At 66.5% G+C, this 55936-nt stretch carries 52 protein-coding genes and 2 pseudogenes (1 of these 54 cut by a window edge); 30 read left to right on the forward strand and 24 right to left on the reverse strand.

Annotation, left to right across the window (positions count from 1 at the left end; translation table 11 throughout):
• Positions 1-841, forward strand: an 841-nt coding sequence (locus FG94_RS26395; RefSeq protein ID WP_152570826.1) for an HNH endonuclease, incomplete at its 5' end; no start/stop codon positions are given.
• Here FG94_RS26395 and FG94_RS03390 read toward each other — a convergent pair.
• The gene (locus FG94_RS03390; RefSeq protein WP_036207116.1) at positions 798-1364 is read right to left on the reverse strand and encodes a flavin reductase family protein; all 567 of its coding nucleotides are present in this window, start codon (positions 1362-1364) and stop codon (positions 798-800) included. The genes FG94_RS26395 and FG94_RS03390 overlap by 44 nt on opposite strands.
• Before the next feature lie 97 nt (positions 1365-1461).
• Between FG94_RS03390 and FG94_RS25770 the strand changes: the two genes are divergently transcribed.
• Positions 1462-2004 carry a hypothetical protein gene (locus tag FG94_RS25770; protein ID WP_152570827.1) on the forward strand — a complete coding sequence of 181 codons (543 nt, stop codon included), beginning with the start codon at positions 1462-1464 and terminating at the stop codon, positions 2002-2004.
• Between the two features lie 25 nt (positions 2005-2029).
• Here the strand turns inward: FG94_RS25770 and FG94_RS03400 are convergent, their stop codons facing one another.
• From FG94_RS03400 to infA, 4 genes are all read right to left on the reverse strand, one after another.
• Positions 2030-3124: a DUF839 domain-containing protein gene (locus FG94_RS03400; protein WP_036207120.1), complete on the reverse strand. Its 1095-nt coding sequence runs from the start codon at positions 3122-3124 to the stop codon at positions 2030-2032.
• Positions 3125-3207: 83 nt separating this feature from the next.
• The gene (locus tag FG94_RS03405) at positions 3208-4857 is read right to left on the reverse strand and encodes an ATP-binding domain-containing protein (RefSeq protein WP_036207123.1); all 1650 of its coding nucleotides are present in this window, start codon (positions 4855-4857) and stop codon (positions 3208-3210) included.
• A gap of 74 nt (positions 4858-4931) precedes the next feature.
• Entirely contained in the window at positions 4932-6113 is a 1182-nt protein-coding gene (locus tag FG94_RS03410) for a fatty acid desaturase (RefSeq protein WP_036207126.1), read from the reverse strand.
• 91 nt (positions 6114-6204) lie between these two features.
• On the reverse strand, positions 6205-6468 hold the full coding sequence (gene infA / locus FG94_RS03415) for a translation initiation factor IF-1 (protein ID WP_027867080.1): 264 nt from the start codon (positions 6466-6468) through the stop codon (positions 6205-6207).
• Positions 6469-6807: 339 nt separating this feature from the next.
• On the opposite strand from infA, the gene blaOXA reads away from it, so the two are divergent.
• The 9 genes from blaOXA (at position 6808) to FG94_RS03460 (ending at position 16526) form a co-directional block, all read left to right on the forward strand.
• Positions 6808-7590: a class D beta-lactamase gene (gene blaOXA / locus FG94_RS03420; RefSeq protein ID WP_036207129.1), complete on the forward strand. Its 783-nt coding sequence runs from the start codon at positions 6808-6810 to the stop codon at positions 7588-7590.
• Between the two features lie 403 nt (positions 7591-7993).
• Positions 7994-9673, forward strand: a complete 1680-nt coding sequence (gene leuA, locus FG94_RS03425; protein ID WP_036207132.1) for a 2-isopropylmalate synthase — start codon at positions 7994-7996, stop codon at positions 9671-9673.
• Positions 9674-9810: 137 nt separating this feature from the next.
• Complete coding sequence (locus FG94_RS27075; RefSeq protein WP_152570828.1) at positions 9811-12834, forward strand: polymer-forming cytoskeletal protein; 3024 nt, start codon at positions 9811-9813, stop codon at positions 12832-12834.
• The gene (locus tag FG94_RS27595; RefSeq protein WP_161783933.1) at positions 12831-13298 is read left to right on the forward strand and encodes a Tfp pilus assembly protein FimT/FimU; all 468 of its coding nucleotides are present in this window, start codon (positions 12831-12833) and stop codon (positions 13296-13298) included. The genes FG94_RS27075 and FG94_RS27595 overlap by 4 nt, the downstream gene beginning before the upstream one ends.
• Positions 13299-13302: 4 nt before the next feature.
• Entirely contained in the window at positions 13303-13776 is a 474-nt protein-coding gene (locus FG94_RS03440) for a hypothetical protein (RefSeq protein ID WP_051996107.1), read from the forward strand.
• On the forward strand, positions 13773-14630 hold the full coding sequence (locus tag FG94_RS03445) for a type II secretion system protein (protein WP_229445842.1): 858 nt from the start codon (positions 13773-13775) through the stop codon (positions 14628-14630). The genes FG94_RS03440 and FG94_RS03445 overlap by 4 nt, the downstream gene beginning before the upstream one ends.
• On the forward strand, positions 14627-15088 hold the full coding sequence (locus FG94_RS03450; protein WP_051996110.1) for a hypothetical protein: 462 nt from the start codon (positions 14627-14629) through the stop codon (positions 15086-15088). The genes FG94_RS03445 and FG94_RS03450 overlap by 4 nt, the downstream gene beginning before the upstream one ends.
• Before the next feature lie 46 nt (positions 15089-15134).
• Positions 15135-15875 carry an SDR family oxidoreductase gene (locus FG94_RS03455; protein ID WP_036207146.1) on the forward strand — a complete coding sequence of 247 codons (741 nt, stop codon included), beginning with the start codon at positions 15135-15137 and terminating at the stop codon, positions 15873-15875.
• Between the two features lie 12 nt (positions 15876-15887).
• Entirely contained in the window at positions 15888-16526 is a 639-nt protein-coding gene (locus FG94_RS03460; protein WP_036207148.1) for an HAD hydrolase-like protein, read from the forward strand.
• Here the strand turns inward: FG94_RS03460 and FG94_RS03465 are convergent.
• A complete protein-coding gene (locus tag FG94_RS03465; RefSeq protein ID WP_051996112.1) occupies positions 16516-17799 on the reverse strand; it encodes an RtcB family protein in 1284 nt (427 codons plus the stop codon). The two genes, FG94_RS03460 and FG94_RS03465, sit on opposite strands and share 11 nt — an antisense overlap.
• 131 nt (positions 17800-17930) lie before the next feature.
• On the opposite strand from FG94_RS03465, the gene FG94_RS03470 reads away from it, so the two are divergent.
• A complete protein-coding gene (locus FG94_RS03470; protein ID WP_036207150.1) occupies positions 17931-18968 on the forward strand; it encodes a lipid A deacylase LpxR family protein in 1038 nt (345 codons plus the stop codon).
• Positions 18969-19063: 95 nt separating this feature from the next.
• On the forward strand, positions 19064-19501 hold the full coding sequence (locus tag FG94_RS03475; RefSeq protein WP_036207153.1) for a hypothetical protein: 438 nt from the start codon (positions 19064-19066) through the stop codon (positions 19499-19501).
• A gap of 128 nt (positions 19502-19629) precedes the next feature.
• Here the strand turns inward: FG94_RS03475 and FG94_RS03480 are convergent, their stop codons facing one another.
• From FG94_RS03480 to folE, 3 genes and pseudogenes are all read right to left on the reverse strand, one after another.
• Positions 19630-20235: a phosphatase PAP2 family protein gene (locus tag FG94_RS03480; protein WP_036207156.1), complete on the reverse strand. Its 606-nt coding sequence runs from the start codon at positions 20233-20235 to the stop codon at positions 19630-19632.
• Between the two features lie 176 nt (positions 20236-20411).
• Positions 20412-20687: pseudogene (locus tag FG94_RS03485) on the reverse strand (transposase); the annotation flags it as partial.
• An 86-nt stretch (positions 20688-20773) separates the two neighbouring features.
• Positions 20774-21340 (reverse strand): GTP cyclohydrolase I FolE, encoded by a 567-nt coding sequence (gene folE, locus FG94_RS03490; RefSeq protein WP_027867092.1) that lies wholly within the window; start codon positions 21338-21340, stop codon positions 20774-20776.
• Between the two features lie 143 nt (positions 21341-21483).
• Here folE and FG94_RS03495 point away from each other — a divergent pair, with 143 nt between their 5' ends.
• Positions 21484-22335 (forward strand): hypothetical protein, encoded by an 852-nt coding sequence (locus tag FG94_RS03495; RefSeq protein ID WP_051996114.1) that lies wholly within the window; start codon positions 21484-21486, stop codon positions 22333-22335.
• A 3-nt stretch (positions 22336-22338) separates the two neighbouring features.
• Here FG94_RS03495 and nudC read toward each other — a convergent pair whose 3' ends face one another.
• Positions 22339-23160 carry an NAD(+) diphosphatase gene (nudC, locus tag FG94_RS03500; RefSeq protein ID WP_081925766.1) on the reverse strand — a complete coding sequence of 274 codons (822 nt, stop codon included), beginning with the start codon at positions 23158-23160 and terminating at the stop codon, positions 22339-22341.
• 174 nt (positions 23161-23334) lie between these two features.
• Here nudC and FG94_RS03505 point away from each other — a divergent pair, with 174 nt between their 5' ends.
• From FG94_RS03505 to FG94_RS03515, 4 genes and pseudogenes are all read left to right on the forward strand, one after another.
• Positions 23335-25029, forward strand: coding sequence for a carbamoyltransferase C-terminal domain-containing protein (locus FG94_RS03505; protein WP_036207162.1), 1695 nt, complete (start codon positions 23335-23337; stop codon positions 25027-25029).
• A pseudogene (locus FG94_RS28535) lies at positions 25026-25488 on the forward strand (N,N-dimethylformamidase beta subunit family domain-containing protein); the annotation flags it as partial. The gene FG94_RS03505 and the pseudogene FG94_RS28535, both read left to right, overlap by 4 nt.
• A 114-nt stretch (positions 25489-25602) precedes the next feature.
• Complete coding sequence (locus tag FG94_RS28540; protein WP_036207165.1) at positions 25603-25851, forward strand: N,N-dimethylformamidase beta subunit family domain-containing protein; 249 nt, start codon at positions 25603-25605, stop codon at positions 25849-25851.
• A gap of 275 nt (positions 25852-26126) precedes the next feature.
• A complete protein-coding gene (locus FG94_RS03515) occupies positions 26127-27179 on the forward strand; it encodes a glycosyltransferase family 9 protein (RefSeq protein ID WP_036207169.1) in 1053 nt (350 codons plus the stop codon).
• A 41-nt stretch (positions 27180-27220) separates the two neighbouring features.
• On the opposite strand, the gene FG94_RS03520 is transcribed toward FG94_RS03515, so the two are convergent.
• The 5 genes from FG94_RS03520 to FG94_RS03540 all read right to left on the reverse strand — a co-directional run bounded on the left by FG94_RS03520 (position 27221) and on the right by FG94_RS03540 (position 32213).
• The gene (locus FG94_RS03520; protein ID WP_036207172.1) at positions 27221-28375 is read right to left on the reverse strand and encodes a glycosyltransferase family 9 protein; all 1155 of its coding nucleotides are present in this window, start codon (positions 28373-28375) and stop codon (positions 27221-27223) included.
• Positions 28372-29235: a glycosyltransferase family A protein gene (locus tag FG94_RS28050; RefSeq protein ID WP_051996116.1), complete on the reverse strand. Its 864-nt coding sequence runs from the start codon at positions 29233-29235 to the stop codon at positions 28372-28374. Before FG94_RS28050 ends, FG94_RS03520 begins: the two co-directional genes overlap by 4 nt.
• Complete coding sequence (locus FG94_RS28055) at positions 29236-29871, reverse strand: DUF4254 domain-containing protein (protein WP_036207175.1); 636 nt, start codon at positions 29869-29871, stop codon at positions 29236-29238.
• 182 nt (positions 29872-30053) lie between these two features.
• On the reverse strand, positions 30054-31211 hold the full coding sequence (locus tag FG94_RS03535) for an MFS transporter (protein WP_036207178.1): 1158 nt from the start codon (positions 31209-31211) through the stop codon (positions 30054-30056).
• A 576-nt stretch (positions 31212-31787) separates the two neighbouring features.
• Entirely contained in the window at positions 31788-32213 is a 426-nt protein-coding gene (locus FG94_RS03540) for an organic hydroperoxide resistance protein (RefSeq protein WP_036207181.1), read from the reverse strand.
• A gap of 231 nt (positions 32214-32444) precedes the next feature.
• Here FG94_RS03540 and FG94_RS03545 point away from each other — a divergent pair, with 231 nt between their 5' ends.
• Positions 32445-33431, forward strand: a complete 987-nt coding sequence (locus tag FG94_RS03545; protein ID WP_036207184.1) for a Gfo/Idh/MocA family protein — start codon at positions 32445-32447, stop codon at positions 33429-33431.
• On the opposite strand, the gene FG94_RS03550 is transcribed toward FG94_RS03545, so the two are convergent.
• Entirely contained in the window at positions 33413-35188 is a 1776-nt protein-coding gene (locus tag FG94_RS03550) for an ABC transporter ATP-binding protein (protein ID WP_036207187.1), read from the reverse strand. The two genes, FG94_RS03545 and FG94_RS03550, sit on opposite strands and share 19 nt — an antisense overlap.
• Positions 35189-35344: 156 nt before the next feature.
• Between FG94_RS03550 and FG94_RS03555 the strand changes: the two genes are divergently transcribed.
• Genes FG94_RS03555 through mnhG form a run of 7 tightly spaced genes read left to right on the forward strand, consistent with a single transcriptional unit; the run spans position 35345 to position 42327 of the window.
• A complete protein-coding gene (locus FG94_RS03555) occupies positions 35345-36211 on the forward strand; it encodes a universal stress protein (RefSeq protein WP_036207237.1) in 867 nt (288 codons plus the stop codon).
• 41 nt (positions 36212-36252) lie between these two features.
• Complete coding sequence (locus tag FG94_RS03560) at positions 36253-39159, forward strand: monovalent cation/H+ antiporter subunit A (protein ID WP_036207191.1); 2907 nt, start codon at positions 36253-36255, stop codon at positions 39157-39159.
• Positions 39159-39503: a Na+/H+ antiporter subunit C gene (locus FG94_RS03565; RefSeq protein WP_027867104.1), complete on the forward strand. Its 345-nt coding sequence runs from the start codon at positions 39159-39161 to the stop codon at positions 39501-39503. Before FG94_RS03560 ends, FG94_RS03565 begins: the two co-directional genes overlap by 1 nt.
• Complete coding sequence (locus FG94_RS03570) at positions 39500-41137, forward strand: monovalent cation/H+ antiporter subunit D (RefSeq protein WP_229445844.1); 1638 nt, start codon at positions 39500-39502, stop codon at positions 41135-41137. Before FG94_RS03565 ends, FG94_RS03570 begins: the two co-directional genes overlap by 4 nt.
• A complete protein-coding gene (locus FG94_RS03575; RefSeq protein WP_027867106.1) occupies positions 41134-41667 on the forward strand; it encodes a Na+/H+ antiporter subunit E in 534 nt (177 codons plus the stop codon). Before FG94_RS03570 ends, FG94_RS03575 begins: the two co-directional genes overlap by 4 nt.
• A complete protein-coding gene (locus tag FG94_RS03580) occupies positions 41651-41929 on the forward strand; it encodes a K+/H+ antiporter subunit F (RefSeq protein WP_027867107.1) in 279 nt (92 codons plus the stop codon). Before FG94_RS03575 ends, FG94_RS03580 begins: the two co-directional genes overlap by 17 nt.
• The gene (gene mnhG, locus FG94_RS03585) at positions 41926-42327 is read left to right on the forward strand and encodes a monovalent cation/H(+) antiporter subunit G (protein WP_036207194.1); all 402 of its coding nucleotides are present in this window, start codon (positions 41926-41928) and stop codon (positions 42325-42327) included. Before FG94_RS03580 ends, mnhG begins: the two co-directional genes overlap by 4 nt.
• 1 nt (position 42328) lies before the next feature.
• On the opposite strand, the gene FG94_RS03590 is transcribed toward mnhG, so the two are convergent.
• Both FG94_RS03590 and ssb read right to left on the reverse strand, forming a co-directional pair.
• Positions 42329-43153, reverse strand: coding sequence for an alpha/beta fold hydrolase (locus FG94_RS03590; protein WP_036207197.1), 825 nt, complete (start codon positions 43151-43153; stop codon positions 42329-42331).
• Positions 43154-43324: 171 nt separating this feature from the next.
• Positions 43325-43828 (reverse strand): single-stranded DNA-binding protein, encoded by a 504-nt coding sequence (gene ssb, locus FG94_RS03595; protein ID WP_027867110.1) that lies wholly within the window; start codon positions 43826-43828, stop codon positions 43325-43327.
• A 450-nt stretch (positions 43829-44278) separates the two neighbouring features.
• Between ssb and uvrA the strand changes: the two genes are divergently transcribed.
• On the forward strand, positions 44279-47128 hold the full coding sequence (uvrA, locus tag FG94_RS03600; protein WP_036207200.1) for an excinuclease ABC subunit UvrA: 2850 nt from the start codon (positions 44279-44281) through the stop codon (positions 47126-47128).
• 219 nt (positions 47129-47347) lie between these two features.
• On the opposite strand, the gene FG94_RS03605 is transcribed toward uvrA, so the two are convergent.
• The 5 genes from FG94_RS03605 to FG94_RS03625 form a co-directional block, all read right to left on the reverse strand.
• Complete coding sequence (locus tag FG94_RS03605) at positions 47348-48169, reverse strand: lipid-binding SYLF domain-containing protein (protein WP_036207204.1); 822 nt, start codon at positions 48167-48169, stop codon at positions 47348-47350.
• 42 nt (positions 48170-48211) lie between these two features.
• Complete coding sequence (locus FG94_RS03610; protein WP_036207207.1) at positions 48212-48706, reverse strand: hypothetical protein; 495 nt, start codon at positions 48704-48706, stop codon at positions 48212-48214.
• A 15-nt stretch (positions 48707-48721) separates the two neighbouring features.
• Positions 48722-50629 carry a CHAT domain-containing protein gene (locus tag FG94_RS25775; protein ID WP_152570830.1) on the reverse strand — a complete coding sequence of 636 codons (1908 nt, stop codon included), beginning with the start codon at positions 50627-50629 and terminating at the stop codon, positions 48722-48724.
• A gap of 110 nt (positions 50630-50739) precedes the next feature.
• Positions 50740-51057 (reverse strand): CU044_2847 family protein, encoded by a 318-nt coding sequence (locus tag FG94_RS03620; RefSeq protein ID WP_036207209.1) that lies wholly within the window; start codon positions 51055-51057, stop codon positions 50740-50742.
• Between the two features lie 75 nt (positions 51058-51132).
• Entirely contained in the window at positions 51133-52995 is a 1863-nt protein-coding gene (locus FG94_RS03625) for a phosphoenolpyruvate carboxykinase (GTP) (RefSeq protein WP_036207213.1), read from the reverse strand.
• Positions 52996-53326: 331 nt separating this feature from the next.
• On the opposite strand from FG94_RS03625, the gene FG94_RS03630 reads away from it, so the two are divergent.
• Positions 53327-54319, forward strand: coding sequence for a D-2-hydroxyacid dehydrogenase family protein (locus FG94_RS03630; RefSeq protein ID WP_036207215.1), 993 nt, complete (start codon positions 53327-53329; stop codon positions 54317-54319).
• Positions 54320-54417: 98 nt separating this feature from the next.
• Here the strand turns inward: FG94_RS03630 and FG94_RS03635 are convergent, their stop codons facing one another.
• Positions 54418-55176 carry a hypothetical protein gene (locus FG94_RS03635; RefSeq protein WP_036207217.1) on the reverse strand — a complete coding sequence of 253 codons (759 nt, stop codon included), beginning with the start codon at positions 55174-55176 and terminating at the stop codon, positions 54418-54420.
• Between the two features lie 141 nt (positions 55177-55317).
• Here FG94_RS03635 and FG94_RS03640 point away from each other — a divergent pair, with 141 nt between their 5' ends.
• The gene (locus tag FG94_RS03640; protein ID WP_036207219.1) at positions 55318-55803 is read left to right on the forward strand and encodes an asparaginase domain-containing protein; all 486 of its coding nucleotides are present in this window, start codon (positions 55318-55320) and stop codon (positions 55801-55803) included.
• Positions 55804-55885: 82 nt separating this feature from the next.
• On the forward strand, positions 55886-55936 hold the 5' end (the start) of the coding sequence (locus FG94_RS03645) for a catalase (protein WP_036207222.1). 1563 nt of this gene lie beyond the right edge of the window; 51 of the gene's 1614 nt are visible here — the first part of the coding sequence; it begins with the start codon at positions 55886-55888; its stop codon lies off the right edge, out of view.

Raw genomic sequence — 55936 nt, forward strand, 5'->3', positions numbered from 1 at the left:
CCGGCGTCGCTCTTCGGACACCGTCACGACTTCGATGGTTTGGTTGTTTCTAGTCATACTCACAGTCTTATTCCTATCCGTAAGGATACAGCATCGACTGTGTCTGGTACTTCAAGGGGCTATCTCAGGGATTGCCTACAACAAGGCTGCGGTGAATCGTGATCTCCGTGCCGGTGCATTGGCTGCCCGCACTGAAGGCTCCGTCGAGTTCCGAATGCAGAACATCTCTGCCGCGTTGTACGAGCTGAAAATGCCCTATATCGCCGGCTATAAGCCAGCTCGTAATATCGGCTCGGATGTCAAAGAAAAGATGAGCGCCTTGCTGAGTGCCTACGGCGTCGAATCGCTGGAGCCATACGTGCCGACGGCCGATGGCAACTCGCTTGAGGCGCGTGTTTCCGAATTACGACAGCGACACTTGGGTGCCATTCCACGTGGATCGATAGCTCCTGGCGTGAGTACATCGACCGTCACGACATTCGTGCGCGATCCCGCAGTCAAGGCATGGGTCCTACAAGCCGCTAACGGCAGCTGCGAAGCTTGCGGCAGTCCAGCTCCGTTTATCGGAACCGATGGCTTGCCCTATCTCGAAGTCCATCACGTCATGCCATTGTCAAGTCACGGTTCCGATAGGACGACAAACGCTGCTGCCCTTTGTCCAAACTGCCACCGCCGCTGTCATCATTCGAAAGACCGGGACGAATTCAAGATCATGCTATACGAGCGAATTCCACGCTTGATTCTCGAGGTCCCAGAGCCTCATGGCCATGCCGCTGCAGAGCCAATGAATTCGGAAGTCAATTCGGCTCCATTGCTAGCAGAGCCCTGGATCTCCGGCTGACCACCTTCCCCGCCACCATGAATACACCCTCGCCGGTGTAATGCACGGTCTCCGGATGCTTCGGCATCCTCGCCGCCCGCGCCGCGACCACTTCCCAGATGAAGAAGTTGTACTTGTCCACCAGGCTGTCGTCATGCAGCCGGCAGGCAAAGTGGGCGTGGCATTCGCGGATGGCGGGCGCCGCGACACCCTCCACCGTTTCCGGACTCAAGCCGAAACGCTCGAACTTGTCCACTTCACTGCCGGACGTGGTGCCAATCCCCACCACCGCATCCAGCAGCGCCATGGTCGGCAGGTTGATCACGCATTCGCGGCTTTGCCGCACCATATCGAAACTGTGGTTGCTCGATGCGATCACACAGCCCACCAGCGAGGGCGAGAACTCCATCACCGTGTGCCACCCCATGGTCATGATGTTGCGCCGGCCTTCCCAGCTCGAGCTGACGAGCACGATCGGCCCCGGTTCCAGGTAGCGGCGGATCTTTTCGAGCGGGACATCCTGCTTCGTATAAGCGCGTGCCATGCCTTCCCTCCCTCGCGTACGTTTGCCTGAGGCAACCCGGCATTTCAGGGCTGAGTTGCTATAGTAAGACGTATAGCAATCAGCCGGAGTACGACCCATGCGACTTCTTCGCCAAGCCGCCATCATCCTCGGAGGTACCTTGCTTTCTTCAATCGCCATCGCCGCGCCTGAACAGCAGGCCGCGGCCTTCATGAATATCTATTCGACGCACTGCCTGAAGTACCTGCACGACTTCGACGGCCTGCGCAAGCAGCTCTCCAGCTTCCCCCAGCTGCCTGCCGAGGCCGCGGCCGTGTTCCTGCAGGGCGCCAAGGGCAATGCCTGGTCGGTGCCGAGCCAGCACGGCCAGTTCATCATGGTCGTCCATTCGGACAAGAACCTGTGCGCGCTGTACGCCAAGACGGTGCCGGCCGCGACGGTCCAGGCGATGTTCGAAAAGACGGTGGGCAAGGCGCCCGAGCCTTTCCGCAGCGAGCGCAAGCGCAATACCTCGGAAAAGGGGCCGGACGGCGTCAAGAGCACCGTCGCCTATGAATGGAGCACCGACAAGTCGCCGCGCAAGCCGCTGTTCGCGCTCACCACCACCACCAGCAAGAACAGCGTGGCGCAGGGCGTCGCCACCGCGGCGATCGGCCACTAAAAGCCACCGCCGCGGCCTTACCCGCTTACGGCAGCCTGATCTTGATGACGGCGTTGCCCGAGGTGAGGTAGAGGTTGCCCTTGCCGTCGTTGGTGATGCCCCGGATGGGCGCCAGGCTGCCCGGCAGGTTCCCCGGCTGCAGCGTGTCCTTGCGTGTGGTGCCGGCAAGCGTCGTCACCACGCCCTCTGGCGTGATCTTGCGCACGAGGTTGTTGACCGCGTCGGCCGCGTAGACGTTGCCCTGCGGGTCGACCGTCAGCGCCACCACCTGTTCGAAAGTCGCCGCAGCGCCGGTGCCGTTGGCCGCGCCGCGCCCGTTCGGCGCGCCTGCCAGCGGCGTCAACACGTTGGCGTTGACGGTCAATGGATTGAAGGTACGACTGATCCGTCGCTGCAGGTCGAACACGTAGACGTTGTTGTTGCTGTCGGTCGCCACGCCGCGCGCTTCGGCCACCTGGGTGCCGAACAGGTCCTGGGCCACCTCGACTCCCTCCAGCATGCCCGTCGCCCCGGCCACGATGCGCCGCGTGCTCAGGCCGTTCGTCACCAGCACGTGGCCGCGGCCGTCCGCTGCGATCCCTCTCGGAATGATCATTCCCATGCTGCGGCCGTCGACGTTGCCGCCGACCGGGATGGTCGTGACGGTGCTCACCTGGCCGGCGCTGCTCACGCCGCGGATGCGCATATGATCGGTGAGGTACAGGGTACCGCTGCTGTCGATCGCCAGCGCAAGGGGCTGGACGAATCGCGCACGGTCGCCGAGGCCGTCGATGAACTCGTTCGACCCTTTGGCGCCGGCCAGGGTGGTAACGGCGCCGGCCGGCGTGATCTTGCGGATCATCGTGTTCCCGGTGTCCGCCACGTACAGGTTGCCGGCGGCGTCGATGGCGATGCCGGTGGGGCCATTGAAGCGCGCGGCCTCACCGGTGGCGTTGGTGCTGCCGGATTCCGTGGCGCTGCCGGCGACGATGCTGATGGCGGCCTGCGCGGGCGGCTGCTCGTCGTCATCGTCGTCCTTGGGCGGATGGTCGCCGCAGGCGGCCAGCAGGAGCATCAGTGCCGATGCTCCGAGTACCTTCACGCGCATGCGCGCAGTCTTTGCCACCGCCGGTCGCTTCATCGTCTTCTCCAGGATTCGATGAGCAAAATGCTAGCACGGGACGTGCGCGGGGACGGGATGGATTTCCATGCCGTCGGCATGAATCAAGCGTCGGGCAGGCCCCCGCTCATGCGATCAAGGAACTGCACCGACGCACGCTCGCTCATCACCAGCACCAGCTTCAGGCGCGCCCGTGTCATGCCGACGAACAGTTTTCTCAGCGTGAGTTCGTCCATCTCCTCGAAGTCGATCTCGGTGAAGATCAGCGCCGGCGCCGACTGGCCCTTGAAGCGGTACACCGACTCCGCCAGCAGCCCGCCCTCGCGGAACACCGGGTTGCCGAACAGGTCGTAGGCGCCGGTGAAGGAGCGCAGCGTGTGCGCGTCGCTCAGCTTATCCAGCTTGAGGATGGCCGACTTCTCCCGCCCGCGGAAGGAGCAGATCGCAATGTCCTGGCGCCCGAAGCCCGCGGCCAGGCACAGGGTCACGGCGCGCCGGGTCTGCGACAGCATCGCCTCGACGTCGCCTTCCGGGTAGGTGAGCTCCTCGATGTCGGCGCCCTTGAACGGGCTGCCCGCCTCCACCGGCTGGCTGACGGCGCCGATCGAACCGAGCATCTGCACCACTTCGCGCGGGCTGCGGTAGTTGGTGTTCGAGTGAAGCACCACCCAGCCGGGCAGCGGCACCATCTCCTTGCCGTACAGGTTCTGGTCCGGGTCTTCCAGCCAGATGGCGCGGCCGCCCTCCTTCAGCATGCGCAGCACAATGTCGCGCCAGGTACTGGAAAAATCCTGGCCCTCGTCGACGATGACGACGTCGTACTGCCAGGTCTCGGGCAGGTCCGCTTCCACCAGCGCGCCCTCGATCTCGGCCCAGACGGTGGGCGCGCCGTAGTCCGGCGTCTTGCCCTGGGCGCGCAGCCAGGCGTCGCACAGCTCGTGGAAGTTGGCGACCCGTCCGCCCGCGGGCACCAGGCGCTCGATGTGGTCGGCCAGCGGGCGGTTGAAGCAGACGTAGAGCGGGCGCAGGCCGGCATCGATCGCGGCGGTGTATTCGGCCAGCGCCAGCTGGGTCTTGCCGCTGCCGGCGGTGCCCACCACGCGCAGGCGGAAGGGCGAGAATTCGAGCCGGCGCGCCCAGGTGGCCAGGCCGCCCGACAGGCGCGTGACCATGCTGGTGGCGCAGCCGATCATCGAGCTCGGGTCCGGGCGCAGGCTCAGGGTGTCGCCCAGGTAGCGGGTGACCCGGTCGAAGTCCTCGGTGCGGGCGGTAATCGGCAGGATTTCGCGGATCTTCGCGCCCAGGCGGCCCTTGGTGGTGGCGTCGATGATGTGGCTGGGGTCGATGCCGGCCTGCTGCGGGTCCTTCACGATGTAGTCGGGGCAGTACAGCAGGTAGTCGATCGACAGCTCGCCCTGGTAGCGCTTGGCGAAGCCTTCGATGGTGTGCAGGATCTGGTGGCGGATCTTGCGCGGCTTGCCCTGGTAGTTCTTGACCAGGCCATCCTTGCTCTCGTTCAGGAAACCGGCGATCTGCTCGATCAGCAGCAGCCTGCCGTTCGGCGCGACGATGATGAAGTCGATGTCGCCGTAGGCCGAGAAGCCGTGCTCGACGTTGGTCCAGTGGACGCCATGGTAGATCTCGTAAGGCGTATCCGAGAGGCGCTTTTCGAGGAGCGTCAGGGTTTCGATTTCACGCGCGGCGGAACCGGTGACGGACATCTCGCGCCAGCCGGCAGGATGGATATGGGCCATGGGTCGTCGGGTGCCTGTTTTTTAGATAGAAACATTGTAAGGCCGATCATGTTTGTTGCCAGCACCGTTGAAACCTAGGCATACCCGCGCAGCTCGGCCGCAAACGAGCGCACCTGCGCGCAGCTGTCCGCCGCCGCCTTCGCGCACCAGTTGCTGAGCGCTTCCATCAGCTGCTCCTCGCTCGCCAGCGAGCGCTGCCACAGCTGCGCCAGCTGCTCGCGCAGCGCCTGCACCCGGCGCAGGTAATCGCTGGCCGCCAGCAGCCCGCCCAGCCTGCCCTGCTCGTCGCCATTCAGGTAACCGGGGTCGCGGCTCAGCAGACGCAACGCCGCCTTCCGGTCCAGCCCGGCGCCCAGCGCGATGCCGCGCAACTCGCGCCGCCACACCAGCCTGAGCCGTGCATTCAGCGCCGCCATCACCCGCGCGCGGTTGGCCAGCACGGCGCGCACGGTCGCCGCATCGATCTTCGCATGGCGGTAGCGGATGCCGGGCGGCGCCGGCAGCGGCCGCGCCTTCGCCAGCCGCAGCCACTCCAGCAGCCGGATGTACATCCAGCCGATGTCGAATTCGTACCACTTCACCGACAGCTTGGCCGAGGTGGCGAAGGTGTGGTGGTTGTTGTGCAGCTCTTCACCGCCGATCAGCACGCCAAACGGGACGATGTTGGTCGCCGCTTCCTGGCAGTCGAAATTGCGGTAGCCGACGGCGTGGCCGGCGCCGTTGATCACGCCCGCCGCCAGCACCGGAATCCACAGCATCTGGATGCCCCACACCGACAGGCCGATCACGCCGAACAGCAGCACGTCGATCACCAGGAGCAGGCCCACGCCCTGCCAGGTGAAGCGGCTGTACAGGCGGCGTTCGATGGCGTCGTCCGGGCAGCCGGCCGCGTAGCGTGCGATGGCTTCCCGGTCATGGCTGGCGGTGCGGTAGAGTTCGGCGCCGCGCAGCAGCACCGTGCGCAGGCCTGCCTGGCGCGGGCTGTGCGGGTCGCCCTCGCGTTCGCAGTGCGCATGGTGGCGGCGATGGATGGCCACCCATTCGCGCGTGACCATGCCGGTGGTCAGCCACAGCCAGAAGCGGAAGCAATGGGCAAGCAGGGGATGCAGGGACAGGGCGCGGTGCGCCTGGTGGCGGTGCAGGTTGACGGTGACGGCCACGATGGTGACGTGCGTGGCCAGCAGGGTATAGGCGACGATGGCAAGAGGCGATGCTCTTGTGAACCCATCGGCCAGGAAAAGCAGGAATGCTTCCATTGCGTGCTCCCGTGGTCAGCTACGGAAGCGAAGTATGCGCGCTTCCCGTCCCCGGGAAGCGCACGCCTGCCTTGCACAGGCTTGAGCAGGATCAGCGGCGGCGCGGCGCCGGACGCGGACCCGAAGGACCGCGGTTTTCGATGTGGCGGAAAGTGATCCGTGCCTTGTTCAGATCGTACGGCGACATTTCCAGTGTGACACGGTCGCCCGCCAGGATGCGGATGTGGTTCTTCTTCATGCGGCCCGAGGTGTAGGCGATCAGCTTGTGGCCGTTGTCGAGCTCAACGCGGAAACGCATCTCAGGCAGGATTTCGGACACCAGTCCATTCATTTCGATCAGTTCTTCTTTTGCCATGCTAGCTCCTTATGCTGTTGACGGCCCGCGCGGCGCACGGGTCGATGAAACGTCGGTCGCGCCGACCAGCGAAGTGCGGCGGCGTTGGTGCTGATGCTGGCCAGACCGGGGGCCAGGGTGGAGAGAGGGAAGCGCGCAGCCTGCAAATGGAAACGCAGGAGCGGAGGCTTGGGCGGCGGCGTAGCGCGATGTTGCAGATACGGAGCCGGGGGAAGTCGGAAGCGCTGCTTCGACGACAGACGGCCAGTATACCAGCGATGGCGCTACGCTGCAGAAAAGTGCCCTGTTCAAATATTGCCCGGTTGCTATACTGCCCACTTTGATGGAGGCGCAACAAACATGAAATACCTGATGGCGCTGGCCCTGCTGGCCGGTGTGGCGCTGCCGGGCGCAGGCCAGGCGGCAATCAGCTGCACGCTTCTGGTCGATGCCGAGACCGGCAAGGCCCTGGTGCGCGAAGGCCAGTGCGAGCAGCGCGTGACGCCCGCCTCGACCTTCAAGGTGGCGATCAGCCTGATGGGCTACGACAGCGGCATCCTGGTCGATACGGCCACGCCGCAGCTGCCCTTCCGCGAAGGCTACGTCGACTGGCTGCCGGAATGGCGCACCACGACAAGCCCGGACGCGTGGATGAAGCATTCGGTGGTCTGGTATTCGCAGCAGGTCACGACCCGGCTCGGCGCGGAGCGCTTCCAGTCCTATATCGACCGCTTCGACTACGGCAACCGCGACGCCTCCGGCAACCCGGGCAAGAACGACGGGCTGACCCAGGCCTGGCTGGGCAGCTCGCTGAAGATCTCGGCCGACGAGCAGGCGGTGTTCCTGCGCAAGCTGGTCAACCGCACGCTGCCGGTGTCCGCCCGGGCCTTCGACATGACGGCGGCCCTCATGCGCCATGCGCGGCTGCGCAACGGCTGGGAAGTGTATGCGAAGACCGGCACCGGGTCGGAACCGGGCTCGCCGCCGCATGGCTGGCTGGTGGGCTGGGCCGTCGACGGCGGACGCACGGTCGTGTTCGCGCGCCTGGTGCAGGATGCGCAGGGCGAGAGCGGCCCCCGTGCCGGCCTGCGCGTGCGCGACGCCTTCATGAAGGAACTGCCGGCGCTGCTCGAGAAACTGTAAACGCTTCCGCAACGCAGCATTTTTTGCTTGACATGCGATCCATTCCTCTCGTAGAGTGGATCGCATGTCCTTCCACCTGCATCTGTCGACTTCCCTACCTGCCGCCGGCGCGCTATCGCTGGCAGCCCTGCTACTACGCGCGTAATCCACGCCGTACGTCCCGGCGCCTCCGCCGGCCTGCAAGCAGTCAAGGAAAGTTGTACCGATGTCCAAGATTCCGTTCCACACCCCGTCGTTCTCCGCCACCAGCATCACGCTGGCAGTCGGCTCGCGCGCACAGTTTCGTCTCCTGCTAAAGCTACTGACCGGTTGCCGGGCCTAGCGTTCGTGGCCCGTCCGGCAGCCTGCCGCCACACCACCGCCCCCACGGGCTCGTCGTGTCACCGCATCAGGAGCAAACGAAATGCTGAAGAACCCCGCCGCCAAATACCGTCCTTTCCCCGCCGTCCAGCTGGCCGACCGCCAGTGGCCCAGCCGCTCCATCACCCGCCCGCCGGTCTGGATGAGCACCGACCTGCGCGACGGTAACCAGGCCCTGATCGAGCCGATGAGCCCGGAGAAAAAGCTGCGCTTCTTCGAGATGCTCGTCAAAATCGGCATCAAGGAGATCGAGGTCGGCTTCCCGTCCGCATCGCAGACCGACTTCGACTTCGTGCGCATGCTGGTCGAGGAAAAGCGCATCCCGGACGACGTCACCATCATCGTGCTGACCCAGGCGCGCGAGGAGCTGATCCGCCGCACGGTGGAATCCGCCGCCGGCGCCAAGCGCGCCATCGTCCACGTCTACAACTCGGTGGCGCCGGTGTTCCGCCGCGTGGTGTTCGGCATGGAACGCGAGGAGATCGTGCAGATCGCGGTCAAGGGCACGCAGCTGATCAAGGAACTGGTGGCCGCGCATCCGCAGACCCAGTGGGGCCTCGAGTATTCGCCGGAATCCTTCTCCACCACCGAGCTGGACTTCTCCAAGCAGATCGTGGATGCCGTCAGCAATGTATGGCAGCCGACGATCGAGAACAGGATGATCGTCAACCTGCCCTCCACCGTGGAAGCGAGCACGCCCAACGTCTACGCCGACCAGATCGAGTGGATGTGCCGCCACCTGGAGCGCCGCGAAGCCCTGGTCATCAGCGTGCACCCGCATAACGACCGCGGCACCGCCGTGGCGGCGGCCGAGCTGGCCGTGATGGCCGGCGCCGACCGCGTCGAGGGCTGCCTGTTCGGCAACGGCGAGCGCACCGGCAACGTCGACCTGGTGACGCTGGCGATGAACCTCTACACCCAGGGCATCGACCCGGGCCTGGATTTCTCCGACATCGACGCGGTGCGCCAGCTGGTGGAGGAATGCAACCAGCTGCCGGTGCACCCGCGCCATCCGTATGCGGGCGACCTGGTCTTCACCGCCTTCTCCGGCTCGCACCAGGACGCCATCAAGAAGGGCTTCGCCGTGCAGAAGGCCGATGCGATCTGGGAAGTGCCCTACCTGCCGATCGACCCGGCCGACCTGGGACGCAGCTACGACGCCGTCATCCGCGTCAACAGCCAGTCCGGCAAGGGCGGCATGGCCTACCTGCTGCAGCAGGAATACGGCCTGGAGCTGCCGCGCCGCCTGCAGATCGAGTTCTCGCGCGCCGTGCAGCGCATGGCCGATGCGACCGGCCGCGAAGTCGCCGCCGCCGACATCCACGCACTGTTCGCGCGCGAATACCTGGAGCAGGAGACGCCTTATGCCTACGCCGCCCACCGCATGACGGAAGACAGCGCGCATGGTGTGGAAATCGCGCTGGACCTGACGCGCCACCATGCGCCGCAGGCCATGCAGGGCAAGGGCAACGGCCCGATCGACGCCTTCGTGAATGCGCTGGGCCTGGACATCCGCGTGATGGACTACCACGAGCATGCGATCGGCCACGGCGCCGATGCGCGCGCCGCCTGCTACGTCGAACTGCGCGTGGGCAGCGGCCAGACCCTGTTCGGCGTGGGCATCGACAGCAATATCGTGACGGCCTCGTTCCGCGCGGTGCTGTCGGCGGTGAACCGCCACCTGGCGATCGCGGGCACGGACGAGACGGCGATCGCCGCCTGACGGCCTGCCGCGGAAGGCGGCTGCGTCCGCTGTTGCGTCCATGCATACACGAATGTTTCCTTAAGGGAAAAATACGTTGTTGCAAGCAGCCATTCTGGTGCACACTTGGGATTCCATGCTTCAGTGCAGGTCCAACCGTGTACATCCCATCCCTTTTCGCCATGCTGTTCCCCAGCCAAGCGCCGCAGGCCTGCCATGCCTTGCGACGCTGGCTGCCGGCGCTCGCGCTCGCGCTGGCGGGGCTGCTCGGCAGCGGCGCCACCCAGGCCGCCGTCTTCAACTTCGACGGCAATCCCGCCGGCGACTGCACCCTGACCGACAAGGAATACAACTGTCCCGCGAGTTTCGCCATCAAAGGCAATGACGAAATCAACATCGCCAGTGGCTATACGCTCAAGCTCAACAACAGTTTCACCTTCGGCTGGAACCAGCGCCTGGTCATGCGCGCCGGTTCGCGGCTGGTCTGCACCGGCAGTTTCAGCCTTGCGGACCTGAATCCCGCCAGGCTCGATGTGTCCGGCGGCAGCTTCGTCGTCGGCGGCACCTTCTACATGGGCAGCTCGGCGCAGTCGATGACGGCCGATGTCAGCGCCAACGCCATCCAGCTCGGCGGCGCGCAGGTGACGATCAAGGGCAAGCTGGCGGCGCAAGGGACGATCTCCATCAGTTCCGGATCGAAAATCACGGGCAACGTCAGCGGCGCATCGATTACCACCTCGTCGTCGACGACCATTACCGGCGATGTGAGCGCCGGCAGCAGGTTCACGCTCGCGTCGGGCAGTACGGTTTCCGGCAGCGTGACGGCTCCGGTATTCGACATGCTCTCAACAAACAGTACCGTGAACGGCAACATCACCGCCACCACCTCGTTCACGATGGGCTCCGGGAATACCGTGACCGGCAACGTCGCGACCGGCGTCTTCGACATGCAAGCCTCGGGCAGCAGGATCGAGGGGAACGTCGACGCCACCACCAGCATCAGCATGGGGTCCGGGAACACCGTCCAGGGCAGCGTCGATACCGGCAACCTGTTGCTGCAATCCTCGAATGCCCTCATCACAGGCAACGCCAGCGTCAACTGGGCCACGCTGGAGTGGGCCGGACGGGTCGCCGGCACCATCTTCTGCAAGAAGGGAACCGCCACCGGCAAGTGCGACTGCGTGACCAACAACAGCGGCTTCCCCGTCAATAGCGCCAATGGCCCGCGTTGCGAAGGTCCTGCGGCGTCCAAAGGCCCGCAGCGCTTCCTGATCACCCACGACGGCGAAGGCGACACCTGCCTGCCCGAGAAAATCACCGTCACCGCCTGCGCCAACGCCACCTGTACCGCGCCGCACTTCGCCGGTACGGTCTCGGGCAGGCTGCTGGGAAAGGACTTCACGATCGTCGAGAACGCCGGCTCGGCCGTGGTCGAGCTCACCCGCATCGCCGCCGGCAGCGTCGAGCTGGCCGTGACCGGCGCGACGGGCACCCCCGAGAGCCAATGCTACCGCACCAGCGACAACACCGGTAGCTGCTTCATGCGCTTCACCGGCGGGACCAAGCTCAAGCTGAGCGTTCCTCCCCACGCGGCCGGCACGGGCGGCATCCTGGCCACGCTGCAGGCGGTCAGGGCGAACGACGAGAACAGCGCATGCATCGCGGCGTTCAAGAACGAGCCGCACAAGGTGACCTTGTCCTGCAGCTACGCAAAGCCGAAGACCGGCACGCTGGCGCCCGTGCTGGACGGCAGCCCGCTGGCCTGCACTCCGGGGACGAAGAGCACGCTCGACACCACCTTCAAGGACGATGGCAGCGCGCAGTTCTCGTACAGCTATGCCGACGCCGGCGAAATCAGGCTGAACGCCGTCGTCGACGGTGCGAAAGGCAAGGCCAGCGGCGAAGGCAGCGCCGTCACGGCGCCGGCGTCGTTCCTGATCCAGCCTGCCGCCGGGCCGATCCGGGCCGGGGCCGAGTTCGCGCTCACGCTCACCGCGCGCAACGTCGCCGGCGCGGCCACGCCGAACTTCGACACCCAGGCCCTGAACGACGCGCTGGCAACCAGCCATGCCGTCACCCTGGAGGTGGCGTGCCACGCGCAGGGCGGCAACAAGCGCAGCATCGCGGCGGCCGCGCCGATGTTCCGCGCGGGGGTCGCCAAGGTAGCCGCCAGCTGGCCCGACGTCGGCAACATCGACCTGCAGGCGCGCCTGTCCGACTTCCTCGGCACGGGCCTGGGCGCCTCGGGCAACACCAACACCGCCGGCGCCGGCGGCTGCAGCGGCACGGCCGGCCCCTTCATCCCGGCCTATTTCGAGGTGGCCCTGGCGACGCCGCGCTCCATCTATTACGCGGGCGAGCCCTTCCCGCTTCGGGTCAGCGCCATGAACAAGGCGGGGGCGGTCACGCTCAACTACAGCGCGCTTCGCAAGCTGAGCGAACCCGTGACGCTGGCAGCGAACGACAAGAACGGCGCCGCCTTCGCTTCGCCTCCCGGCGCCTTGTCCGCCGCGACGATCGGCGACGCCATGTTCGTCGACGGCGTTGCCCTGGTCGAGACGAGCTACGTGTTCAGCCAGTCTCCGCGCGCGCCCGCGCAGATCCGCCTACGCGCCCGCAACGGCAATGCCTCGCCGGGCGACGTCTCCTCGGCCGCGCCGGCCACGGCCGAGGACGCCGCAATGCCCATCATCCGCAGCGGCCGACTACGGATCGGCAACCGCTTCGGCAGTCACAAGGCGACGCTGTCGGTGCCGGTCACGGCCGAATACTGGACCGGCAAGAGCTGGCTGCTGCACAGCGACGACAGCGCCACCGTCATCCCGGCAGACGCGTTCGCCTTCAGGCCGGCCAGCGCCGGCGTCAGCCTGGAAAAAACGATCCCGTCCGATGGGCTGAAGCTGGTCAAGGGCGCCGCCGCCTTCAACCTGCGCGTCAGTGCCGGCGGGCCGGGCCCGGTCGACATCGCCGCCAATCTGGGCAGCGACAAGCGCGACAATGCCTGCATCGGCAAGCTTGCCGGGACCCAGGTCGACTCGGCCGGCGCCAGGATGCCCTGGTTGCGCCCGGTCGTGAACGGCTGCGGCACAACCGAGACCAGGGATCCTTCCGGGCGCGCCACCTTCGGCGTGTACACGCCGGAAAACCGCCGCATCATCCACGTGCGCGAGGTGTTCAATTGACTCGATTACGTGCCGAACGGGGTTTCACGATGGTCGAGCTGATCATGGTGATGGTGCTGATCGGCGTGCTGGCCGCGATCGGGGTGCCCAGGCTCGTGGGCGACAACAGCTTCGCCGCCGCCACCTTCGGCGACGAGGTCGCGAGCAGCCTGCGCAGCGCCCAGAAGACGGCGGTGGCGCGGCGTCGCCTGGTCTGCGTGAACGTGGGGGGCAGTGCGGTCATCCTGCAGATGGCGGAGAAACCCGGCGCGGCCGGCTGCGGCATCGCGCTCGACGCGATCGGAGCGGCCACGACGGCCAGCGGGGTGACGGCGACGAGCCACACCCTGTACTTCCAGCCGAACGGGCTGATCACGTCCAGCGCGGCCGGCCACGACACCGTGCGCGGCGCCGTCCTCATCCACCTCGACGGCAAGGAGCGCCGCCGCATCGTGTTCGAAGGGAGCACCGGCTATGTTCAATAGGCGCATGGCAGGGGTCACCCTGGTGGAACTGATCATCGCCATCGTCATCATCGGCGCCGCGCTGGCCGGCCTGGTGGCGGCTTTTACGCGCGCCAACCTGGCCAGCGCCGATCCGGTGATCACCCAGCAGATGCTGGCCATCGGTGAAAGCATGATGGAAGAGGTGCTGCTCAAGCCCTTCGACGTCACCGCTGACGAGGTCGCGGAGCCGGCCCGCGCCCAGTTCAACGACGTGCGCGACTACGATCGCCTGGACGACGCCAACCCCGGCTATGCGAGCAGCGGCATCCGCGACATCGACGGCGAGCCGATCGACGGACTGGATGCCTATGGCGTCAGCGTGCGGGTCGAATCGAATGGCGTGGCCCTGGAGGGCATTCCGGCCGGGGACGCACTGCGTGTCACGGTCACCGTCACCCATGGCGACCGGCAGCTGTCGCTGACCGGCTGGCGCACCCGCCCATGGGAGACGTCATGAAACGCCAGCATGGCTTTACCCTGGTCGAGCTGGTCATCGTGATGGTGCTGGTCGGCGTGCTGGGCGGCATCCTGGCGCTGCAGATCGCTCCCACCATGCAGGCTTATCTCGCGGTGGGCCAGCGCGCCGCGCTGACCGACCAGGCCGATACCGCCCTGCGCCGCATCGTGCAGGAAGTGCGGTCGGCGGTGCCGAATTCGCTCAGGCTGGGCGATGCGCAATGCCTCGAGCTGGTCCCGACCATCGACGGCGGGCGCTTTCGCGCCGGGCCCGACGTCGCACCGGGGCGCAGCGGCGACGCCTACCTGGACCACGACGCCGCCGCCACGCAGTTCGACGTGATGACGCCCTTCACCGCGCGCCCGGCCGTGGGCGACCTGGTCGTGATCGGCAACCAGAACCCGGGGGACGTCTACGGCGGTAGTAACGTCTCGTCCATCACCTCGGTTACCACCCATGACGATCAGGGACCGGACGCCTGGAAGGGCAGGCACCGCCTCGGCGTGACGCCGACCCGCATCCCCTTCGGCTACGAGGATGGGCGTTTCGTCGTGGTGCCGGGCGGCGAGCAGGTCGTCAGCTACGTCTGCGAGAACGACGGCCTGAAGGACGGGCGCGGCCAGGGCGTGCTGTATCGCGTCGTCCGCACCCTTGCGCAAGCGCAAACGGAGAGCTGCATGGTGCCGGTGGGCGCGCCGGTGCTGGCCTCGAAGGTCGCCCGCTGCGCCTTCGTCTACTCGCCCAACCAGGGCGCGACCCAGCAGAGCGGCTTCGTCCAGCTGCAGCTGAGCCTGGCGGACGGCGGCGAATCGGTGGCGCTGACCCTGGGCGCCCACGTGAGCAACGTGCCATGAAGGCGGCGCGCCAGTCCGGCTTCGCCTATATCGCGGCGGTGGTGCTGCTGGTGGTCGTGGCCGGCGTATGCGTGGCCTTGCTGCGGATGACCGGCACCCAGCAGGCCACCGTCAACGGCGCCCTGCTCGGCGCGCGCGCCAGCCTGGCCGCGCGCGGCGGCATCGAGTGGGGCTTCTACCAGCTGAGCAAGGGAAATTGCGCAACAACGACACTAGCCGACTTCGCAGCCGACAGCGGCTTTCGGGTGACGGTACGCTGCACGAAACACAGCTTCAACGAGGGCGAGGACGGCGCCGGCGCCGCGATCGCCAAGGAGGTGGTGCAGCTCGAGGCTATCTCCTGCAATAGCGGCGGCGACTGTCCCAGCGAGGATCCGGCCATCCTGACCCAGCCTGACTACGTCGAGCGCCGCCGCGTGGCTACAACCTGCATCATGGACAAGTCCGGGCTCTGCTGATCGATCTGGTGCATCATGCAGGTATCCACTTACCACAGGAGACAGCATGGACACGGATGCTCAACAAGTCGCGATCGTCACCGGCGCCTCGCGCGGCATCGGCGCCGCCCTGGCCCAGCGGCTGGCCGAGGACGGCTACCAGGTGGTCGTCAACTACGCCAGCAACGAGACCGAGGCCAAGCGCGTGGTTGCCACCCTGCATGCCTGCGGCCACAAGGCGATTGCGGTGAAGGCCGACGTGGCGAACCCGGAGGAAGTGCGTGCGCTGTTCGACGCCGCCGAACGCGAACTGGGCAAGGTGGACGTGCTGGTCAACAATGCCGGCGTGCTCAAGACCATGCCGCTGGCCGACACCTCCGACGAGCTGTTCGCCCAGACCTTCGGCGTCAACGTGCAGGGCACCTTCAACACCCTGCGCGAAGCGGCGCGGCGCCTGAACGACGGCGGGCGCATCGTGAATTTCTCCACCACGGTGCTGGCGATGAAGCTGCCCGGCTACGCCATCTACAGCGCCAGCAAGGCCGCGGTGGAAGCGATGGGCGCGGTGTTCGCCAAGGAGCTGCGCGGACGCCGCATTCGCGTCAACACCGTGGCGCCGGGGCCGGTTGCCACCGAGCTGTTCTTCTCGGGGAAGACCCAGGAGCAGATCGACCACTTTGCAAAGCTGCCGCCGCTCGAGCGGCTGGGCGAGCCGGGCGATATCGCGCGCATCGTGTCCTTCCTGGTGAGCGAGGAATCGGGCTGGGTCAACGGCCAGGTGCTGCGCGCCAACGGCGGCACCGCCTGAAGGTTGTCCCCCATGTCTTACCGTCTCGCCATCTTCGACTTCGACGGCACGCTGGCCGATTCCTTCCCCTTCTTCATCAGCGTGTTCAACCAGATCGCCGACGAGCTCGGCTTTCGCCGCATCGCCGCGGAGGAAGCCCAGCAGCTGCGCCACCACGATACCCGCACGATCATGCGCCACGTCGGCATGCCGGCGTGGAAGCTGCCGCTGGCCTCGCGCAGCTTCATCGGGCTGATGCGCGAGAACGCGGCGCGCATCCCGCTGTTCGACGGCATCGGCGAAGTGCTGCACACGCTGGACCGCGAAGGCGTGCGGCTGGCGATCGTGTCCTCGAACTCGGAGCAGAACGTGCGCCTGGTGCTGGGCCCGCGCCTGAGCGCCTTGTTCGGCCACTACGAATGCGGGATGTCGATGTTCGGCAAGGCCGGGCGCATCCGCAAGGTGGTGAAGCGCGCGGCGGTGCCGGCGGCGCATGCGCTCTATGTGGGCGACCAGGCCCTGGACGCCGACGCCGCGCGCCGGGCCGGGGTGGCCTTCGGCGCGGTGAGCTGGGGCTATGCGCCGATCGAGGCGCTGCGGCGGGTGGCGCCGGAGCGTGAGTTCGGTACGCCGGCCGAGCTGCTGCACATCGCCAGAAGCGTCATCCCTTGACGCACACCACTTGCTTGAGGGTGTGCACCACCTCGACCAGGTCGCGCTGCGCATGCATGACGGCGTCGATGTCCTTGTAGGCCATCGGGATCTCGTCGATCACGCCTTCGTCCTTGCGCGATTCCACCCCTTGCGTGGCGCGCTCCATGTCGGCCCGGGTGAAGCGGCGCTTGGCCTCGGTGCGGCTCATGACACGCCCGGCGCCGTGGCTACAGCTGTTGAAACTTTCCGGGTTGCCCTTGCCGCGCACAATGAAACTCTTGGCGCCCATCGAACCGGGAATGATGCCGAGCTCGCCTTCGCGCGCCGACACGGCACCCTTGCGGGTGACGAACACGTCCTTGCCGAAGTGCTTCTCCTTCTGCACATAATTGTGGTGACAATTGACTGCCTCCACGTGCGTCTCGAAGGGTTTCGGGATCACCTCGCGCATCGCGCGGATCACGTTGTGCATCATCACTTCGCGGTTGATGCGCGCGAACTTCTGGGCCCAGCCGACCGCCTCTACGTAGTCGTCGTAGTGCTGGGTACCTTCCTTGAGGTAGGCCAGGTCCTGGTCGGGCAGGTTGACCATGTGGCGCCGCATGTCCTGGCGCGCCAGCTCGATGAAGTGGGTGCCGATCGCATTGCCGACCCCGCGCGAGCCGGAGTGCAGCATCACCCACACCGAGCCTTCCTCGTCCAGACAGACCTCGACGAAGTGGTTGCCGCTGCCCAGCGTGCCCAAATGCTTATGGTTGTTGGTGCCGCGCAGCTTCGGGTACTTGCGGCAGATGGCGTCGAACTCGTCCTTGAGCTTGGCCCAGCCGGCATCGACCGGCGGCGGCGGGGTGTTCCAGGAACCGACGTCGCGGCTGCCCTTGTTGTTGCGGACCTTGGGCGACATGCCATTCGTGGCCCGGCCGTGCGGCACCGCCTGCTCGATGGCGCTGCGCAGGCCGGCCAGGTTGTCGGGCAGGTCATTCGCACGCAAGGTGGTCTTGGCCGCCATCATGCCGCAGCCGATGTCCACGCCGACCGCGGCGGGAATCACCGCGCCCAGGGTCGGGATCACGCTGCCGATGGTCGAGCCCTTGCCAACATGGACGTCCGGCATCACGGCGACGTGATGGAAGACGAAAGGCAGTTGCGCTAGCTTTTCCAGCTGCTCCTTGGCTTCACGCTCGACGGGCACGCCCTCCGTCCACATCTTGACCGGCTTGCCGCCTTCGGGCGAGAGCAGCTCGATGCCGGACGGCGTCCTGGTCTCTTGCTTGGTGTCGTGCTGTTTCATGCGCCCTATCTTCGCGCAAATCCGAAAACGGCGTTGCGCGCCTCGGATCCGCAGGCTTCCTGCCGTGGATCAAGAAGCGCTTTAACGCAAGCACAAGACTGGAGGATGTTTCGAATAAGAAAGGACGACCCATGCGCGTCATCGGCAGCCTTCTCGCACTTTCCGCCTTCCTTGTCATGCTTCCCTGCAGCGGCCAGGAAACGCCGGCCACGGCAGGCTTTCTGGTCTGGGAAAACGACAGCCGCTTCAATACCGACCGCTACTACACCAACGGCATCCAGTTCGTCTCGCGCAGTACGGAAGACGACCGCAGTGCGCTTACCCGGCGCTGGCTTGGCACCGCCTGCCGCCTGTTCGGCTGCGGCGACGCGCGCTTCCTGTTTTCCCAGCACAGCCTCGGTCAGTTGATGTACACGCCGGGCGACATCACCGTGGCCGCGCCCCAGCCCCTCGACCGTCCCTGGGCCGGCCTGCTCTACGTGGAGCGCCAGTGGCTGCTCCTGGCGCCGGATGGCGCATCGATCACGACCTTGACGGCCCAGGCCGGTGTGACCGGCAGGCTGTCGCTGGCAGAACCGGCGCAGAAACTGTTCCACCGCATCCTCGACCGTCCGCGGCCGCAGGGTTGGGACCACCAGGTCGGCAACACCCTGGCCGTGCTGGTCTCGGTGGAGCGGCGCTCGGCCTGGCCAGGTTTGTCGGGCGACCTGGTGGGCGACGTGCAGCTGCGCACGGCCGGCCACTGGCGGCTCGCGCTCGGCAGAATCATGAGCTATGCGGCCGGCGGCGTGAGCGTCACGATCGGCAAGAACCTGCCGCCTGTCGCACCGGCGCCGCCGGGCATCGTCAACCGGCTCGGGCCCCTGGACACGATCTGCCTGCGGCGCTGGGTCCAGTGCACGCTGGTGCTGGGCGCGGAGGCGCGCGGCGTTGCCTACAACCTGTTTCTCGAAGGCCGGCCGTGGAAGGACGACCCCGGCGTGAAGCCGCGGCGCTGGGTCGGCGAGCTGAGCGCCGGGCTGCGGCTGGATTTTCCCGGCACCCGCGGCCGCGAACACGGCCCCTGGTTCGCGCAACTGCGGGCCATCCGCCGCAGCGCCGAGTTCCGCGCGCCGCTGCCAGTGCCGCGCCATACCGTCGCGTCGCTCACCCTGGGTACCGATTTCTGAACGGGCGGGAGGGCGCGCGCGGTTGCGCCCGCCCCATGCCGCTTCTATACTCCGTCAGGCAATGCCTTCACGCATCATCTGACAACGGAACCGCCATGCGCAAGCCCTTCTACCTGCTCCCCGCACTTCTTGCACCGCTGCTGCTGGCCGGCTGCGTCAACGATTCGGCCAGCTACCCGATCGAAGGCAAGGAACATGCGCTCAGCGTGCGTGTGCTGCAGGACTATTTCTGGAGCAAGGAGGCGACGCTGCGCCTCATCGTCGCCCGCATGCCGGACTGCCAGCGCCAGATGGAGCTGGGCACGGTGTCATTGTCGGGGCTGGAGATCGAGCTGTTCGCGAGCGGGCCGGACGTGTACACGCTGCGCTCGGGCGAGGATGTCTGGCAGGTGGAAACCCAGGGCTGTACCGAACTGGAAGCGCCGGAAGCGAATGCGGTTACCGGCCAGGCGCTGGGCAGCTTCCACATCGACGAGCACGACAAGCTGGTCTTCGAGGCCGCCACCGCTGCCGGTACTCCTGCGGAACAATAAGCGTAGGAAAGCGCGGCCGGCGCAGGAAACCGTCCACGCGTCCTGCGTGCGTTGGATCCCTCGCCCGACGCAGGTGGCGACCAGGTCGTTGCCGGCCGCGCCGCCCTACCCGGTCATCATCGACATCATCAAGGACGCAGCCAGCCGCGCCCGATCGGTACCGCCAGCACGCGGCGGTACAGGTTTTCCACCAGCGGCAGCAAGTGAGCGCATGCCGCGCGCACGGCCGCCGTCTGCACCAGCAAGGCCATCGACGCCGACATCAGGAGCGCTCCCGCCATGTCCTTCGGCCAGTGCACGCCCAGGTAGACGCGCGACCAGGCCACTACCAGCGCCAGCGGCAGCAGCATCCATCCGACGCGGCGCGCTTCCTGCACCCGGCTGAACGCCAGCACCAGGGCTACCGAGAAGATGCTGGTGGCATGGTCGCTCGGGAACGAGCTGTCCGGCGCGTGCAGCAGGAAGGTCTGGCCGACTTCGGCGACGAAGGGCCGCGGGCTGTACCAGAAATGGCCGATCAGCGCGTTCAGCGTGAGCGCACAGGCGGCCGCGATGAAGGCGCGCAGCGCGACCTCGCGCCCCGGCCCGCCGCCGAGCCACAGCATGACGAGCGACAGCGGCATTACGAAGATCAGCCACTGCGCGGCGAAGATGGCAGCCATCAACTGCCAGCCGGTCAGGCCGGCCTGGGCGTTGAGGGTGGAGAACAGGATCAGGTTGAGGTGCTCGAACATGGCGCCGGCTCGAAGATAAAATATTGATAAGCTTTCCTGTAGCTTAGCCGAGCCCGGCTGACGCACTTTTCAAGAAGTGCAACAGATTGTGACAATTCCCCGACAATGTCGCGTGCGACTGCTTCAGCTCAATGGCGGTGGAGCAGGCGCCTCAGCTGTGCCAGTTCCATCTCGCGCCCTGATTTCTCGAGCACGCTTTCGAGCAGGGTGCGGTCGCCATCGCGCAGCATGGTCCACTGCGTGAAGTATTCATGCACGGTACGCCAGGGCGGAAAGCCCGCCGGCATGCTGCGCCAGGTGGCGCCGGTGTGGAGGAAATAGAGGACGGCACAGAACACGTCGTACAGGTCGTGCTTGCGCGGGCGGGTCTTGCGGCGCGCCGCTTCCAGCATGCCGCGCACGGGCTCGAACTGTTCGCGAGAAATATCGCTGGGAAATGCCGGACGATCCATGGCGCGTCCTCCGAAAATCACTTGGAGGCCGGCGATCCGGAACAGGTTCCAAGGCGGGCCCGGCGGCCCGCCTTTACAGCTTAGTCCTAGTCGCGTGCCAGCGCCAGGAACTCGGTACGCAAAGCCAGGTTCGGTTGCAGTTCACCGAGCAGGGCCGAGGTGATGGTCTCTTCGCCGATGGCGCGGATGCCGCGGCTTTCCATGCACATGTGGCGGCACTTGACGACCACGCCCACCGCCTTCGGTTCCAGCACTTCCATCAGCGCGTTGGCGATCTGGATCGTCATGCGTTCCTGCACCTGCAGGCGCTTCGAGAAGATGTCGACCAGGCGGGTGAGCTTGGAGAGGCCGACGATCTTTCCGTTCGGCAGGTAGCCGACCGTGGCCTTGCCGAAGAAGGGCGCCAGGTGGTGCTCGCAATGGCTGTACACCGGGATGCCGCGCACCACGATCAGTTCGTTGTATTCCTCGGCGCCGTCCTCGAAGGCCTTGAGCACTTCGACGGGATCCTGGTCATAGCCCGAGGTCCAGTGTTTCCAGGCCTTCGCCACGCGGTGCGGCGTTTCCTGCAGGCCCGGACGGTCCGGATCCTCGCCCAGGCTGGTCAGCAGGCGGCGCCAGTCGTGTTCGGTGAAAGCTTCTTTGTCAGACATGGTGAACCTTAAAAAATCGATTGCCGCAAGTATATAGAAAATGCGCGAAGGGTTCCGGCGGCTGCCGGTTTATTGAGCAAAGTTAATGTCACCGCGCACAACAGCGGTAGCGTGGAAGGCGGTTCCAGTCCTGGGAGATCGCCATGTTCGGCAGCACGGTCCTCGAAGTCGCCATCGGTCTGACGTTTTGCTACGGCACCCTGGCGCTGGTCGTCAGTACCTTGCAGGAAGCGCTGGCGGCGGCCTTCAGCCTGCGCGCCAACATGCTGCTGGACGCGGTCAAGCGCATGCTGGACGACCCGCGCTGCGAGGCGCTGGCGCAAAGCATGTACGACCATCCGCTGGTCAATCCGCACGGCAGCACCACTGCCCGGCGCAAGCTGGCGGTACGGCCATCCTACATCGAACCGGCGCACTTCGCGATCGCACTGCTCGATTCGCTGCGCAGCAATCCGGCCATTCCGCTGCAGGCGGCGATCGAAGCCCTGCCCGACGAACAGGTCAAGCGCGTGCTGCTGGCCCTGTACCGCCAGTCCAGCGGGGACCTAGGACGCTTCCAGGAAGGCATCGCCGGCTGGTTCAACAGCGCCATGGAGCGCCTGTCCGGCGTCTACAAACGGCGCCAGCTCCTGATTTCCTTCCTGCTGGCCCTGCTGCTCACCATCCTGCTGAACATCGACAGCATCCACCTGTTCCAGACCCTGTGGCAGAACCCGGCGCTGGCAGCAGGGATCAAGGCCGCCCCGAGCGCGCTCGACGCCGAAGCACTGCGCCAGCTGTGGGCGATGCCGATCGGCTGGAGCAGCTTCCCGCCGCGGCTCGACAGCGCTTTTGCCCTGCAGGTGGCCGGCTGGCTGATCACTGCCGGCACCACGCTGTTCGGCGCCCCGTTCTGGTTCGACCTGCTGCAGCGCGCGGTGCAGCTGCGCGGCACCGGGGCCAAGCCGCAGCCTCAAGTCGTCGTACGCACGGAGAATGCGCCGGCGCAGTCCTGAGCGCTAGCGCCCTGGCGGGCGGTGCGAATCCACCAGGACGCTCGACACTGAAATGTGCGGCACCCGTTCGGGCCATTCGTCGTCCGGCCCGAACCAGCGCGCCTCCGAGATCTCCGACGTGTCGAGGCGGATCTCGCCATCCAGGTAGTCGGCCGTAAAGGCCAGCATCAGCGAATGCGGGAAGGGCCAGGACTGGCTCGCGAAGTAGCGCAGGTTCTGCACCCGCAGCCCCACCTCCTCGTAGACCTCGCGGTGGATCGCCTCTTCCACCGACTCGCCCGCCTCCAGGAAACCGGCCAGCGGCACGAAGCGCTTGGTCGGCGAGGCGATGTGCATCGCCAGCAGCACGCTGTCGCCCTTCCTGATCAGGACCATCATGGCCGGCGAGATGCGCGGGTAGGCCATGTGCCCGCACTGCACGCACTTGTAGCAGCGTTCGCCGGCCGCCAGCACGGTGCCGCTGCCGCAGGCGCCGCAGAAGCGGTGGGTGCGCGCCCATTCCGCGACCTGGGCGGCGCGCGCCGCCAGCCCCAGCAAGGCCTCGTCCATGTCCGCGAACAGCGAGCGCAGGCCGCGCAGGGCATAGCCCGGCGGCAGCGCCGGTTCGCTGTCGAACCAGCCCGTCTCGCAATAGCGCTCGCCGTACAGGCCGAGCGGCTGCAGGCGGGTACGGTCCACCTCCAGCCGGTCGAGCGTGGCGGCGTCGGGCAGCGCCAGGTCATGCTCGCGCACCAGCAGGCGGCCGCCGTGGAACAGGAAGCTCAGGGGCGCGGGGTCGGGACGTGGCGCGAACAGCGGCGTGAAGCTGGAAGGTGTCTGGAGCATGGTCGGATCGGCTAGGGCGGACAGGGCAATAACCCGATCATACCGCCTTTCGCGGCGCCCTTCTTGCGCCTCTCTTAAGAACCGATTCCGACACAAACGAAGTGAACTAATCCTGCTCAGCAGGCTCAAAGTTGGGCTGTTCGCTGCATCGCCCCCGACACCAGGAGATCACCGATGGACGACACCCCAGTTGTGCTTGGCATTAACCGGACCCAGGACGCCAGCATCTGCCTCATGCAGGGCTCGCACCTTGCCTGGGCCATCCAGAAAGAACGTCTCACACGTCACAAGCACCACTGGGGCAAGCCCGGCGACCTGCGCGAGCACTATGCGCCGCGCCTGCCCGGGCTCGAGCGCCCGGTCGACATCGTCGTCGAATGCTTCTCGTCCGATGAAGAAATCGGCAGCCTGCCCGTCTATGACGACGAGCTGGCCGCCACGCTGGTACTGGCGCGCGACAGCCGCCGTGCGCGCATCTCGCACCACCTGGCGCACCTGTACAGCGTGTTCCACCCCTCCCCCTTCGACGAGGCCGCGGTGATGGTCATCGACGGCCAGGGCAGCCCGGTCTCCGATTTCACCGAGCATTGGAGCGGCGCCGCCAGCACGCCCGGCGACTGGCGCGAGGTCTCTTCCTTCTACAGCGCCAGCCGCAAGGAGATCCGCTGCATCGGCAAGCAGGTCCGGCCGCCTGACGGCGCCCGCCACGTCGACGGCCGCCTCGTCGGCCTCGGCATGTTCTACTTCCTGCTGACCCAGGTGATCTTCCCGGGCGAGGGCAACGAAGGCAAGGTGATGGGCCTGGCCCCCTACGGCGACCCGGCGGCCCTGGGCCTGCCGGCGCTCGACGTCGAAGGCATGGCGGTCGGCATCCCGTCCGCCTGGCGCTCGCTGCTGCGCGAGCGCAGCCGCTTCCGCTTCGGCAGCGCCGAAGCGCGCTTCACCGACTGCGCCAACCTGGCCGCCGCCGGCCAGCGCGCCTTCGAGGACGCCTTGCTGGCGCTGGCGCACTGGCTGTACCGCCAGACCGGGGCCGAGCACCTGTGCTTCGCCGGCGGCACCGCCCTGAACTGCTCCGCCAACGAGCGCCTGCTGCGCGAGACCCCGTTCCGCCGCGTGTTCCTGCCGCCGGCGCCGAGCGACGCCGGCACCGCCCTCGGCTGCGCCATCTACGGTCTCACCGAACTGGCCGGCCGGCCCTGCGACTTCCGCTGGAGCGCCGACTACCTCGGCCCGCCACCCCAGCTGTCCGACATCGAAGCGGCGCTCGACGGCGCCACCGACCTGGTCGTGGAACGGCCGCGCGGCCGCGACGCCCTGTGCGCGCGCATGCTCGACCTGCTGTGCACCGGGCGCGTGATCGGGCTGTACCAGGGCCGCAGCGAATTCGGCCCGCGTGCACTGGGGCACCGCAGCATCCTGGCCGACCCGTGCCGCGACCGCATCCGCGACTGGATCAATGCGCGGGTCAAGCAGCGCGAATGGTTCCGCCCGCTCGCCCCGGTGGTGCCGGAAGAACGCGCCGCCGTCTACTTCGACGTGGCCGGCCCGTCTCCCTTCATGCAGTTCGCCGCGCCGGTGCGGCCCGAAGTCGCGCCGATGCTGCCGGCCATCACCCACGTGGACGGCACCGCGCGCCTGCAGACCGTCGGCCCCGCGGACGACCCGTTGCTGCGCGCCCTGCTGGCCGGCTTCGAGGTGCGTACCGGGGTGCCGGTGCTGCTCAACACCTCCTTCAATGGCAAGGACGAGCCCATCGTCGAGACGCCCTTCGAGGCCGTCGCCGCGTTCCGGCAGATGCCCCTGCACGCACTGGCGATCCCACCCTTCCTGGTGACCAAGCGCAGCGAGCCGGAGCTGCCGGTATGATCCGTGCCTACCCCGGACGCCCGAGCGTGCGGGCGGGCGAAACGCTCACCCTGCACGTCTCGGGCGACGAGCCGCGCTTTCGCATCGCCATCTACCGCTGGGAAGACGGACTGGTGCCCGTGCGGGTGGGCGCTTGGCTGCGCGCCGAGCACCTGCCCGACGGTCGCGCCGACGAAGACTGGCAGTGGCCGCCCTACCAGGTCGAGACCGGAGACGACTGGCCCTCGGGCGTCTACCTCGCCCATCTCGAGCTGCCGCAAGGCCAGCCCTTGCGGCTGTCCGCCGATTCTGCCGCCGCCCTGTTCGTCGTGCGCGCCAGGGCGAGCAAGACCATCCTGTACAAGCTGCCCGTCGCCACCTGGCACCCCTACAACTGCTCCGGCGGCGGCTGCTTCTACACCAATCCGCCGCGCTCGGCGCATTCGCCCGGCGCCCGCGTCTCGCTGCATCGGCCCGGTGGCGGCATCGGCGGCCTGACCTGGGGCGCGCAAGACCACGACGACCCGCGCTCCCCGCGCCAGACCTTCGCGCACTGGGATGCGCGCTTCATCCGCTGGATGGCGCGCTGCGGCTATGCGCGACACGCCCGGTTTCATCGTCCAGCAGCCCGGACACTGGATCTTCGCGGGCACCGGCCTGGCGCGCGGCGCATCGCTCGGCGCCGATACCTGGCCGCCGCTGCCGGGATACGAGTGCGACGGCGCACCGGTCGACCACATCGGGCCGGACGGCCAGGCCATCCTGTCGCCCTGGCGCGACGAGGCAGGGACGCCGGACGGCTACCAGTTGCTGGCTGCCTGCCCGCTCGACCGGCGCTGGTAGGCCATGGCGCCGGCGAGGGCATCCACGTCGCGGCGATGGGCATGTTCCGGCACGGCGGCACCGTGTTTTCCGCCGGGACCACCGACTGGGCGCAGGTGCTGGGCGAGGCACGCGACCGCAGGGTCGAACGCATTACCCGCAACGTCCTCGACCGCTTGTGCCACGCCTGACGCGCCGGTGACCGTGCAAGACCTGCTTGTGACTGCTGGAGACCGATCCGCCGCTGTGGTGCCTGGCTGTGGAATTTGCGCAAGGCTGGATTATTTGGAGAACACATGAATCGGCGTTCGTTCCTGCACCGTCACGCTATCCGCAGCGTCATCGTGTTTCGCGCCCTGCAGCTGGGGGACATGCTCTGTTCGGTACCTGCCCTGCGTGCACTGCGCACTGCCTTGCCGGACGCGCGGATCGTGCTCACGGGCCTGCCCTGGGCGGCGCAGTTCGCCCGGCGCTTCGACGCCTACATGGACGATTTCATTCCCTTCCCGGGCCACCCGCTGCTGCCAGAGCAGGCGGTGCGCCACGAGGAACTCACGGCCTATTATGCGTCCATCTGCGAGCAGGGTTTCGACCTCGCCCTGCAGCTGCACGGCAGCGGCGACGTGACCAACCATATCGTCGCCGGTTTCGGTGCCCGCGCCATGGCCGGCTTTACCCGCGGCGAAGCAAGCCAGACCGAGCGCACCCTGCTGGTGCCCTGGCCCGACGCGGGCGCCGAACAGGAGCGTCTGCTGATCCTGCTCGGGCGGCTGGGCGCGCCCGACGCCGGCACCCAGCTCGAATTTCCTCTGCGGCGCGAAGACATCGACCAACTCGACACCAGCAAGGTCGCCCCTGGCCTCGAGCCCGGCAACTACATCTGCATCCATCCCGGCGCACGCAAGCGCGACAAATGCTGGCCTCCGGAACGTTTTGCGGAAGTGGCGGACCAGCTCAGGCAGGAATTCGGCCTGGACACCGTGCTCACCGGTTCAGCCGACGAAGCCCCGCTCGCCCGCGCGGTCGCGGAGCACATGTCTTCGCCCGCGATCGAGGCTGCGGCGCCGATCTCGATCGGTGCCATGGCGGCCCTGATGAGCCGCTCGCGGCTGCTGATCTGCAACGACACCGGGGTATCGCACATCGCGGCCGGCCTCGGGCTGAACAGCGTGGTGGTGTTCAGCAAGGCGGACATTGCGCGCTGGGCCCCGCTCGACCGCCTGCGCCACCGCTGCATCTGGGATCCGGCCGCCGAGCGCGCCGCGGTGGTGCTCGAGCATGCCCGCGCCCTGCTTTCCGGGACGGAGCCGAGCGGACAACGCGCGACGGGCATGTGGCCGTATTGGTGAAGGCACCGACCCTGTTCACCGGGTCAGGATGCCGCATGGCTTCACGCACTCGATGCGACGGCAGGCTGGCTTTGCAACTGCGCGAACGCCAGCCCCAGCACTTCGTCGACCGAAATATCGTGCAAAAAGCTCTCCTGGTGCGGGCAGCGCGATGCGCGGTTGTCCGCGCCGCACACGCTGCAGCGTACCTGGGCCGAGACGGCAGCGCGCAGCAGGCCCGGCCGCAAGGGTGCGCCGTCGACCAGGTTCGTATGCCAGAACAGGCCGACGGCCGGGGTGCCGATGGCCAGCGCCAGGTGCAGCGGTCCGGTGTCGTTCGATACCACCAGCGCGGCACGCTCGAGCACGCCGCACAGGCCGCCCAGCCCGAGCTTTCCGGCAAGGTCGAGGGCCGGCTGACGCATGCCGCCAACGATCCGCCGCACCAGGCCGGCCTCCTGCGCGGTGCCGTTGACGGCGACCAGTGCACCGGCCCTGGCCAGCGCGTCGCCGACGGCGACAAAGCGCTCCGCGGGCCAGCAGCGGCGCGGATCGGACGATCCCGGCTGCAGCAGCACCAGTGGACGGTCACACCCCTGCGGCGGAGGCATCGTGGTCCCGTACTCGGCCAGCCGGCCATGCGCTGCGTCCCCGTGGTGGGCTGGCAGGACTTGCGCCGCGGCCTCGCGGTCCGCCGGCGTGACGGCCAGTTCGCGCTGCATCCACGGCAGCGTCGCGCCGGCCAGCGCGGCGATCTCCAGCAAGGCCAGCCGCCGGTTGGCCGGCTCGACGTGGGCAGCCCAGCGGTGGAGCGGTGGGGCACCGTCCGCGCGCGCGCCGACGGCCAGCCTGGCCTCCATGCGCATGACGAAGGGATTCGAGTAGCGCCCGCCGCCGTACATCTGCAGCACGATATCGAAGCCTTCCCCTCGCATGCGTTCGACGAAGCACGCGACCGCTTGCTGGTCGACCGGCTCGTCCACGGGCGCCCCGACGCCGGGAATGGGCGGCAAGACCACGACCCGGTCGACCGGTCCCGGCCGCCCTTCCAGGAAATCCGCGTGCCAGGCCTTGCCGAGGAATACCAGTTCGGCGTCCGGATAGGCGTGCTTCAGCGCGTGCAGGGCCGGCAGGACGAAGACGAAGTCGCCCACCGCGTTCGGCCGCAGGACGGCGATCTTCGCCACCCCGCCGAGCCGGGCCGCTTCGCCGTTCATGGCCGCTCCTGCGCCGGCGCCAGGGAAGCCGACAATGCCGCGGGATCGCCGTGCGGCAGCAGCGTCCAGGGCGCATCGACCCTGCGCTCTTTCAGCGTGGTGGGCAGCTCCATGTGATAGGCGCCGGAAGGCAGCATGCCGCAGCCGCCGAAGCGCGCCATGACGCGCAGCTGGGCCAGCACATCCTCGCCACAATGGCCGGGAGGCAGCGCGGGCCAGAAATCGAAGCCGCCGGCGGCGCGCAGCTTGGCGCTATCGAACATCACGCAGCCGCCCACCCAGGCCACGCGGTAGGCACGCTCCTGGTCTGGCGGGACGCCGAGACGGCGCTGCAGGTGGAACAGGTTGGCGGCGCTGTGCAGGTGATGGCGTGCCCATGCGCTACTGCCCGGCATTACCGTTTCCGGCTCGACGCGCTCTTCCCAGAACGTGAGCTGCTCCTGCGCGGGGCGTTCCTGGCCCAGGTAGCTCAGGCCATGCACCGCGCTGCCGGCAAACCCGCATCCCTGCCGCACGAGCAGGCCGTGCAGGCGCCTGACCAGGCCCGGCTCGAGGATGACGTCGTCGTCGACGAACAGGCAATACGGCGCCTGGACCTGCGCCAGCAGGAAGGCGCGCTGCTCCGCCATGCCGCGTCGCGGCAGGTGGTGCCAGGTCTCGAGCTGGTGTCCGCGCGCGCGTAGGTAGCGCAGCACGGCCACCACCTCGGCCTGCCCGAGGGCAGTGCTGCCCTCGGTCTGGTCGGACACGACGATGCGCAGCGCGGGATAGTCCTGTGCACCGATCGCTGTCAGCGTGACCGCCAGCGCTGCCGGCCGGCCGCAGGTGGGGACGAGGACGTCGATGCGCGACAGCGCCATTCAGCCGCCTGCCTGCGCCGCGCCGCCGGCCGCCTGCCCGTACAGGTAGGGGTTGAGCGCGGGATCGTTGTACATCTTGAACTGGCGGTAGACCTTGAAATAGGCCTGGCCGCTGCGCGCCTCGCGCAGCAGCTGGTCGAGGCAGGCGGCGAGGTCGTGGCGCTGGGTGATCAGGCGCTGCAGCCGGGCGCTGCACGCCTGCACGTGCGCCTGCCCCGCATCGCTGCGTTCGGTCTGCAGCCGCATGTGGTGGATCTTGAGCGACAGGATCGACAGCCGGTCGATCATCGCGCCGGGCGTCTCGCTCGACAGGCGCGCCCCCGGGACGGGCTCGGCGCAATGGGCAGCTGCGAGGCCGGCCAGCAGCGCTTCGTCGATGGCTTCGACCGCATCGTTGCGCTGCTGGTTGTAGCGGTCGATCAGGCGTTTGCTGGTGGCGATCTCGGCGGCGGGAACGTCGACTCGGCGTGCGCGGTCTTCTTCCTGCCACAGCAGGCAGTTGTAGCGGTGGTTGGCGTCGATGGCAGGCCAGGCCCCCGGGAGTTCGGCCGCGCGGTGCAGGCTCGGCCAGTCGGCCTGGGCAAGCTCGCCATCGTGAAACTGCGTCACCTCGGCTGCATCGATTGTGCTCGTCATGGCATCTCCGTGATCAAGGGGCTTGTCCGTTGGAGATGGCGCGGCGGGCGAAGTTCGGCCAGTGCCGGGACCGGCTTGGGATAGCGCAAACAAAAAAAACGCAGACGGCGCATGGCGCGGTCTGCGTTGGAAGCCGGCTTGCGCCGTGCGAGGATCGGTGCCGGCCGGAGCCGGCGGGAGACTTACTTCAGCAGCTTGGTACGGCTTGCCACGAAGGCGATGACCAGGGACAGGCCGCCGACGTAGGCGATGGCTGCCTGCATGCCGACGAAGTGGGCGACGGCGCCGATCACCGGCGGGCCCATCAGGCTGCCGCTGTAGGCCATGCTGGCGACGGCGGCCAGGGCCATCGGACCTTGTGCGCCGGCTGCGCTGAACACGAAGGGGAACAGCAGCGACAGGCCGAGGCCGGCGACCGCGAAACCGGCCAGGGCGACGTAGGCGTTCGGGGCCATCACGGCGAAGAACAGGCCGGATGCCGACACCAGCGAGCCGAGGGTGACCAGGCGCTGGGCGCCGAAGCGCACTTTCATCTTGTCGCCGACCATGCGCGACAGCAGCATCATGACCGAGAACGCGGACAGGGCCAGCGGCGCCAGGCCGTCCGAGGCGCCGAAGTGCTCTTTCAGGAACACGCCGCTCCAGTCGGCGATGCTGCCTTCCGACATCGAGCCCAGGAAGCCCAGCAGACCCAGCAGTGCCAACGGACCGCGCGGCAGCGAGAACGACTTCTTCTCGACCTTCTCGACGGAATCGTCGGCGTCCATCATGCTGAAGGCGCCCCACAGGACCAGGGCCAGCGGACCGGCCAGCATCAGGAAGTGGGTGCCCGGCGCGATCTTCATGCTGGCCATCAGGCTGCCGAGGGTGGCGCCCACCAGGCCGCCGGCGCAGGCGAGGCCGTGCAGCCTCGACATTTCCGCCTTGCCGGTCGTCTTCTCACGCTTGCTCGCGGCCGAGTTGATGGCGACGTCGAAGGTGCTGGCGGTGATGCCCAGCATCAGGACCGCCAGCATCAGGCGCGGCACGGTCGGCGCCATGCCGATCGACACCAGCACGCACAGGAGCGCCATGCCCGAGATCAGCGCCGACTTGCGGGCGCCGAAGCGGCCCATCAGGAAGGACGAGATCGGGTAAGAGATGACGGCGCCCAGGCCGCCGCACAGCAGAACCATCGACAGCGCCGAGTGGGATACCTGCACGCGCTCGGCCAGGGCCGGGATGCGGCCGGCCCACGAGCCCATGATCAGGCCGAACAGGGCGAACAGGACGGGAAGTGCGTATTGCTGGGTTTGCGCGAGACTGAAAGAAGAACGCGAAGTAGAAACAGTGGTGTGCATCGGCTTACGTGAATTGTTAAATTTTTTCGGGAGTTTTCAGCATTGCCAGCCCATCCTGATCGATTGAAATATTTAAGTCAGGAAGCTGATGGGAGGCAATTCTATACGCTCGGAAATTTTTTTGTTTGCCGTGCGGAAAAATTTTTATGCCGTTGTTTTGTGCCGACGCAAAGATGACAACACCATTAACGAACCTATACAAAATCCTGCAAAAGTAAGCATGAAATAGCGAAACAAGGCCTAAATGTAAGCAAATGCTTCAGTCCGCTTGCTCTCGTACTGGCCGCGCCGCCCGCTCTACATTGATTAAACAAACCGGCAAGGATTACATTTGGCGCAAATGGAATAAGCGATTAAGCAATTTCCTTCTCATTAAACAGGCGCCGCCTTTATCGATTATTTCGCTTGCCTATTTCCGTTATTCAGAAAATGAATTGTGAAATTGAAGAGCTCGCTAATTAAATGCCAGTTATATCCAGCAATAAGCAAAAGCGCTGTCAGAAAAATAAAAAGCCAGCCTGACCAGGCCTGATCGGCCCGGCAAGGCTGGCTTCCCCGTCCGGAAAACGGAACGCGTCAGACCAGCTGCAGATTCACGTCGATATTGCCGCGCGTCGCGTTCGAGTACGGGCAGACGATGTGGGCGCGCTCGACCAGGGTGCGCGCCTCTTCCGCGGGCACGCCCGGCAGGCTGATCTGCAGCGTCACCTCGATGCCGAAGCCGGTCGGGATCGGACCGATGCCGACGCTGCCCTGCACCGACACGTCCGGCGAGATCTTCAGCTTGTCGCGGGCCGCCACGAATTTCATCGCACCCAGGAAGCAGGCCGAGTAGCCGGCAGCGAACAGCTGCTCCGGATTGGTTCCGTCGCCACCCGCGCCGCCCAGCTCCTTCGGGGTCGACAGCTTGAGGTCGAATGCCTTGTCGGACGAGACGGCGCGGCCGTCGCGGCCGCCGGTGGCGGTGGCGCTTGCACGGTAGAGGACTTTTTCGATTGCCATGATGATACTCCTTTGCTGTTGGTGGGCAGGGCCCGGTTGTTTTATAGCGATTAAATAGCGCACTACTTAAACAGCGCCGCTGTCGGGTGGATGAGCTCAGCCTCGCTGCCATGGAAAAGATAATACATAGCGCGCTATTTAATTGCAAGCGATTTTTCTCCGGCCCGATTGCGAGAGTATGCTTCGTAGCGCAGGATCCTGAAGCACCATCCAGAGACAAGGAGACATCCGATGGACGACACGGTACGTTGGGGCATCCTGGGCACGGGCGGCATCGCGCGCGCATTCGCGCTGGGGCTGAAGCATGCGCCGGGCGCGGTGCTGGCGGCAGTCGGTTCGCGCACGCTCGAGAGCGCGCAGACCTTCGCGCGCGAGCTGGGCATCGAACAGGCCTACGGCTCGTACGAGGCGCTGGCCAGGGCGGACGACGTCGACATCATCTATATCGGCACGCCGCACCCGATGCATGCGCCGAATTCCCTGCTGGCCCTGGGCGGCGGCAAGGCCGTGCTGTGCGAGAAGCCCTTTGCCATCAACCGGCGCGAAGCCGGCGAAGTGGTGGCGCTCGCGCGTGCCAAGAACCTGTTCCTGATGGAGGCGATGTGGACGCGCTTCCTGCCGGCGCTCGCCGAAGTCAAACGCATCATGGCATCCGGCGAGATCGGCACCGTCACCCAGGTGCATGCCGATTTCGGCTTCTCGGCCACGCTGGACCCCGAGCACCGGGTCAACAAGCGCGAACTGGGCGGCGGCGCCCTGCTCGACCTCGGCATCTACCCGCTCTCGATCGCCTGCGCCCTGCTGGGCAAGGTGGAGAACGTGCAGGCCCAGGCCATCATGAGCGAGACGGGCGTGGATGCCACCACCGCCTTCACCATGAAGCACCAGGGCGGCACCCTGTCGGTGTGCAGCTGCTCGATCCGCGCGCGTTCGGCCTCGGAACTGATCGTCTCCGGCACCAGGGGCAGCATCCGCATGCACCGCATGTTCCACCTGGCCGAGCGCATCACCGTGGACCTGCAGGACGGTTCCTCGCGCACCATCCCGACGCCCTACCTGGGCAACGGCTACACGCATGAAGCGATCGAGGCCGGACGCTGCCTGCGCGAGGGCCTGATCGAGCATCCCCTCATGACGCACGAGGACACCTTGTCCAACATGGCCCTGCTGGACCGGATCCGCGGGCAGATCGGCCTGCGCTATCCCGCGGACGCCTGAAGCGCGCCGGCCGGCACAGGCCGTTCGCCGATCTGCTGGCGCCACATCGCGTAGTACAGGCCCTTCTGCGCCACCAGCGCGTCGTGCGAGCCGGTTTCGACGACGCGGCCCTTTTCCAGCACGTAGATGGTGTCCGCGTGCATGACGGTCGAGAGCCGGTGCGCGATCAGGATCGTGATCTGGCTGGCGCGCGCCGAGATGTCGCGCACCGTATTGGTGATCTGCTCTTCGGTCAGCGAATCCAGCGCCGACGTCGCCTCATCGAAAATCAGCAGGCGCGGTTCGCGCACCAGCGCGCGGGCGATCGACAGGCGCTGCTTTTCGCCGCCCGACAGCTTCATGCCGCGCTCGCCGATGACGGTGTCCAGCCCGTCGGGCGACTTCTCGACCAGGTTGGCGCACGAGGCCTGCGCCATCGCCGCCATGATCTGTTCGTCGGTCGCATCCGGCTTCACGAACAGCAGGTTGTCGCGGATGGTCCCGGCAAACAAATGGGTCTCCTGCGTGACGAAGCCGATCTGGCGGCGCGCCTCGTTGTAGCGCAGGTCCGCGGTCGAGATCTCGTTGTAGTACACCTTGCCGCGCGCCGGCGTGTACAGGCCGACCAGCAGCTTCACCAGGGTCGACTTGCCCGAGCCCGACGGCCCCACGAAGGCCACCGTCTGGCCCAGCGCGGCGCTGAAGGAGATGTCCACCAGCGAATCCTCCTGCGCACCCTTGTGGCGGAAGCCCACGTCGGCGAAGCGGATCTGCTCGAGCGCGCCGATCTCGACGAAGTCCTGCGGGCGCCGCTCGATCGGCTTGTCCATCAGGGTGCGGAAGTTGAGCAGCGAGGCCTCGACCTCGCGGTGCGCCAGGATGATGTTGCCCAGCTCCTGCAGCGGCGCGAAGATCGCCACCGAGATGAACTGCATCGCGATCAGCTCGCCCGTCGACAGCACCTTGCGGAAGATCAGCCACAGCAGCGCGAACAGGATCGCCAGCTTCAACAGGCTCAGCGTGCTCCCCTGTAAAAAGGAGAGAAGCCGGATGCGCTTCACCTTTGCCATCTCGAGCGCGAAGATGCTGTCGGTCTGGGCGCGCAGGCGCCGGATCTCGGTAAAGGTCAGGCCCAGGCTCTTGATCAGTTCGATGTTGCGCAGCGATTCGGTGATGAAGCCGGAGTTGCGGTTGGTCTCGCGCACGATCGAGCGCTGCTGGGTCTTGATCTCGCGGCTCAGCAAGCCGGTGAGCCCGCCCAGCACCAGCACCCCGACCAGGAACACCGGCACCAGCAGCCAGTGCTTGGTCACCGCGTACCAGACCAGGAAGGACACCCCGACCGTTGATGCGAACACGGTATTGATGAAGGTGTTGATGAAGCGCTCGCTGTCGGCGCGCACCTTCTGCAGCAGCGACAGGGTCTCGCCGCTGCGCAGGTCTTCGAATTCCTGGTACTTCAGGCGCAGCACCTGGCGCAGGCCGTCGTTGAAGATCGCCACGCCCAGCTTCTGCACCACCAGCCGCGTCACGTATTCCTGCAGCGCCTTGGCCAGGCGCGCCAGCAGGGCCACCAGCACGGCCAGGCCCAGCAGGCGCAGCACGCCCGCCACCAGTTCGTCGTCGCTCCTGCCGCCCGGGTGCAGCGCGTAGTCGTCGATGATCATCCCGAAGATGATCGGGTCGACCAGGTTCAGCACCTGTGCGAGGCCCGCCAGCAGCAGCGCCAGCGCGGCAAGGCGCCAGTGCGGGCGCAGGTAATTCCAGAGGATGTGCATGTTTCGCATGCTAGCAAGCCCACCGCCTGCGGCGCGCACGAGCGCTGTGTTTGGCAGAAAACTTGCCGTATTGACCTGAAGTAATGCGTTGCCGTATCCCATGCAAAACAGTAAAGTGGAGCCATTTGCCGCTTTTTTCCCGGCATGGAGGTTTACGTGAACGACAGTATCCCGCCGTCGCGGCTGCTGCTCGCCACGGACTTGTGCGCGCATTGCGACCGCCCACTGGACCGTGCCAAGCAGCTGGCGCTCGAATGGCAATCCGAACTGGTCATCCTGACCGTGCGCGAAGGTCCGCGCACGCCCGACGAGGTGAGCGCCTGGCTCGACCGCGACGCTACCGTGTCCGCGCTCGAACTGGCCGCACGCCGCGAGCTGCAGGAAGAATTCGCCGGCAGCGGCGTGGCGCCGACCCTGCAGGTGAGGGACGGCGAGGTCGTCGATGCCATCCTGGATACTGCCGGCACCCTGGGCGACGGCGTGGTCGTCACCGGGGCCTCGCGCGACGAAGGCTTCCAGCAGCTGATCTTCGGCTCCACCACCGAACGCCTGGCGCAGGGCCTGGCCCAGCCGCTGCTGGTGGTGCGCCAGCGCACCCGCGGCGCCTATGCGCGCATCCTGGTCGCGAACGATTTCTCGGACGCCTCGCGGCGTGCGCTGGAGACGGCCGTGCGGCTGTTCCCCGGACGCCGCATCGTCCTGTTCCACGTGCTCGAAGCGCTGGCCGAGCCGGTTGCCGACGCGGTGCCGGAGATGCTGGCGGCCAGCGAGCGCTTCCTCGACGGCTGCGCCCTGCCGCCCGGCGCCCGCCAGCACATCGCGCCCTTCATCGGCCACGGCGGCGTCACCGACACCATTGCCCGCTATGCCCACGAACATGCGCTCCAGCTGGTAGTGCTGGGCGTGCGCGAACGCTCGAGCGTGGCGCGTGTATTCATGGGTAGCCGCAGCGACGATTTGCTGCAGCACCTGGCCTGCGACACCCTGCTGGTGCGTGCACCAGAAGGCGGTGTCGATGGCTGAACGACCCGCACCGGCCCATTGGCTTTCGGAGGACTGACCGCATGCTCCTGCTCCTCCTTTCCCTTCCCTTTGCCGCCGCCCTGGTGGCGGCCTGCATGCCTACCGGATCGCGCCACCGCCCCGCCGCGGTGGCGGCGATCGCCACCGCCGGCGCGCTGCTGCTGGCGATCCTCCAGTTCGGCCGCATCGCCGAGGGCGAAGTCCTGCGCAAGCAGATCGACTGGCTGCCCGACTTCGGGCTCGCCCTGGTGCTGCGCATGGACGGCCTGGCCTGGGTCTTCTCGATCATGGTGCTCGGCATCGGCCTGCTGGTATTGCTCTATGCGCGCTACTACATGTCGCGGCGCGACCCGGTGCCGCGCTTCTATGCCTACATCATGGCCTTCATGGGGGCCATGCTCGGCGTGGTCCTGTCGGGCAACCTGATCCAGCTGGTGGTGTTCTGGGAACTCACCAGCGTCACCTCCTTCCTCCTGATCGGCTACTGGCAGGAGCGCAACGACGCCCGCCGCGGCGCGCGCATGGCCTTTACCGTCACCACCATCGGCGGCCTGTGCCTGCTGGCGGGGGTGCTGCTGCTCGGGCACATGGCCGGCAGCTACGACTTGCAGACCGTGCTGGGGGCGGGCAACGCGATCCGCGCCCACGACTGGTACGTGCCGGCCCTGGTGCTGGTGGCGCTCGGCGCGCTGACCAAGAGCGCCCAGTTCCCCTTCCACTTCTGGCTGCCGCATGCGATGGCGGCGCCCACGCCGGTGTCGGCCTACCTGCACTCGGCCACGATGGTCAAGGCCGGGGTATTCCTCCTGATGCGCCTGTGGCCGGCACTGGCCGGCACCGAGGAATGGACCTGGATCCTCGGCAGCGCCGGGGTCTTCACCCTCCTGATCGGCTCCTTCTTCGCGATCTTCCAGCACGACATGAAGGGTCTGCTGGCCTACTCGACCATCAGCCACCTGGGCCTGATCACGGTCCTGATGAGCATCGGCACGCCGCTGTCGGTCGTGGCCGCGATCTTCCACACCATGAACCATGCGGTCTTCAAGGCCTCGCTGTTCATGGCGGTCGGCATCGTCGACCACGAGAGCGGCACCCGCGACATGCGCGTGCTGCGCGGCCTGAGGCGCGCCATGCCGCACACGGCGGCGCTGGCGATCGTGGCCAGCGCGGCGATGGCCGGCGTGCCGCTGATGAACGGTTTCCTGTCGAAGGAGATGTTCTTTGCCGAGACCATGATCGTGGGCGGCACCGAGAACTGGTGGATGTCGGTCGCGGCAGTGCTGATGGGCCTGTTCAGCGTGATCTACTCGCTGCGCTTCATCAGCGTGTTCTTCGGCCCGCTCGCACGCGACCTGCCGGAAGAACCGCACGAACCGCCGCGCTGGATGCGTCTGCCGATCGAACTGCTGGTGCTGCTGTGCATCGCGGTCGGCGTGATGCCCGAACGGGTGGTGGGCGACGTGCTCGCGGTGGCGGCCGGCTCGGTGCTGGGGCCGACCCTGCCCGAGTACAGCCTGGCGATCTGGCACGGCGTCAACCTGCCGCTCGTGATGAGCGTGATGGCCCTGGTGGGCGGCGCGCTGTGCTACATGCTGCTGCGTAACCACTTCGGCCTGCACGGGCGCGACCGTGTGCCGGTGCTGCACCGCGTGAAGGGCGCCCAGCTGTACGAAAACGTCATGCTCGGCCTGTCCCAGGGCGCCTCCTGGGTGCTGAAGGTCGCCGGCACCCGGCGCCTGCAGCCGCAGCTGCTGGTGCTGGTAGCGGCAATGGTCGCCGTGCCGCTGCTGCTGGCGCGCCCGGTGCACGACCTGGCTGCGCCCGCGCTCGACAAGCTCGATCCGCTGTTCGCCCTGCTCTGGCTGATCGGCGCCGGCTGCGCCGTGGCCGCGGCCTGGAAAGCCAAGTACCACCGCCTGGCGGCGCTGGCCCTGGCCGGCGGCACCGGCATGGTGACGGCCGTGACCTTCCTGTGGCTGTCGGCGCCCGACCTGGCGCTGACCCAGCTGATGGTCGAGACCGTGACCACGGTACTGATCCTGCTCGGCCTGCGCTGGCTGCCGCCGCGCTTCCGGCCGGCCCACCTGGCCGAACGCATCCCGCCCAGCGCCTGGCTGCGGCGCTCGCGCGATTCGCTGGTGGCCGTCGCCGGCGGCCTCGGCTTGGCCGCGGCCAGCTATGCGGTGCTGACCCGCCCCGGCGACTCCACCCTGCGCGACTTCTTCGTGCTGCGCGCCCTGCCCGAGGGCGGCGGTTCCAACGTGGTCAACGTGCTGCTGGTGGACTTCCGCGGCTTCGACACGATGGGCGAGATCACCGTGCTGTCGGCGGTGGCGCTGACCGTGTACGCGCTGCTGCGCCGCTTCCGTCCGGCGCCGGAAAGCATCGCCATCCCGGTGCAGCAGGCCAGCGACGTCGACCCGGCCGTGCGCCAGAAACCGGCCGAACAGGCCGCCCCCGGCGGCTACCTGATGATTCCTGCCGTGTACCTGCGCTTCCTGCTGCCGGTGATGGGCGTGATCGCGGTGTACTTCTTCATGCGCGGGCACAACCTGCCGGGCGGCGGCTTCGTCGCCGGCCTGATCTTCGCCACCGCCCTGATCGTGCAGTACATGGTGGCCGGCACCGACTGGGTCGAGTCGCACCTGCGCCTGCGCCCGCACCGCTGGATCGGCTGGGGCCTGGTGACGGCCTGCGCCACCGGCATCGGGGCCTGGCTGTTCGGCTATCCCTTCCTGACCAGCCACACCGCCCACCTCACCCTGCCGCTGCTGGGCGAACTGCACGTGCCCTCGGCCTTCGTGTTCGACCTCGGCGTGTTCCTGGTGGTGGTCGGCACCACCATGCTGATCCTGGTGGCGCTTGCCCACCAGTCGCTGCGCAGCCGCCGCGCCCCACCCGGCGCCGCGCGCAGCGGCGCCATCCCACCTGCCAAGGAGATCCAGTAATGGAAGCCGTGCTCTCGCTCGCCATTGGCATCGTATTCGGCGCCGGCATCTGGCTGGTGCTGCGCCCGCGCAGCTTTCAGGTGCTGGTCGGCCTGATGCTGATGTCCTATGCCGTCAACCTGTTCATCTTCGCCATGGGCCGCCTGGCCGTGGACCGCCCACCCTTCACGCCGGCCGGCACGGTGCCCGATCCCGCGGCCCTGGCCGACCCGGTGCCGCAGGCGCTGGTGCTGACCGCCATCGTGATCGGCTTCGCCACCACCGCGCTCTACCTGGTGGTGATGATCGGTGCGCGCGGCCTGACCGGCACCGACCACGTCGACGGCGAGGAGCCGGAAGCATGATGGAGTTCCTCACCCTCGACTGGTCCCGCCACCTGGTGATCCTCCCGGTGCTGCTGCCGCTGCTGTGCGGGGCGCTGCTGGCCACCCTCACCCAGGGGCGGCACCGCCTGAAATTCGCGGTCGCCTACATCAGCGTGCTGGCGCTGCTGGCCAATGCGCTGGCGCTGGCCTGGCTGGCCGACGGCAGCTGGCCGGGCGGCGTCCAGGTCTACCTGGCCGCCAACTGGTCCGCGCCCTTCGGCATCGCGCTGGTGGCCGACCGGCTGTCGGCCTTGATGCTGGTGCTGACCGCGCTGCTGGGGCTGGCAGCCCTGCACTATGCCCAGCCGCGCTGGAGCCGGATCGGCGTGCACTTCCACTCCCTGTTCCAGTTCCTGCTGATGGGGATCAACGGCGCCTTCCTGACCAACGACCTGTTCAACCTGTTCGTGTTCTTCGAAGTCATGCTGGCCTCGTCCTACGGCCTAGTCCTGCATGGCTACAACGTGGCGCGGCTGCGCGCCAGCATGCAGTACATCGCCGTCAACCTGGTGGCCTCGCTGCTGTTCCTGATCGGCGTGGCGATGATCTACGCGGTCACCGGCACCCTCAACATGGCCGACCTGGCCGGCCGCGTGCCCGGCCTGGCGAGCACGGACGCCGGCCTGCTCCAGGCCGGGGTGGCGGTGCTGGCACTGGCCTTCCTGGCCAAGAGCGCCATGTGGCCGCTCGGCTTCTGGCTGCCCACCACCTATGCGGCGGCCTCGCCGCCGGTGGCGGTGATGCTGGCCCTGATGACCAAGGTCGGCGCCTATGTGTTGCTGCGCATCTGGCTGATGGTGTTTTCGGACGGCGCCGGCGAACTGTCGCGCTACGGCTACGACGCCCTGCTGTGGGGCGGCATGGCGACCATCGTGTTCGGTGCCGCCGGCATGCTGGCCACCGATACCGCCGGGCGCATGGCGGGCTACGCGGCGATCATCTCCTCGGGCACGCTGCTGTCGGTGATCGGCTATGGCCAGCCGCTGCTGGTGACGGCCGGCCTGTACTACTACCTCGCCTCGACCCTGGCGATCGCCGCCTTCGTGCTGCTGATCGAACTGTTCGACCGCATCCGCACGCCCGGCGCCGCGATGCTGGCGCTGACCATGGAAGCCTTCGCGGTCGAGGATGCCCCGGCGGAGCCGAAGGGCCGCGGCGTGCCGGCGGCGATGGCCTTCCTGTCGCTGGCCTTCCTGGCCTGCGCCTTGATCATCGCCGGCCTGCCCCCGCTATCCGGCTTCGTCGCCAAGTTCGGCATGTTCCACGCCCTGATCAACCCGGGCCCGGGCGTGGCCCCGATCGGCGCCGCCGGCTGGACCCTGATGGCCCTGGTGTTCGGCTCCGGGCTGATCGCGATCGTGTCGCTGATGCGCTTCGGGGTGCGCACCTTCTGGGCGTCGGAAGTCCTCGCGCCGCCCGCCCTGCATCCCTCTGAGGCGCTGCCGGTGGCCGGCCTGCTGCTGGCATCGGTGCTGATGACGGTCCAGGCGCAGCCGCTGTTCGCCTACCTGGCGCGCGCCAGCGCAGACATCCACCGGCCGGCCCTGTACATCGATGCGGTGCGCAGCGCGCCTTCGCTGCCCGGCCCGACCTCGGTCAAGGAGGCGCCATGATGCGCTGGCTTCCCTACCCGGTGGTATCGCTCGGACTGTGCGTCCTGTGGCTGCTGCTGAACCAGACGGTCGACCCGGCCAACCTGCTGTTCGGCGCGCTGCTGGGCATCGCGGTGCCGCTGCTGACCCGCCGCCTGCAGCCTTTCGGCTACCCGCGCATGCGCGCGCCGCTCACCTTCGTGCGCCTGATGGGAATGGCGGGCGTGGAAGTGGTGCGCTCCTGCTTCAACGTCTGCCGCATCATCCTGTTCCGCGACTACCAGACCGTGAAGGCGCAATTCATGCGGATACCGCTGGACCTGCGCGACCCCTATGGCCTGGCGATGCTGTCCTGCCTGATCAACATGACGCCGGGAACAGTGTGGGTGGAAATTTTGCCTGAGGGTTATGAGCTGTCGCTGCACGTGTTCGACCTGCACGACGAGCAATGGTGGATCGATACCATCAAGACCCGCTACGAACAGCCGCTGATCGAGATCTTCGAAGGCGGCGCAACCCAACCGGAGGACAAGGATGGAAACCCTGCTTGAACTGGCGGTCGGCTATGCCCTGGTGTGCACGCTGGTCGCCATGGGTCTGTGCGCGCTGCGCCTGCTGATCGGCCCCTCGGCGCACGACCGCGTGCTGGCCCTCGACACCCTGTGGATGGCCGGCATGCTGCTGGCCCTGGTGCTGGGCATCCGCTTCGGCACCCAGGTCTATTTCGAGGTAGCGATCCTGATCGCGCTGCTGGGCTTCGTATCGACGGTGGCGATGGCGAAGTTCCTGATGCGCGGGGAGATCATCGAATGAGCGGGCTCGAATACCTGCCGGGCTGGGCGACCGTGCCGGTGGCCCTGCTGCTGGTGCTGGGCGCGAGCATCGTCCTGATCGGCGCCCTCGGCCTGCTGCGCCTGCCCACCTTCTACCAGCGCATCCACGGCCCGGCCATCACCATCACCCTGGGCGCCGGCTGCCTGCTGCTGGCCTCGATGCTGTACTTCACGGTGGCGCAGTCGCGCCTCGTAATCCACGAGATCATCATCGCCGTCTTCCTCCTGATGACGGCGCCGGTGGTGTCGATGATGATCATGCGCGCCGCCGTGTACCGCGACCTGCGGGCGCGCAAGCACGATGCCGGGGCGACGGCGGGCGACGTGTACGTCATTCCCGAGGAAGCCGACAAGGGCATCCCCGGCCAGCCGGACTGAATCAAGCCTTTAGGAACTCCAGCATCAGGGTATTCAGGCGTGCGGCATGGGTCGCGGCGAAACCATGCGGCGCCCCCTTCACGACCTCGAGGCGGCTGCCGGCGACCATGGCGTGCGAGCGCTGGCCCGACACTTCCAGCGGCACGATGTGGTCGGCGTCGCCATGGACGACCAGGGTCGGGATGTCGAATTTGGCCAGGTCGGCGCGGAAATCGGTGCCGCCGAAGGCATTGATGCATTGCTCGGTCGCCAGCGGCGACGCTTCCCACGCGATCCACTTGCTGAAGGCGACCAGTTCCTGGCCGTCCTTGCCGTCCTTGTCCAGGTTATAGAAATTGTAGAAGAAATCGCCCAGGAATGCGATGCGGTCGTTCCTGACCGCTTCCAGCATGCCGTCGAAGACCGACTTGTCCACGCCTTCGGGATTGTCGCCGGTCTTGAGCAGGAAGGGCGGCACGGCGCCCAGCAGCATGGCTTTCGAGACCCGTTCGCTGCCATAGCGGCCAATGTAGCGCGCCACCTCGCCACCGCCCATCGAGAAGCCGGCCAGGACCGCGTCGCGCAGGTCGAGCTGGGTCATCAGCGCATCGAGGTCGGCCGCGAAGGTATCGTAGTCGTAGCCGCCTGTCGGCCGGCCCGACTGCCCGAAGCCGCGGCGGTCGTAGGCGATCGCGCGGTAGCCGTTTTCCGCCAGGGCGGCGATCTGCGATTCCCACATGCGGTGGCTGAGCGGCCAGCCATGGATCAGGACGACAGGCTGCCCCTGTCCCTGTTCATAGTAGTAGAGCTCGGTCGGATTGGCGCCGGAAGTCTGGATGCGTGGCATGGCTTTCCTTTCGAAGGGAGTACGTCGGTGGGAACTGCTCGACCGACAAGTGTATGCGCTCGCCTCCAACCGGCACGCACGCTTCGGGCAAGAAAAAACCCCGCAGCGCGGAGCGTGCGGGGTCTCTGGGCAGGCGCCGGCTTGCTGGTGCCGGACGCGCGGGTGAAGCGCTCAGAACGGGATGTCGTCATCCATGTCCGAGAAGTTCGGCGCCGGGCGCTGCGGCTGCGGACGGGCGGCCGGTGCCGGCGGGGCCTGGCGCGGGGCCGGGCGCTGCTGCGGCTCGTAGCCACCACCGTCATCCATGCCACCGCCCATGCTGTCGCCACCGCCCATGCCCTGGCGGCCGCCCAGCATCTGCATGTTCTCGGCGATGATGTCGGTCGCGTAGCGCTCGATGCCGTCCTTGTCGGTGTACTTGCGGGTCTGCAGGCGGCCTTCGACGTAGACCGAGGAGCCCTTCTTGAGGTACTGGCCCACGATCTCGGCCAGGCGGCCGAAGAACGAGATGCGGTGCCATTCGGTCAGTTCCTTCTGTTCGCCGGTCTGGCGGTCCTTCGACTTGTACGAGGTGGCGACCGCGATGTTCGCGATGGCGTCGCCGCTCGGCATGTAGCGGATTTCCGGGTCGCGGCCGAGGTTGCCGACGATGATGACCTTGTTGACTGATGCCATGTTGATACTCCAATGAGTTTTGTAGAGCCCTGACTCTGCGTGATTTCCAAGCGTCAGGGAACGTAGTGCTGCAGCCAACTATTATGGGGCCGATGAGCAGCGAAAAAAAGAGATTTTTTACGTCCCTCGCACGCACACGATTGAGCCGGATTGCCAACTTCCGATACGGACTTGACCCGTCCTTCAAGAAAAATATTGGACTTCTGGCCGCTTTGTCATTGAAGAGACCGCGAACCGGCCCACATACCCCTCACCCCGGCTTTTTGAGGCTGGCTTCCTATGCCAAATGGTCAAGGAAACGTATCCCAGCGGCACAAAACTGCTGGATGCATGTACAGCACTTCGAAAAAACAGCTACACTACTAGGTTCTCCCTGATTGGCCCGCTCACCGCGACAGTCCTTCGTGCGCCGGCCCTGCAAACTTTATTGAAAGCCTGCAAAAAAAACCAATGGAAGAAATTCGCATCCGCGGCGCACGCACGCACAACCTGAAGAACATCAACCTCGACCTTCCGCGCAACAAGCTGATCGTCATCACCGGCCTGTCGGGTTCGGGCAAGTCCTCGCTCGCCTTCGACACCCTGTATGCAGAAGGCCAGCGCCGCTACGTCGAGTCGCTGTCGGCCTATGCGCGCCAGTTCCTGCAGCTGATGGAAAAGCCGGACGTCGACCTGATCGAAGGCCTGTCGCCGGCGATCTCGATCGAGCAGAAGGCCACTTCGCACAACCCGCGTTCGACCGTCGGCACCGTCACCGAGATCCACGACTACCTGCGCCTGCTGTACGCGCGCGTCGGCACCCCCTACTGCCCGCAGCACCCGCACGAGCCGCTGGCGGCCCAGACCGTGTCGCAGATGGTCGATGCGGTGCTGGCCATGCCGGAAGGCACCAAGCTGATGATCCTGGCGCCTGTCGTGGCGGGCCGCAAGGGCGAGCACGGCGACCTGTTCCAGGCCATGCAGGCCCAGGGCTTCGTGCGCTTCCGCGTCGCCAGCGGCGTCAACGCAGCCAAGATCTACGAGATCGACGAGCTGCCCAAGCTCAAGAAGACCGAGAAGCACAGCATCGACGTCGTGATCGACCGCGTCAAGGTGAACCCGGAGATCAAGCAGCGCCTCGCCGAGAGCTTCGAGACCGCCCTGCGCCTGGCCGATGGCCGCGCCGTGGCCTACGAGATGGATACCGAGAAGGAAACCGTCTTCTCGAACAAGTTCGCGTGTAATGTCTGCGGCTATTCGCTGCAGGAGCTCGAGCCGCGCCTGTTCTCCTTCAACAACCCGATGGGTGCCTGCCAGGAGTGCGACGGCCTCGGCCACATCGAGTTCTTCGATCCGAAGCGTATCGTCGCCTTCCCGCACCTGTCGCTGGCGTCCGGCGCCGTGAAGGGCTGGGACCGCCGCAATCAGTTCTACTTTCAGATGCTGCAGAGCCTGGCGGCGCACTACGACTTCGACCTCGACAAGCCTTTCGAGACCCTGCCGAAAGCGGCGCAGGAAGCCGTGCTACATGGCTCGGGCAAGGCCGCGATCCCGTTCAGCTACGTCAACGAGCGTGGCCGCACCGTGATCCGCGAGCACACCTTCGAAGGCGTGGTCAACAACCTGCAGCGGCGCTACCGCGAGACCGACTCGATGGCGGTCAAGGAAGAGCTGGCGAAGTTCATCAACGAGAAGAAATGCCCGGCCTGCGAAGGCGCGCGCCTGCGCACCGAAGCGCGCTTCGTGAAGATCGGACAAGGCGCCCAGCAGCGCGCGATTTATGAAGTCTCGGACAAGCCGCTACGCGACACCCTCGCCTTCTTCGAGACCCTGGAGCTGAGCGGCGCCAAGAAGGACATCGCCGAGCGCGTCATCAAGGAAATCACGGCGCGCCTCAAGTTCCTGAACAACGTCGGCCTGGACTACCTGTCGCTCGACCGCAGCGCAGACACGCTCTCCGGCGGCGAAGCCCAGCGCATCCGCCTGGCCTCGCAGATCGGCTCCGGCCTGACCGGCGTGATGTACGTGCTGGACGAGCCCTCGATCGGCCTGCACCAGCGCGACAACGACCGCCTGATCGCGACGCTGAAGCATTTGCGCGACATCGGCAACAGCGTGCTGGTGGTGGAGCACGACGAGGATGCGATCCGTACCGCCGACTACATCGTCGACATGGGCCCGGGCGCGGGCGTGCATGGCGGCGCGGTGATCGCGGCCGGCTCGCTGCCGGAGATCATGCAGAGCGAGCATTCGCTCACCGCGCAGTACCTGGACGGCCGCCGCAAGATCGAGGTGCCGAAGAAGCGCACCAAGATGGATCCGGCGCGCCAGCTGGTGATCACCGGCGCCAAGGGCAACAACCTCAAGAATGTCTCGCTGACCCTGCCGGTGGGCCTGATGACCTGCGTGACGGGTGTCTCGGGTTCGGGCAAGTCGACCCTGATCAACGACACCCTGTACCCGGCCCTGTCGCGCCACCTGTACGGTTCGCAGACCGAGCCGGCGGAGCACGATGCGATCCACGGCCTGGAGCACTTCGACAAGGTGATCTCGGTCGACCAGGCGCCGATCGGCCGCACTCCGCGTTCGAACCCGGCGACCTACACCGGCGTGTTCACGCCGATCCGCGACCTGTTCGCCACCGTGCCGACCGCGAAGGAACGCGGCTACTCGGCGGGCCGCTTCTCCTTCAACGTGAAGGGCGGCCGCTGCGAGGCCTGCCAGGGCGACGGCGTGATCAAGGTCGAGATGCACTTCCTGCCGGACGTGTACGTGCCTTGCGACGTCTGCCACGGCAAGCGCTACAACCGCGAGACGCTGGAAGTGCAGTACAAGGGCAAGAACATCACCGAAGTGCTGGAGATGACGGTCGAGGATGCGCACGAGTTCTTCAAGCCGGTGCCGGTGATCGCGCGCAAGCTCCAGACCTTGCTGGATGTCGGCCTCGGCTACATCAAGCTGGGCCAGAGCGCGACCACGCTGTCGGGTGGCGAGGCGCAGCGTGTGAAGCTGTCGCTGGAGCTGTCCAAGCGCGATACCGGACGTACCCTGTACATCCTGGACGAGCCGACCACCGGCCTGCACTTCGCCGACATCGACCTGCTGCTGAAGGTGATCCACCGCCTGCGCGACCAGGGCAATACGCTGGCGATCATCGAGCACAACCTGGATGTGATCAAGACCGCGGACTGGATCGTCGACCTGGGGCCGGAAGGTGGCGCCGGCGGCGGGACGATCGTCGCGAACGGCACGCCGGAAGAGGTGGCGAAGAACAAGGCGAGCGTGACCGGGAAATATTTGAAGCCGTTGTTGAAGGCTTGAGTCGACGTTGATATCGTTCGCAGCCGACAGCCGTAAAACCGTCGTTCCGGCGAAGGCCGGAACCTAAGTTTGCATGCTAACCAGTAACTTTCACCGCAGCTGGTACGCAAAGGAATTGGATTCCGGCCTTCGCCGGAATGACGTGCGGAGGGCGCGGACCGTAAAGTAAACAGGGGCAGCGCCGCCAGGCACTGCCCCTGTTCTTTTATGCGCGGCCCGCTACTCCCTGCTCCGCTCCCTCTCCGACTCGGTCTTGCTGTCCTTGCCCGACGAGGTCGGCCCCTTCGTCCCGCTGCCGCCCATGGCCGCGGCACCGCCGCCGCTGGACGCATTCGCCAGCGCCTGACGCAGCATGTCGGCCTGCGGATTCTTCACCTTGCCGCTCAAGACGTCGCGCGCTGCCACCTGGCGCCGGTAGTAGGCCGAGGTCTCGTCTTCGTCGTAGTCGATATCCGTGATGTTGAGGGCCGCGCCGCCGAACAGGCCTTCGGTGTCGGCCCAGGCCGTGATGTTGCCCCAGCCGGCCGAGCCTTCGACCTTCTTCGACCAGTCGACCAGCGTCAGGCCGGCGTCGGCCCCCAGCGAGAACTTGTTGTTCTGCATGAAGCTGTTGAGCGCTTTCTGGTCGTTGAGCACGAAGGCGATGGCGCCGGCTTCGGCCCCCGCCTGCAGGCCGGCGGTGATGCCGCCCATGTTGTAGAAGGCCGGGTTGCTCCAGGTATTCCCGTTGCGCACCAGGAGCACGCCGGCGCCGCCGCGCGCGCCGACACCCAGGGCCGCTTCGCCATACTTGGGCACGACGAACACGCCCTTCGCGCGCTGCAGCAGTGACTTCATCTCCGGCGTGGCCTGCATCTGGTGCACGACCCGGATGGCGCTGTTGACGTGCTCGTTCGCGTCCTTCATCTCTTCCTTGTGGCGGGCCGTGCCCGGAGTGGCGGCTTCCTTGGCCGAACCGACCTGGGCAAGGGCGGCCCCGGCCGTTCCAGCCAGCAGCACGGCAAACGATGTCAGGACGAGGTGCTTTCTGCTTGCTTTCATGATTCTTCCTCCTTGGTGGACGTTGAAACAACGAAAAGCCTGCTATTGCTCAGCCTGTGCCTTGCGGCGAATGTCCATCCAGACGCAGGTCGCCGAACAGCTGAGACCGGCCGAGGTGGGATCGCTCAGGTTGTATGCCCAGCGTTCTTGCGCCCCCTGGTAAGCGATCTGGCACAAGCCCTGGGCCGGCGTGCGCACGGCGGAAAGGAAACAGGCTTTCGCATCCGTCGAATCGGGAATCTGCTTCCACGCGCCGTTGGTGGATTCCTTCAGGGGCACCTGGCGCACATTGGTGGTCACGAGTTCCAGCTGGTCGATGGTCTGCAGAAGCAGTTGCTGCTTGGTCTTTTCTGTGTGCTGCCTGACCCGTTCGGCCTCCGATGTGATCTGTCCCTGCACGCAGGTCAGGGCGGCCTGGATATCCCCGATTTTTTCGATCTTGTTGATTCGCGCCTGGCAATCCTCCTGTGCAGCGACACCGGATGCCGCCGCTGCCAATACGCACCCCAGCAGACTCGTCCTCATGCGGAACTTCATTGGCCACCTCCATCGTTATTGGTCACGGAACACACAATTCGCGCTTCTTTCGCTGATCTCGGGGCTGTTGCAGTTGTCGGCCGCGGCGGGAGACGCCGGCTTGGCTGCCGGCTGGGCCTTGCGTGCAGCCGGGGCGGCTGGCCTGGCTGCACGCGGTTTCTGTTGAGCGTCCTGGCGCGGTTTGGCCCCGTCGCCGGATCCGGAAGCGATGCGTGGAGCCGGGTCGGCAGGTTTGGCAGGCTCCGGGGTGGCCACTGTCCCTGGCGCAGGCAGCGGCGCCTCCTTCGAATCGGCGGCTGGCGCTGGCGTGGTCCCGGAGGCAGATGGCATCGATGGCCCTGGTGTGGCCGCCGTGGACGGCGTGCTGTCCGCTGAAGGCCACAGCGTCACGACACCGATCGCGACAGCCAGCGCTGCGGCCAGCCCCGCTGCCAGCAGGCCCTTGCGGGAGCGTCCGGGTGGCGCGGCCTGGGCCGGCGTCTCCTCCCGGGCCGGTGGAAATGACGGCGGCCAGCCCTGGTCATGCGTGACGCTTGGCTGGACCGGAGTCGGCCCCGGGTCGGCCGACGGAATGGTTTCACCTGCCGGGGCCGGCGGCGGGAGGTCGGGTTTCGCCAGTGGCTGACTCTCCTTGACCCGCGTCGTCCTCGGCTTTTTTCTCGTTCCAGGGGCCAGGTCCGCCTGCAGCGGCATGGCGCCCTGCTGCGACTGGGTCTCTCTGGCCTCTTTCTGCTCGTTCAGCGCGGGCGCAACGCGCGATGGGCGCGTGCCGGTCTTCGCCGCGGGCTCCTTCGGCTTTTTCTGTGCGGCGGCGCTTGCTGCCGGGCTGACTACCGGGTTTGCTGCCGGTTGAAACAGCTGGCCGCTGAGTGCACGCATGTACAGCACCGGCGTGCCCCATTCGATCGGGTGGCCGTTGGCCTGCATGCGCAGCCTGGCTTCGGTCAGCGAGGTGTCGACAGCGCCGATCTCGATCAGGTCCCGATAAAAGTAGCGGGTGAAAATGAGTGCGGCGTCATCCGTGATCGACGCCTGCATCGCCACCACGGCCGGCACGCCCTGCCTCAGGAATCCTTGTGCCAGTCCCGAAAAAGGCACGTCCTCGGTGATGGCGCCGGAGCAGGCGTTCAGGACGATGAGCCGCGGCAAGGCTCCGATCGGAAACGCGGCACGCAGGTGGGTGGCCTCCATTTCCAGGCCCTTGCCGGACTCCTGCTCAAGCACCAGCGCCCCCGGTACCCCATGCCCCACGAAATGGAAGATATGGGCGCCGTAATGCCGGAGCGAATCGCGCAGGTTGTCGAAGGTACAGCGGCCGGGTACCGGGCGCAGGTCGAGCTGGCCGGCGGCAACCGACGGCCCCAAGGCGTGACGCAGGATGTCCCATTCGCGTGCGATGTCGAGGCGCGGATGATCGGTCGGCGCGGACAAGGCCACCAGGACCCGCAAGGGTCCCTCCACCGTGATCGGCGGGATCGGTTGCGCAACCGGGAGGTAACGGACAAGGGGGGTGTGTTCCCTGACTGCCAGGAATTCCCTGCTTTCGGTGTCGAACAGGAACTCCCACGGCCTGACGTGGAGTTCGCTGTCTTCGGGCAGCCGCAGGCGGACGCGCAGTCCTTTCCCGGAACGGAATGCGCTATCCAGCGAAGACCGGAACAGGTGTTCGATGTCACCGGAAAACACCGCCTCGAACAGGCGCCCGCCGAAGTCCTCGATCGTGCTCGCCGGGCTCGAGCGGCCACGGCGTTGCCTCAGCCCGCCGTAGATTTCCGCCAGCATCGCGTTTTCTTCTTCGGCGTCGAAGGGCCACTTCACGTCGACGAAGGGACAGTCGCCCTGGGGCGACTCGAGCACCCTTGCACACAGCCGGTCCCCTCCATGCGGGCTGATGACTTCCAAATCGAAGTTCTGATAAATCATCGCAACCCCACTGCGGTCCAGGAAAAACGGCACCCACGCGCCTGCTCTGGGGTACGGTAAGTCTTAGACAGCACCGCGCGCAGAATGTGCGCGTCCGGGGTGTCCCCGGCTTATTTCGGCTTCCAGACAAGCCTGATCTTGAGCGTTGCCTCACTGGAGCTCTTGGCAATATATGCATCGAGTCCGGCCTTGAACACCAGGCCGAACTCGACATCGACGGAGTCCGGCAACACATCCAGGCCGCCGCAGGTCTCCATCGTCGCTTCGGCAACAGGACGGATGACCGACAGCGCATCCACCAGGGACTTGCCGACCTTTTCCGTGACCTGGGCGACAGCGGCACCGCGCACCACGCCTCCTGCAGCAGCTTCCTGCGATTCGACGACCACTGTGCCACCCGGCACATTGAACTCAATAAGCTTGTTCATGGAAATCCCCCTTCCAAATGAAAAAAGGGATGGGCGTCTGCCCATCCCTTCCTGCTTATGTCTTGCCAGTGCGCCTTATGCCGCCAGCTGCTTCTCCAGCTTGGCCTTGGTGTCGACCAGCTCCTGCGGCAGGTGGTAGGCCAGCTTTTCGAACAGCTCGCTGTGCAGCTTCAGCTCTTCGTTCCAGGCGTCCTTGTCGATCGAGGTGATCTGGGTGAACTGCTGCTCGGTGAAGTCCACGCCTTCCCAGTTCAGGTCGCCGTAGTTCGGCGAAGTGCCGAACAGGTGCTGCTGGCCGCCCTGGGCGCCGCCTTCGGCGCGGTCCAGGATCCACTTCAGCACGCGCATGTTGTCGCCGTAGCCCGGCCACACGAAGCCGCCGTTCTCGTCGGTGCGGAACCAGTTGACGCAGAAGATCTTCGGCGCGCTGCCCTGCGCTTCGATCTTCTTCCCGAGGTTCAGCCAGTGCTGGAAGTAGTCGCTCATGTTGTAGCCCATGAACGGCAGCATCGCGAACGGATCGCGGCGCACCACGCCCATCTGGCCGGCGGCGGCGGCGGTGGTTTCCGAGCCCATGGTAGCGGCCATGTAGACGCCTTCCACCCAGTTGTTGGCTTCGGTCACCAGCGGCACGGTGGTCGAGCGGCGGCCGCCGAAGATGAAGGCCGAGATCGGCACGCCGGCCGGGTCGTCCCAGGCAGCGTCGATCACCGGGTTCTGGGTGGCGGCGACGGTGAAGCGTGCGTTCGGGTGGGCGGCCTTGGTGCCGGACGCCGGGGTCCAGTCCTTGCCCTGCCAGTCGATCAGGTGATCCGGCGCCTGCTTGCTCATGCCTTCCCACCACACGTCGCCGTCGTCGGTCAGCGCCACGTTGGTGAAGATGACGTTCTCGCGCAGCGAGGCCATGCAGTTCGGGTTGGTCTTGTCGTTGGTGCCCGGGGCCACGCCGAAGTAGCCGGCTTCCGGGTTGATGGCGTACAGCTTGCCGTCCGCGCCCGGCTTGATCCAGGCGATGTCGTCGCCGATGGTGGTGACCTTCCAGCCGTCGAAGGCCTTCGGCGGGATCAGCATGGCGAAGTTGGTCTTGCCGCAGGCCGAGGGGAAGGCCGCCGCGACGTATTTCTTGTCGCCTTGCGGCGATTCGACGCCCAGGATCAGCATGTGCTCGGCCAGCCAGCCGGTGCCGCCCTGCTGCGCTTCCTGGTAGCCCATGTTCGAGGCGATGCGCAGTGCGAAGCACTTCTTGCCCAGCAGCGCGTTGCCGCCGTAGCCCGAGCCGAAGGACCAGATCTCGCGGGTTTCCGGATAGTGGACGATGTACTTGGTGGCATTGCACGGCCACGGCACGTCTTTCTGGCCGGCGGCCAGCGGCATGCCGACGGTGTGCACGCAGGGCACGAACTCGCCGTCTGCGCCCAGCACGTCGAACACGGCCTTGCCCATGCGCGTCATGATGCGCATGTTGACGGCGACGTAAGGCGAGTCGGACAGTTCGACGCCGATGTGGGCGATCGGCGAGCCCAGCGGGCCCATCGAGAACGGCACCACGTACAGCGTGCGGCCGGCCATGCAGCCGTCGAACAGGCCGTTCAGGGTGCGGCGCATCTCGGCCGGGTCCATCCAGTTGTTGGTCGGGCCGGCCTGTTCCTTCGTGGCCGAGCAGATGTAGGTACGGTCTTCGACGCGGGCGACGTCCGACGGGTCGGACCAGGCCAGATAGGAATTCGGACGCTTCGCCGGGTTCAGCTTCTTCATCGTACCGGCTTCGACCATCTGCGCGCACAGGCGGTCGTACTCTTCCTCGGAGCCGTCGCACCAGTAGATGCTGTCAGGCTTCGTCAGGGCAGCGATGTCCGCGACCCAATTGATGAGCTTTTGGTGTTTGACGTGAGCAGGAACGTTCAGTGCGGCGACGCCGCCCATCACGGGCTGGTTCATAGATACCTCCAATGCCAATTAAGAATACTGTCGTGGCAGGATCATCCGTCTGGCCGTGCCTTAAAATGGCGATCCGCTCCAGCGGAGCGCGGCGTTTACGGCGGTCGTGTCGACGGCCTCATAAGAGGGAAGCCGAAGCGGTGCTGCCGGGTCCGGCACAAGCGTGTCAAACCCTCAAGAATTGGCCGATTGTACACCCGCAAAACCCGATTCACGCTCATCTACTACAAAAAAGTAGCCAAAAATGACCGAGTAATGTAGTAGGCTATTCGGAGCCTTTTTGGAAGCTGTTATTTCGCTACGTGATCGAACTTATTTGAAAGCAACTTTTATGCGAATAGCTGTTTTGGACGATTATCAGGACGCCGTGCGCGGCCTGCAATGCTTCCGCCTGCTCGACGGACACGAGGTAAAAGTCTTCACGCATGCGGCGCGCGGACTCGGCCAGCTGGCCGCGCGGCTGACGCCCTTCGATGCGCTGGTGCTCATCCGCGAGCGCACTGCCTTCCCTGCCGCGCTGCTGGCCCGGCTGCCGAACCTGAAGCTGATTTCACAGACCGGCAAGGTCAGCGGCCATATCGACGTGGCGGCCGCGACCGCACACGGTATTGCGATCGCCGAGGGCATCGGCTCGCCGGTGGCGCCATCCGAACTGACCTGGGCCCTGATCATGGCGGCCAGCCGCAAGATCGTGCCCTATGCGAGCAACCTGAAGGACGGCCTGTGGCAGACGGCCTCTATTAACCCGGTGCTCAACGGCCTGGGGCGTTCGCTGCGCGGGCGCACGCTGGCGATCTGGGGCTACGGCAAGATCGGCCAGCTGGTGGCCGGCTATGCGCGCGCCTTCGGCATGCGCGTGCTGGTGTGGGGCAGCGAAGGCAGCCGGCAGAAGGCGCTGGCCGACGGCTTCGAGGCGGCAGCCTCGCGCGAGGCCCTGTTCGCGCAGGCGGACGTGCTCACGCTGCACCTGCGCCTGGGCGAGGCCACGCGCGGCATCGTCAAGGCCGAGGATTTCGCACGCATGAAGCCGGATGCCTTGTTCGTCAACACGAGCCGCGCCGAGCTGGTCGAGGAAGGGGCGCTGGAGCAGGCACTGCGGGCCGGACAGCCTGGTTATGCGGCGCTGGACGTGTTCACCAATGAACCGCTCAGGCCCGATTCGCCGCTGCTGCGCATCCCGACGGTGCTGGCAACGCCGCACCTGGGATATGTGGAGCAGGACAGCTACGAAATTTATTTCCAGACCGCGTTCGAGAACCTGGTGCGGTTTGCGGCGGGGCAGCCGGATAATATTTTGAACCCGGAGGCGCTTGGGAAGCGGTGAAGTTAGCGGCTTCGGATGGGAAATTAGGCTCCGGCGAAGGCCGGAGCCTAATTCTGCAGTGCAGTGAGAACAAAACCGAGCGCAGCGAGCAGCACCAATCAGCGCAGCTCCGGCTCTCCGGTAATCAGATTCACCTTCCGCGCCGGCATCACATGCGTGCCGGTCCACAGCCCCGCCCAACCCGGCGGCCAGCCGATCTGCGGCCCCGCATACGGCTGCAGCCCCGCCCGCACCGGCACCACCGGCACCGGCGGCGCTTCGATCAGCTTGCCGCCGCTTGGACGCTCCATGTTCAGGCTGTACATGTACCCAGGCAAGAGCAGATCGCAGACCTGCGCGAACCAGGCCGTGTGGTCCTCGTCGCGCCCCAGCGCCTGCGCCAGGCCTTGCGGATCGAACTTCGCCAGCGCATGGATCAGCTCGTCGGTGCTCGCGCCCGGCGAATCGCCCCAACCCATCACCGGATTGTTATTGTAGTCCGCGCCCGAGCCGTACCAGCCTTCGCGCCAGGTGCGCTGCATCCAGTTGCGCGGGCCGGTGAACAAATGCCAGCGCCAGTGCAAGCCGGAAGGTTTGGGCCAGGAGTACAGGTACAGCTTCTGGTAGCCCGCCTCGTGCAGCGCGCGCACCACTTCCATCAGGCGCGCATGCGGCATGCGGTCCGGCGGGGCGCGGCGGAACAGGATCGGCTCGCCATCCGCGTGCTGCACCTCGTCGCTCGACAGATTCAGGTCGAGCGTGCGCTGCTCGCTGCCGAAGCGCGCCGAGATCCAGCCGGTCAGCAGGTTGACGTGGGTGATCACGCCATAGCCTCGATGGCGGTGAAAAATGACGGTGCCCGGTGCGACGGCTTTCATGGGAGTAACTGGGAGAGAAATAGGAAGAAGATGGGTGAGTCTACTCATCCGATCCAGGCGATTCTAGCGCAGTCACAGTCAGATACACTACCGTTTGCGGCTATCATTACCCACCTTTTTTCTGCACGTGGACAAACCAACATGACTTTGCGAATCATCGCCACCGGCGGCACTTTCGATAAACACTACAACGAACTGAACGGCGTGCTCGGCTTTGCCGAAAGCCACCTGCCGGCCGTGATCGCGCGCTCGCGCATGACCATCCCGGTCGAGCTCGAAGTGCTGCCGCTGCTCGATTCGCTCGACATGCAGGACCCGGACCGCCAGCGCGTGCTGGCCTCCTGCCAGGCGACAAAAGAAAAAGCCATCGTCATCATCCACGGCACCGATACCATGCGCGAAACGGCGGCCGTGCTCGGTGCAGCCAGCCTCGGCCAGACCATCGTGCTGACCGGCGCCATGATCCCCTACGAGATCGCCAACTCGGACGCCCTGTTCAACCTCGGCTTCGCCTGCGGCGTCGCGCAAACGCTGCCGGCCGGCGTCTACGTGGCCATGAACGGCCAGGTGTTCCCATGGGATAACGTCACCAAGAACCGCGCCGCCGGCGTGTTCCAGCAGCTGTAATTCCCACCGGCAGGCGCGCGCTGCACGCTTGCGCGCCTCCCTATACTGCTCTCTCCAAACGAATTTGTCCGAGGAGAGAGCAATGAACGAGCAGCGTCCTATCCTGACCACGCGCCAGGGCCATCCGGTCCGC

This window comes from Massilia sp. LC238 (genome assembly GCF_000735635.1).
Classification (GTDB): Bacteria; Pseudomonadota; Gammaproteobacteria; order Burkholderiales; family Burkholderiaceae_D; genus Telluria; species Telluria varians.

What these genes read in the sequence shown, in the direction of transcription:
- FG94_RS03400 (WP_036207120.1), bottom strand. Translation starts at nt 3,124, where the DNA reads ATGAAGCGACCGGCGGTGGCAAAGACTGCGCGCATGCGCGTGAAGGTA.
- FG94_RS03455 (WP_036207146.1), top strand. Translation starts at nt 15,135, where the DNA reads ATGGACACGGATGCTCAACAAGTCGCGATCGTCACCGGCGCCTCGCGC.
- FG94_RS03635 (WP_036207217.1), bottom strand. Translation starts at nt 55,176, where the DNA reads ATGAAAGCCGTCGCACCGGGCACCGTCATTTTTCACCGCCATCGAGGC.
- FG94_RS03460 (WP_036207148.1), top strand. Translation starts at nt 15,888, where the DNA reads ATGTCTTACCGTCTCGCCATCTTCGACTTCGACGGCACGCTGGCCGAT.
- FG94_RS03450 (WP_051996110.1), top strand. Translation starts at nt 14,627, where the DNA reads ATGAAGGCGGCGCGCCAGTCCGGCTTCGCCTATATCGCGGCGGTGGTG.
- FG94_RS03560 (WP_036207191.1), top strand. Translation starts at nt 36,253, where the DNA reads ATGCTCCTGCTCCTCCTTTCCCTTCCCTTTGCCGCCGCCCTGGTGGCG.
- FG94_RS03390 (WP_036207116.1), bottom strand. Translation starts at nt 1,364, where the DNA reads ATGGCACGCGCTTATACGAAGCAGGATGTCCCGCTCGAAAAGATCCGC.
- FG94_RS03405 (WP_036207123.1), bottom strand. Translation starts at nt 4,857, where the DNA reads ATGGCCCATATCCATCCTGCCGGCTGGCGCGAGATGTCCGTCACCGGT.
- ssb (WP_027867110.1), bottom strand. Translation starts at nt 43,828, where the DNA reads ATGGCATCAGTCAACAAGGTCATCATCGTCGGCAACCTCGGCCGCGAC.
- FG94_RS03570 (WP_229445844.1), top strand. Translation starts at nt 39,500, where the DNA reads ATGATGGAGTTCCTCACCCTCGACTGGTCCCGCCACCTGGTGATCCTC.
- uvrA (WP_036207200.1), top strand. Translation starts at nt 44,279, where the DNA reads ATGGAAGAAATTCGCATCCGCGGCGCACGCACGCACAACCTGAAGAAC.
- FG94_RS03620 (WP_036207209.1), bottom strand. Translation starts at nt 51,057, where the DNA reads ATGAACAAGCTTATTGAGTTCAATGTGCCGGGTGGCACAGTGGTCGTC.
- FG94_RS03475 (WP_036207153.1), top strand. Translation starts at nt 19,064, where the DNA reads ATGCGCAAGCCCTTCTACCTGCTCCCCGCACTTCTTGCACCGCTGCTG.
- FG94_RS03630 (WP_036207215.1), top strand. Translation starts at nt 53,327, where the DNA reads ATGCGAATAGCTGTTTTGGACGATTATCAGGACGCCGTGCGCGGCCTG.
- FG94_RS03550 (WP_036207187.1), bottom strand. Translation starts at nt 35,188, where the DNA reads ATGCACATCCTCTGGAATTACCTGCGCCCGCACTGGCGCCTTGCCGCG.
- FG94_RS03640 (WP_036207219.1), top strand. Translation starts at nt 55,318, where the DNA reads ATGACTTTGCGAATCATCGCCACCGGCGGCACTTTCGATAAACACTAC.
- FG94_RS03575 (WP_027867106.1), top strand. Translation starts at nt 41,134, where the DNA reads ATGATGCGCTGGCTTCCCTACCCGGTGGTATCGCTCGGACTGTGCGTC.
- FG94_RS03580 (WP_027867107.1), top strand. Translation starts at nt 41,651, where the DNA reads ATGGAAACCCTGCTTGAACTGGCGGTCGGCTATGCCCTGGTGTGCACG.
- FG94_RS25770 (WP_152570827.1), top strand. Translation starts at nt 1,462, where the DNA reads ATGCGACTTCTTCGCCAAGCCGCCATCATCCTCGGAGGTACCTTGCTT.
- FG94_RS03565 (WP_027867104.1), top strand. Translation starts at nt 39,159, where the DNA reads ATGGAAGCCGTGCTCTCGCTCGCCATTGGCATCGTATTCGGCGCCGGC.
- mnhG (WP_036207194.1), top strand. Translation starts at nt 41,926, where the DNA reads ATGAGCGGGCTCGAATACCTGCCGGGCTGGGCGACCGTGCCGGTGGCC.
- FG94_RS03625 (WP_036207213.1), bottom strand. Translation starts at nt 52,995, where the DNA reads ATGAACCAGCCCGTGATGGGCGGCGTCGCCGCACTGAACGTTCCTGCT.
- FG94_RS28540 (WP_036207165.1), top strand. Translation starts at nt 25,603, where the DNA reads ATGCGCGACACGCCCGGTTTCATCGTCCAGCAGCCCGGACACTGGATC.
- FG94_RS25775 (WP_152570830.1), bottom strand. Translation starts at nt 50,629, where the DNA reads ATGATTTATCAGAACTTCGATTTGGAAGTCATCAGCCCGCATGGAGGG.
- FG94_RS28050 (WP_051996116.1), bottom strand. Translation starts at nt 29,235, where the DNA reads ATGGCGCTGTCGCGCATCGACGTCCTCGTCCCCACCTGCGGCCGGCCG.
- leuA (WP_036207132.1), top strand. Translation starts at nt 7,994, where the DNA reads ATGCTGAAGAACCCCGCCGCCAAATACCGTCCTTTCCCCGCCGTCCAG.
- infA (WP_027867080.1), bottom strand. Translation starts at nt 6,468, where the DNA reads ATGGCAAAAGAAGAACTGATCGAAATGAATGGACTGGTGTCCGAAATC.
- FG94_RS03590 (WP_036207197.1), bottom strand. Translation starts at nt 43,153, where the DNA reads ATGCCACGCATCCAGACTTCCGGCGCCAATCCGACCGAGCTCTACTAC.
- FG94_RS03515 (WP_036207169.1), top strand. Translation starts at nt 26,127, where the DNA reads ATGAATCGGCGTTCGTTCCTGCACCGTCACGCTATCCGCAGCGTCATC.
- FG94_RS03470 (WP_036207150.1), top strand. Translation starts at nt 17,931, where the DNA reads ATGCGCGTCATCGGCAGCCTTCTCGCACTTTCCGCCTTCCTTGTCATG.
- FG94_RS03495 (WP_051996114.1), top strand. Translation starts at nt 21,484, where the DNA reads ATGTTCGGCAGCACGGTCCTCGAAGTCGCCATCGGTCTGACGTTTTGC.
- FG94_RS03610 (WP_036207207.1), bottom strand. Translation starts at nt 48,706, where the DNA reads ATGAAGTTCCGCATGAGGACGAGTCTGCTGGGGTGCGTATTGGCAGCG.
- FG94_RS03440 (WP_051996107.1), top strand. Translation starts at nt 13,303, where the DNA reads ATGGCAGGGGTCACCCTGGTGGAACTGATCATCGCCATCGTCATCATC.
- folE (WP_027867092.1), bottom strand. Translation starts at nt 21,340, where the DNA reads ATGTCTGACAAAGAAGCTTTCACCGAACACGACTGGCGCCGCCTGCTG.
- FG94_RS03445 (WP_229445842.1), top strand. Translation starts at nt 13,773, where the DNA reads ATGAAACGCCAGCATGGCTTTACCCTGGTCGAGCTGGTCATCGTGATG.
- FG94_RS03505 (WP_036207162.1), top strand. Translation starts at nt 23,335, where the DNA reads ATGGACGACACCCCAGTTGTGCTTGGCATTAACCGGACCCAGGACGCC.
- FG94_RS03540 (WP_036207181.1), bottom strand. Translation starts at nt 32,213, where the DNA reads ATGGCAATCGAAAAAGTCCTCTACCGTGCAAGCGCCACCGCCACCGGC.
- FG94_RS03520 (WP_036207172.1), bottom strand. Translation starts at nt 28,375, where the DNA reads ATGAACGGCGAAGCGGCCCGGCTCGGCGGGGTGGCGAAGATCGCCGTC.
- FG94_RS03535 (WP_036207178.1), bottom strand. Translation starts at nt 31,211, where the DNA reads ATGCACACCACTGTTTCTACTTCGCGTTCTTCTTTCAGTCTCGCGCAA.
- FG94_RS03545 (WP_036207184.1), top strand. Translation starts at nt 32,445, where the DNA reads ATGGACGACACGGTACGTTGGGGCATCCTGGGCACGGGCGGCATCGCG.
- FG94_RS03605 (WP_036207204.1), bottom strand. Translation starts at nt 48,169, where the DNA reads ATGAAAGCAAGCAGAAAGCACCTCGTCCTGACATCGTTTGCCGTGCTG.
- FG94_RS03465 (WP_051996112.1), bottom strand. Translation starts at nt 17,799, where the DNA reads ATGAAACAGCACGACACCAAGCAAGAGACCAGGACGCCGTCCGGCATC.
- FG94_RS03480 (WP_036207156.1), bottom strand. Translation starts at nt 20,235, where the DNA reads ATGTTCGAGCACCTCAACCTGATCCTGTTCTCCACCCTCAACGCCCAG.
- blaOXA (WP_036207129.1), top strand. Translation starts at nt 6,808, where the DNA reads ATGAAATACCTGATGGCGCTGGCCCTGCTGGCCGGTGTGGCGCTGCCG.
- FG94_RS28055 (WP_036207175.1), bottom strand. Translation starts at nt 29,871, where the DNA reads ATGACGAGCACAATCGATGCAGCCGAGGTGACGCAGTTTCACGATGGC.
- FG94_RS03410 (WP_036207126.1), bottom strand. Translation starts at nt 6,113, where the DNA reads ATGGAAGCATTCCTGCTTTTCCTGGCCGATGGGTTCACAAGAGCATCG.
- nudC (WP_081925766.1), bottom strand. Translation starts at nt 23,160, where the DNA reads ATGCTCCAGACACCTTCCAGCTTCACGCCGCTGTTCGCGCCACGTCCC.